This window comes from Micromonospora tulbaghiae (genome assembly GCF_900091605.1).
GTDB classification, from domain to species: Bacteria; Actinomycetota; Actinomycetes; order Mycobacteriales; family Micromonosporaceae; genus Micromonospora; species Micromonospora tulbaghiae.
Window position 1 is genome coordinate 111000 of the sequence record NZ_FMCQ01000008.1, and the last position, 55750, is coordinate 166749.

The 55750-nt window shown below is 73.5% G+C and carries 55 protein-coding genes and 1 tRNA gene (2 of these 56 only partly in view); 22 read left to right on the forward strand and 34 right to left on the reverse strand.

Annotation, left to right across the window (positions count from 1 at the left end):
- Both GA0070562_RS22325 and nagA read left to right on the forward strand, forming a co-directional pair.
- Positions 1-889 carry the 3' portion of an ROK family protein gene (locus GA0070562_RS22325; RefSeq protein WP_091425541.1) on the forward strand. 44 nt of this gene lie to the left of the window's left edge, so the window shows 889 of its 933 coding nt (coding positions 45-933); its start codon lies off the left edge, out of view; it ends in the stop codon at positions 887-889.
- Positions 886-1995 carry an N-acetylglucosamine-6-phosphate deacetylase gene (nagA, locus tag GA0070562_RS22330; RefSeq protein WP_091425545.1) on the forward strand — a complete coding sequence of 370 codons (1110 nt, stop codon included), beginning with the start codon at positions 886-888 and terminating at the stop codon, positions 1993-1995. The genes GA0070562_RS22325 and nagA overlap by 4 nt, the downstream gene beginning before the upstream one ends.
- A 13-nt stretch (positions 1996-2008) precedes the next feature.
- Here the strand turns inward: nagA and GA0070562_RS22335 are convergent, their stop codons facing one another.
- A complete protein-coding gene (locus GA0070562_RS22335; protein ID WP_091425548.1) occupies positions 2009-3217 on the reverse strand; it encodes a DUF4032 domain-containing protein in 1209 nt (402 codons plus the stop codon).
- A 141-nt stretch (positions 3218-3358) separates the two neighbouring features.
- Here GA0070562_RS22335 and GA0070562_RS22340 point away from each other — a divergent pair, with 141 nt between their 5' ends.
- Together GA0070562_RS22340 and GA0070562_RS22345 are read left to right on the forward strand one after the other, a co-directional pair.
- Positions 3359-4120, forward strand: coding sequence for a phosphatase PAP2 family protein (locus GA0070562_RS22340; RefSeq protein ID WP_175438848.1), 762 nt, complete (start codon positions 3359-3361; stop codon positions 4118-4120).
- A 62-nt stretch (positions 4121-4182) separates the two neighbouring features.
- On the forward strand, positions 4183-5424 hold the full coding sequence (locus tag GA0070562_RS22345) for an APC family permease (RefSeq protein WP_091425552.1): 1242 nt from the start codon (positions 4183-4185) through the stop codon (positions 5422-5424).
- A gap of 18 nt (positions 5425-5442) precedes the next feature.
- Here the strand turns inward: GA0070562_RS22345 and GA0070562_RS22350 are convergent, their stop codons facing one another.
- Positions 5443-7227 (reverse strand): potassium channel family protein, encoded by a 1785-nt coding sequence (locus GA0070562_RS22350; protein ID WP_393353242.1) that lies wholly within the window; start codon positions 7225-7227, stop codon positions 5443-5445.
- 87 nt (positions 7228-7314) lie between these two features.
- Between GA0070562_RS22350 and GA0070562_RS22355 the strand changes: the two genes are divergently transcribed.
- The 4 genes from GA0070562_RS22355 to GA0070562_RS22370 all read left to right on the forward strand — a co-directional run bounded on the left by GA0070562_RS22355 (position 7315) and on the right by GA0070562_RS22370 (position 11267).
- Complete coding sequence (locus GA0070562_RS22355) at positions 7315-7794, forward strand: MSMEG_6728 family protein (protein ID WP_091425554.1); 480 nt, start codon at positions 7315-7317, stop codon at positions 7792-7794.
- 77 nt (positions 7795-7871) lie between these two features.
- Entirely contained in the window at positions 7872-9416 is a 1545-nt protein-coding gene (locus GA0070562_RS22360; protein WP_091425557.1) for an FAD-dependent oxidoreductase, read from the forward strand.
- Positions 9417-9470: 54 nt separating this feature from the next.
- Complete coding sequence (locus GA0070562_RS22365; protein ID WP_091425558.1) at positions 9471-10610, forward strand: hypothetical protein; 1140 nt, start codon at positions 9471-9473, stop codon at positions 10608-10610.
- Positions 10611-10826: 216 nt separating this feature from the next.
- Positions 10827-11267: an HNH endonuclease gene (locus GA0070562_RS22370; protein WP_091425560.1), complete on the forward strand. Its 441-nt coding sequence runs from the start codon at positions 10827-10829 to the stop codon at positions 11265-11267.
- 73 nt (positions 11268-11340) lie between these two features.
- Here GA0070562_RS22370 and GA0070562_RS22375 read toward each other — a convergent pair whose 3' ends face one another.
- On the reverse strand, positions 11341-11964 hold the full coding sequence (locus GA0070562_RS22375; protein WP_175438830.1) for a TetR/AcrR family transcriptional regulator: 624 nt from the start codon (positions 11962-11964) through the stop codon (positions 11341-11343).
- Between the two features lie 69 nt (positions 11965-12033).
- On the opposite strand from GA0070562_RS22375, the gene GA0070562_RS22380 reads away from it, so the two are divergent.
- Positions 12034-12585, forward strand: a complete 552-nt coding sequence (locus tag GA0070562_RS22380) for a peroxiredoxin-like family protein (RefSeq protein ID WP_091425567.1) — start codon at positions 12034-12036, stop codon at positions 12583-12585.
- On the opposite strand, the gene GA0070562_RS22385 is transcribed toward GA0070562_RS22380, so the two are convergent.
- From GA0070562_RS22385 to GA0070562_RS22395, 3 genes are all read right to left on the reverse strand, one after another.
- Positions 12560-13171: a hypothetical protein gene (locus GA0070562_RS22385; protein ID WP_091425570.1), complete on the reverse strand. Its 612-nt coding sequence runs from the start codon at positions 13169-13171 to the stop codon at positions 12560-12562. The two genes, GA0070562_RS22380 and GA0070562_RS22385, sit on opposite strands and share 26 nt — an antisense overlap.
- A gap of 58 nt (positions 13172-13229) precedes the next feature.
- Positions 13230-13997: an enoyl-CoA hydratase/isomerase family protein gene (locus GA0070562_RS22390; protein WP_091425572.1), complete on the reverse strand. Its 768-nt coding sequence runs from the start codon at positions 13995-13997 to the stop codon at positions 13230-13232.
- A gap of 77 nt (positions 13998-14074) precedes the next feature.
- A complete protein-coding gene (locus GA0070562_RS22395) occupies positions 14075-16474 on the reverse strand; it encodes a M4 family metallopeptidase (protein WP_091425576.1) in 2400 nt (799 codons plus the stop codon).
- A gap of 170 nt (positions 16475-16644) precedes the next feature.
- Between GA0070562_RS22395 and GA0070562_RS22400 the strand changes: the two genes are divergently transcribed.
- Positions 16645-17097 (forward strand): protealysin inhibitor emfourin, encoded by a 453-nt coding sequence (locus GA0070562_RS22400; protein ID WP_091425579.1) that lies wholly within the window; start codon positions 16645-16647, stop codon positions 17095-17097.
- Between the two features lie 76 nt (positions 17098-17173).
- Positions 17174-17830, forward strand: a complete 657-nt coding sequence (locus tag GA0070562_RS22405) for a type 1 glutamine amidotransferase domain-containing protein (protein WP_225853152.1) — start codon at positions 17174-17176, stop codon at positions 17828-17830.
- Positions 17831-17837: 7 nt separating this feature from the next.
- Here GA0070562_RS22405 and GA0070562_RS22410 read toward each other — a convergent pair whose 3' ends face one another.
- The 6 genes from GA0070562_RS22410 to GA0070562_RS22435 form a co-directional block, all read right to left on the reverse strand.
- On the reverse strand, positions 17838-18449 hold the full coding sequence (locus GA0070562_RS22410; RefSeq protein WP_091426029.1) for a histidine phosphatase family protein: 612 nt from the start codon (positions 18447-18449) through the stop codon (positions 17838-17840).
- 49 nt (positions 18450-18498) lie between these two features.
- Positions 18499-18918, reverse strand: a complete 420-nt coding sequence (locus GA0070562_RS22415) for a VOC family protein (protein ID WP_030502816.1) — start codon at positions 18916-18918, stop codon at positions 18499-18501.
- A gap of 35 nt (positions 18919-18953) precedes the next feature.
- Positions 18954-19373 carry a helix-turn-helix domain-containing protein gene (locus GA0070562_RS22420; protein WP_091425581.1) on the reverse strand — a complete coding sequence of 140 codons (420 nt, stop codon included), beginning with the start codon at positions 19371-19373 and terminating at the stop codon, positions 18954-18956.
- A 38-nt stretch (positions 19374-19411) separates the two neighbouring features.
- A complete protein-coding gene (locus tag GA0070562_RS31075; RefSeq protein ID WP_091425584.1) occupies positions 19412-19642 on the reverse strand; it encodes a hypothetical protein in 231 nt (76 codons plus the stop codon).
- Positions 19643-19693: 51 nt separating this feature from the next.
- Entirely contained in the window at positions 19694-20350 is a 657-nt protein-coding gene (locus tag GA0070562_RS31080; protein ID WP_419780429.1) for a DUF6959 family protein, read from the reverse strand.
- 94 nt (positions 20351-20444) lie between these two features.
- Positions 20445-20521, reverse strand: a tRNA-Thr gene (locus GA0070562_RS22435).
- 364 nt (positions 20522-20885) lie between these two features.
- Between GA0070562_RS22435 and GA0070562_RS22440 the strand changes: the two genes are divergently transcribed.
- The gene (locus tag GA0070562_RS22440) at positions 20886-21977 is read left to right on the forward strand and encodes an ABC transporter ATP-binding protein (RefSeq protein ID WP_091425590.1); all 1092 of its coding nucleotides are present in this window, start codon (positions 20886-20888) and stop codon (positions 21975-21977) included.
- Positions 21978-22037: 60 nt separating this feature from the next.
- Here the strand turns inward: GA0070562_RS22440 and rlmB are convergent, their stop codons facing one another.
- Positions 22038-23159 (reverse strand): 23S rRNA (guanosine(2251)-2'-O)-methyltransferase RlmB, encoded by a 1122-nt coding sequence (rlmB, locus tag GA0070562_RS22445; RefSeq protein WP_091425593.1) that lies wholly within the window; start codon positions 23157-23159, stop codon positions 22038-22040.
- Positions 23159-24574: a cysteine--tRNA ligase gene (gene cysS / locus GA0070562_RS22450; RefSeq protein ID WP_091425595.1), complete on the reverse strand. Its 1416-nt coding sequence runs from the start codon at positions 24572-24574 to the stop codon at positions 23159-23161. The genes rlmB and cysS overlap by 1 nt, the downstream gene beginning before the upstream one ends.
- Positions 24575-24637: 63 nt before the next feature.
- Between cysS and GA0070562_RS22455 the strand changes: the two genes are divergently transcribed.
- Together GA0070562_RS22455 and GA0070562_RS22460 are read left to right on the forward strand one after the other, a co-directional pair.
- Positions 24638-25285, forward strand: coding sequence for an IclR family transcriptional regulator (locus tag GA0070562_RS22455; RefSeq protein ID WP_091425597.1), 648 nt, complete (start codon positions 24638-24640; stop codon positions 25283-25285).
- 121 nt (positions 25286-25406) lie between these two features.
- Positions 25407-26528, forward strand: a complete 1122-nt coding sequence (locus tag GA0070562_RS22460; protein ID WP_175438832.1) for a hypothetical protein — start codon at positions 25407-25409, stop codon at positions 26526-26528.
- On the opposite strand, the gene GA0070562_RS22465 is transcribed toward GA0070562_RS22460, so the two are convergent.
- Together GA0070562_RS22465 and GA0070562_RS22470 are read right to left on the reverse strand one after the other, a co-directional pair.
- Positions 26525-27223, reverse strand: a complete 699-nt coding sequence (locus GA0070562_RS22465) for an HAD family hydrolase (protein ID WP_091425599.1) — start codon at positions 27221-27223, stop codon at positions 26525-26527. The genes GA0070562_RS22460 and GA0070562_RS22465 overlap by 4 nt on opposite strands.
- The gene (locus GA0070562_RS22470; RefSeq protein ID WP_091425602.1) at positions 27220-28176 is read right to left on the reverse strand and encodes an EamA family transporter; all 957 of its coding nucleotides are present in this window, start codon (positions 28174-28176) and stop codon (positions 27220-27222) included. Before GA0070562_RS22470 ends, GA0070562_RS22465 begins: the two co-directional genes overlap by 4 nt.
- Before the next feature lie 72 nt (positions 28177-28248).
- Between GA0070562_RS22470 and GA0070562_RS22475 the strand changes: the two genes are divergently transcribed.
- A complete protein-coding gene (locus GA0070562_RS22475; RefSeq protein WP_091425604.1) occupies positions 28249-28794 on the forward strand; it encodes a CGNR zinc finger domain-containing protein in 546 nt (181 codons plus the stop codon).
- On the opposite strand, the gene GA0070562_RS22480 is transcribed toward GA0070562_RS22475, so the two are convergent.
- From GA0070562_RS22480 to GA0070562_RS22505, 6 genes are all read right to left on the reverse strand, one after another.
- The gene (locus GA0070562_RS22480) at positions 28758-29357 is read right to left on the reverse strand and encodes a GNAT family N-acetyltransferase (protein WP_091425607.1); all 600 of its coding nucleotides are present in this window, start codon (positions 29355-29357) and stop codon (positions 28758-28760) included. The two genes, GA0070562_RS22475 and GA0070562_RS22480, sit on opposite strands and share 37 nt — an antisense overlap.
- A gap of 54 nt (positions 29358-29411) precedes the next feature.
- Positions 29412-30812, reverse strand: a complete 1401-nt coding sequence (locus GA0070562_RS22485) for a class II fumarate hydratase (protein WP_091426036.1) — start codon at positions 30810-30812, stop codon at positions 29412-29414.
- A 53-nt stretch (positions 30813-30865) separates the two neighbouring features.
- A complete protein-coding gene (locus GA0070562_RS22490; RefSeq protein WP_091425609.1) occupies positions 30866-33841 on the reverse strand; it encodes an AfsR/SARP family transcriptional regulator in 2976 nt (991 codons plus the stop codon).
- A gap of 249 nt (positions 33842-34090) precedes the next feature.
- Entirely contained in the window at positions 34091-35758 is a 1668-nt protein-coding gene (locus tag GA0070562_RS22495) for a fumarate hydratase (protein ID WP_091425612.1), read from the reverse strand.
- 76 nt (positions 35759-35834) lie between these two features.
- Positions 35835-37271: an outer membrane protein assembly factor BamB family protein gene (locus tag GA0070562_RS22500; RefSeq protein WP_091425615.1), complete on the reverse strand. Its 1437-nt coding sequence runs from the start codon at positions 37269-37271 to the stop codon at positions 35835-35837.
- A 72-nt stretch (positions 37272-37343) separates the two neighbouring features.
- Entirely contained in the window at positions 37344-37838 is a 495-nt protein-coding gene (locus GA0070562_RS22505; RefSeq protein ID WP_091425618.1) for an Lrp/AsnC family transcriptional regulator, read from the reverse strand.
- A gap of 140 nt (positions 37839-37978) precedes the next feature.
- Here GA0070562_RS22505 and hppD point away from each other — a divergent pair, with 140 nt between their 5' ends.
- The 4 genes from hppD to hisC are packed head-to-tail and all read left to right on the forward strand — an operon-like array spanning position 37979 to position 42083.
- A complete protein-coding gene (gene hppD, locus GA0070562_RS22510; RefSeq protein ID WP_071097563.1) occupies positions 37979-39184 on the forward strand; it encodes a 4-hydroxyphenylpyruvate dioxygenase in 1206 nt (401 codons plus the stop codon).
- 10 nt (positions 39185-39194) lie between these two features.
- A complete protein-coding gene (locus GA0070562_RS22515; protein WP_091425621.1) occupies positions 39195-39899 on the forward strand; it encodes an RDD family protein in 705 nt (234 codons plus the stop codon).
- A 55-nt stretch (positions 39900-39954) separates the two neighbouring features.
- Entirely contained in the window at positions 39955-40983 is a 1029-nt protein-coding gene (locus GA0070562_RS22520) for an RDD family protein (protein WP_091425624.1), read from the forward strand.
- A complete protein-coding gene (gene hisC, locus GA0070562_RS22525; protein WP_091425627.1) occupies positions 40980-42083 on the forward strand; it encodes a histidinol-phosphate transaminase in 1104 nt (367 codons plus the stop codon). Before GA0070562_RS22520 ends, hisC begins: the two co-directional genes overlap by 4 nt.
- A 121-nt stretch (positions 42084-42204) precedes the next feature.
- On the opposite strand, the gene GA0070562_RS22530 is transcribed toward hisC, so the two are convergent.
- From GA0070562_RS22530 to GA0070562_RS22550, 5 genes are all read right to left on the reverse strand, one after another.
- On the reverse strand, positions 42205-43458 hold the full coding sequence (locus GA0070562_RS22530) for an outer membrane protein assembly factor BamB family protein (protein ID WP_091425629.1): 1254 nt from the start codon (positions 43456-43458) through the stop codon (positions 42205-42207).
- 67 nt (positions 43459-43525) lie between these two features.
- On the reverse strand, positions 43526-44008 hold the full coding sequence (locus GA0070562_RS22535; protein WP_091425632.1) for an SRPBCC family protein: 483 nt from the start codon (positions 44006-44008) through the stop codon (positions 43526-43528).
- Positions 44009-44122: 114 nt separating this feature from the next.
- Positions 44123-44332: a DUF397 domain-containing protein gene (locus GA0070562_RS22540; protein ID WP_091425635.1), complete on the reverse strand. Its 210-nt coding sequence runs from the start codon at positions 44330-44332 to the stop codon at positions 44123-44125.
- Positions 44333-44509: 177 nt separating this feature from the next.
- On the reverse strand, positions 44510-45709 hold the full coding sequence (gene fahA / locus GA0070562_RS22545; protein WP_091426039.1) for a fumarylacetoacetase: 1200 nt from the start codon (positions 45707-45709) through the stop codon (positions 44510-44512).
- Between the two features lie 53 nt (positions 45710-45762).
- Positions 45763-46629, reverse strand: a complete 867-nt coding sequence (locus GA0070562_RS22550) for a hypothetical protein (protein ID WP_175438834.1) — start codon at positions 46627-46629, stop codon at positions 45763-45765.
- Between the two features lie 94 nt (positions 46630-46723).
- Between GA0070562_RS22550 and GA0070562_RS22555 the strand changes: the two genes are divergently transcribed.
- The gene (locus GA0070562_RS22555; RefSeq protein ID WP_091425640.1) at positions 46724-47920 is read left to right on the forward strand and encodes a homogentisate 1,2-dioxygenase; all 1197 of its coding nucleotides are present in this window, start codon (positions 46724-46726) and stop codon (positions 47918-47920) included.
- Positions 47921-47975: 55 nt separating this feature from the next.
- Here the strand turns inward: GA0070562_RS22555 and GA0070562_RS22560 are convergent, their stop codons facing one another.
- From GA0070562_RS22560 to GA0070562_RS22570, 3 genes are read right to left on the reverse strand one after another with little or no spacing between them, the layout of a single operon-like run.
- Positions 47976-49016 (reverse strand): NAD(P)-dependent alcohol dehydrogenase, encoded by a 1041-nt coding sequence (locus GA0070562_RS22560; protein ID WP_091425643.1) that lies wholly within the window; start codon positions 49014-49016, stop codon positions 47976-47978.
- 45 nt (positions 49017-49061) lie between these two features.
- Positions 49062-50069: a tetratricopeptide repeat protein gene (locus GA0070562_RS22565; protein WP_091426043.1), complete on the reverse strand. Its 1008-nt coding sequence runs from the start codon at positions 50067-50069 to the stop codon at positions 49062-49064.
- 50 nt (positions 50070-50119) lie between these two features.
- A complete protein-coding gene (locus GA0070562_RS22570) occupies positions 50120-51472 on the reverse strand; it encodes a BTAD domain-containing putative transcriptional regulator (RefSeq protein WP_091425646.1) in 1353 nt (450 codons plus the stop codon).
- Between the two features lie 174 nt (positions 51473-51646).
- Here GA0070562_RS22570 and GA0070562_RS22575 point away from each other — a divergent pair, with 174 nt between their 5' ends.
- Positions 51647-52177 (forward strand): hypothetical protein, encoded by a 531-nt coding sequence (locus GA0070562_RS22575; RefSeq protein WP_091426046.1) that lies wholly within the window; start codon positions 51647-51649, stop codon positions 52175-52177.
- A gap of 38 nt (positions 52178-52215) precedes the next feature.
- On the opposite strand, the gene ispF is transcribed toward GA0070562_RS22575, so the two are convergent.
- From ispF to GA0070562_RS22590, 3 genes are all read right to left on the reverse strand, one after another.
- Entirely contained in the window at positions 52216-52698 is a 483-nt protein-coding gene (gene ispF, locus GA0070562_RS22580) for a 2-C-methyl-D-erythritol 2,4-cyclodiphosphate synthase (RefSeq protein ID WP_091425649.1), read from the reverse strand.
- A gap of 326 nt (positions 52699-53024) precedes the next feature.
- Positions 53025-53720: a 2-C-methyl-D-erythritol 4-phosphate cytidylyltransferase gene (ispD, locus tag GA0070562_RS22585; protein ID WP_091425650.1), complete on the reverse strand. Its 696-nt coding sequence runs from the start codon at positions 53718-53720 to the stop codon at positions 53025-53027.
- 53 nt (positions 53721-53773) lie between these two features.
- Positions 53774-54259 (reverse strand): CarD family transcriptional regulator, encoded by a 486-nt coding sequence (locus GA0070562_RS22590; RefSeq protein ID WP_013288937.1) that lies wholly within the window; start codon positions 54257-54259, stop codon positions 53774-53776.
- Between the two features lie 328 nt (positions 54260-54587).
- Between GA0070562_RS22590 and GA0070562_RS22595 the strand changes: the two genes are divergently transcribed.
- A complete protein-coding gene (locus tag GA0070562_RS22595) occupies positions 54588-55280 on the forward strand; it encodes a hypothetical protein (RefSeq protein ID WP_091425652.1) in 693 nt (230 codons plus the stop codon).
- A 31-nt stretch (positions 55281-55311) separates the two neighbouring features.
- Here the strand turns inward: GA0070562_RS22595 and GA0070562_RS22600 are convergent, their stop codons facing one another.
- Positions 55312-55750 carry the 3' portion of a hypothetical protein gene (locus tag GA0070562_RS22600; protein ID WP_091425654.1) on the reverse strand. Its footprint extends 164 nt past the window's final position, so only the last 439 of its 603 coding nucleotides appear in the window; its start codon lies off the right edge, out of view; the stop codon is at positions 55312-55314.

Below are 55750 nucleotides of genomic sequence, written 5' to 3' on the forward strand. Positions count from 1 at the left end.
CACCGGAATGAAGTGCGCCCTGGTCCGGCCGGACGGCACGACCGTGCACAGCGAACGGCACGCCACCGCAGCCCAGCGCGGCCCGGAGGCGGTGGTCGGCACGATCCTCGACGTGGCCGAAGGGCTGGCCGGCAAGGCCCGCGCGGACGGCCGCACGCCGGTGGCCTGCGGCATCGCCGTACCCGGTGTGGTCGACGAGGCGCGCGGCGTGGCGGTGTGGTCGGCGAACGTGGGCTTCCGGGACGTACCCCTGCGGGAGCTGGCGGGCACGCGGCTGGGACTGCCCGCGGCGCTCGGCCACGACGTGCGTGCCGGCGGCCTGGCCGAGGCCCGGCTCGGGGCCGGGCGGGACGCCGGTCACGTGCTGTTCGTCGCGATCGGCACCGGCATCGCCGCCGCCCACGTGGTCGACGGGTCGGCCGCCACCGGCGCGCACGGCGCCGCCGGGGAGATCGGCCACATCCTGGTACGCCCCGGCGGCCCGCGCTGCGGATGCGGGCGGACCGGCTGCCTGGAGGCGGTGTCGTCGGCCTCGGCGATCGGACGCCGGTACGCCGAGCTGTCCGGCGCACCCACCACCGCCGCCGAGGTGGCCGACCGGGCGGCGGCCGGTGAACCGCTCGCCGTCGAGGTGTGGCAGGAGGCGGTCGAGGCGCTCGCCGACGGACTCGCCACCGGGCAGGCGCTCTACGATGTCTCGACAGTGGTGCTCGGCGGCGGGCTGGCCCAGGCCGGTCCCCGGCTGTTCGACCCGCTGCGGACGGCGTTGCGCGAACGGCTGACGTTCCACCGCGAGCCGCGCCTGGTCGCGGCCGACCTCGGCGACGAGGCCGGCTGCCTCGGCGCGGCCCTGCTGGCCCTGGACACCCTGGCGAAGGAGAGTCGATGACCCGGCGCGTGACCGGCAAGGTGGTGACCCCGACCGGCGTCATCCGGCAGGGTTGCGTGGAGATCGCGGACGGGCGGATCACAGCTGTCGCCGAGTATCCGTCGGTGCGTGACGGCCACTGGATCGTGCCGGGCTTCGTGGACATGCACACCCACGGCGGCGGCGGGCACACGTTCACCACCGGCGACCCGGAGTCGGCGCGGCAGGCCGCCGCGTTCCACAGCGGGCACGGCACCACCACGCTGCTGGCCAGCCTGGTCAGTTCCCCGTTCGAGCTGATGCGCGACGCCACCGCCGCCTACCGACCGCTGGTCGAGTCCGGCGTGCTCGCCGGCATCCACTTCGAGGGCCCGTACCTGTCCGCCGACCGCTGCGGGGCGCAGAACCCGGAGTTCCTGCGCGACCCGTCCACCACCGAGCTGACCGAGCTGATCGAGCTGGGCGGCGGCGCCGTACGCATGGTCACCATCGCTCCCGAGCGGGACGGCGCCACCAAGGCGATCGAGCTGCTGGTGTCGCACGGCGTGGTCGCGGCGGTCGGGCACACCGACGCCACCTGGGAGCAGACCCGGGCGGCGGTGGCCGCCGGCGCGAGCGTCGGCACCCACCTGTTCAACGGCATGCGCCCGGTGCACCACCGCGAGCCCGGCCCGGTGGTGGCGCTGCTGGAGGCCCCGAACGTGGTGTGCGAGCTGGTCGCCGACGGGGTGCACCTGCACGACGGCATGCTCGGCTTCGCCACCTCGGTGGCCGGCCCGGAGCGGGCCGCGCTGATCACCGACGCGATGGCCGCCGCCGGGATGCCCGACGGCGAGTACGAACTGGGCGGCCAGGGGGTCACGGTGGCCGGCGGGGTGGCCCGGCTCGCCCACAACGGCGCGATCGCCGGCAGCACGCTCACCATGGACGCGGCGCTGCGCCACGCGGTGGGCGCGGGCGTGGCCCTGCCGGACGCCTGCCGGATGGTCGCCACCACCCCGGCCCGCGCGATCGGCCTGGGCGACCGGGTGGGCGCGCTGATCGCCGGGCTGCGCGCCGACCTGGTGATGCTGGACGACGACCTGAACGTGGTACGGGTGATGCGCGGCGGCGACTGGGTGGAGTGATCCGCCCGGGGCGTCAGACGGTGGGCACCTCGACGCCGAGCACCGCCTGCTCGTCCGGGCGGTGCACCAGCACGTCGGCCAGGTACGACTGCACCGCCCGACGCATCCCCACGTCCCGCCCGGCCTGCTCGGAGAGCAGCCACTTGTGCTCGATGATCTGGGCGAACAGCTCCTGCGGCTCCAGCTTGCGGCGCAGGTGCCCGGGTACCGCCCGGACCACCGGCTCGAAGACCTCGGTCAGCCAGCGGTGCGCCGCCTGCTGCTCGTCGGTCAGGTCGCTCTCCAGCCGGTAGGCGTCCAGGTCGTTGAGGAGCTTGCGGGCCTGGTTCTCCTCCGCGTCCAGGCCGGTCAGGCGCAGCAGCCGCCGGGTGTGGTAGCCGGCGTCGACCACCTTCGGCCGGACCAGGTAGCGCCCGTTGTCGACAGTCGACATGGCCACCTCGGCCACGTCGAAGCCCAGTTCGTTGAGGCGTCGGATGCGGCGCTCGATGTCGTGCCGGGCGGCGCGCTCGACCTGCTGCTCGTACGTGATCTCGTGCCAGAGCCGCTCGTAGCGCCGCACGACCTCCTCGCAGACCACCTCCGGGTCGATCGACTCGTGCAGCAGGCCGGCGGCCTGGAGGTCGAGCGCCTCGCCGAAGATGTTGACCCGGGCGATCTCCAGGTCCTCGCCGCGCTGGCCGTTGGACAGCGACGGGTGCAGCGCACCGGTCTCGGCGTCGACCAGGTAGGCGGCGAACGCGCCCGCGTCCCGCCGGAACAGCGTGTTCGACAGCGAGCAGTCGCCCCAGAAGAACCCGGTCAGGTGCATCCGCACGATGAGCGCGGCCAGCGCGTCCAGCAGCCGGTTCATCGTCTCCGGGCGCAGCGTGTTGGAGAACAGCGCCCGGTAGGGAAGCGAGAACTGGAGGTGCCGGGTGATCAGCACCGGGTCCAGCGGCTCGCCGTCGTCGGTCTGCCGGTCGGCCACGATCGCGATGGCCTCGACCGACGGGAAGTCGATCCGCTCCAGCGCCCGCAGCAGGTCGTACTCGCGCTCGGCGACCCGCTCGCCGGTCTCCTTCACCGCGTAGACGTACCCGCCGAGCCGGACGAACCGCACGATGTGCCGGGAGATGCCCTGCGGCAGCGCCACCAGGTGCTCGGCAGGCCACTGCTCCAGCGGGGTCGACCAGGGGAGGTCGAGCAGCGCCGGGTCGACGAGAGCCGAGGTGATCCGCACGGCAACCAGTGTGACCGCTGACCCCCGCGCCGCGCTCCCCTTCGTGGTTGGGCACACAGCCGCCGATGCCCGCGCCGCTCGGCCGCCGCCGGCGGCCGGTAGCGTGGTCGCGTGCGTCAGACCTCGGGGGTACGCGGTGACCTGCGGCTGCGGCCGGTCCGGCCGGCCGGGTGGTGGTTCGACGGGCTGCTGCTCGCGGCAGTGGTGGCGCTGACCGTCGCGCTCGCCTCCGGTCACCTGTTCGGCCTCGACCGGGCGGTCGCCGACTGGTCCGACGACAACCGCCCGACCGCCGCCCGCTGGGTGGCGATGACGCTGAACCTGCTCGGCCAGGGCACCCCGCTGACGCTGCTCGCGGCCGGGCTGGGCGTGCTGCTGGCGCTACGGCTGCGTTCGGTACGGCCGCTGCTGCCGCCGGTGGTCGGGTTCGTGCTCACGTTCTTCACGGTCGGCCCGCTGAAGGTGTGGACGGCCCGCCCGGCGCCGAGCGCCTCGGTCAAGGAGCCGTTCCTGTCGCCCGAGCAGACGCTGCCGCTGTTCCAGCACGACCTCCCGGTGCGTTTCGCGCAGTCGTACCCGTCGGGGCACGTCGCCAACGCGATCGTCTGGTACGGCGTGCTGGCCCTGCTGCTGGCCCCGCTCGTACGGTCCTTCGGCCGCACCGTGCCGCCCCGGCTGGTCACAGTGGTCCGGGTGGTGCCCCCGGCGGTGGTCTTCTGCACCACCGTCTATCTGGGCTGGCACTGGCTGACCGACTCGGTCGCCGGGCTGCTGCTCGGCCTGCTGCTGGACCGCCTGCTGCGCCGGGTGCCCTGGGACGACCTGCCGCTGCCCCGCCGCCTCGGCGACTGGGCCCGGCCGGTCGCCTGGTCCGCGCCGCCCGCCACCTCCGCGACGCGGTGACCGGCGGGCGCGGCGCTCGACCGGCGCACCCGCCGTTCACCTGAGCGCCCTAGGCTGCCGGTGTGGAACAGCTGGCGCGGCGGCTCGGCGTACCCGACGCGGTCGTCATCGGTCTCGGCTCGATGCTCGGCGCGGGCGTCTTCGTGGTCTTCGCCCCGGCCGCGGCTGCGGCCGGCGGCACCGGCCTGCTCGTCGCGCTGGCGGTCGCCGGCTTCATCGCCTACTGCAACGCCACCAGCTCGGCCCGGCTCGCCGCCCGCTACCCCGAGTCCGGCGGCACCTACGTCTACGGGCGGGAACGCCTGCACCCGTTCGCCGGTTTCCTCGCCGGCTGGGGGTTCGTGGTCGGCAAGACCGCGAGCTGCGCGGCCATGGCGCTGACCGTCGGGGCGTACCTGTGGCCGGGGCGGGCGCGGCTCGTCGCGGTCCTCGCGGTGGTGGCGGTGACGGCGGTGAACCTGCGCGGGATCGGCAAGACCGCCACCGCCACCCGGGTCCTCGTCGCGGTGGTGCTGACGGTGCTCGCCGTGGTCGCGGTGACCGGCGCGCCGCAGGTGGCCGCCGACCGGCTCACCGCACCGGCCGGGATCGGGGCGGGCGGCGTGCTGACCGCCGCCGGCCTGCTGTTCTTCGCCTTCGCCGGGTACGCGCGGATCGCCACGCTGGGCGAGGAGGTACGCGACCCGGAGCGCACCATTCCCCGGGCGATGCCGCTGGCGCTCGGCGCGGTGCTGGCGATCTACGTGACGCTGGCAGTGGTCGCGCTCGGCGTGCTCGGCGCCGACCGGCTGGCGTCGAAGAACGCGCCGCTGGTCGAGGTGGTGACCGCCGCCGGGCACCCGGGGCTGGCCTGGCTGGTCCGGGCCGGAGCGGCCGTGGCGGTGACCGGGGTGCTGCTGTCGCTGCTGGCGGGCGTCGGCCGGACCACGCTGGCGATGGCCCGCCGCCGGGACCTGCCGGGCGCGCTGGCGGCGGTCCACCCGCGCCACCGGGTGCCGCACCGCGCCGAGCTGGCGGTGGCCGTCGTGGTGATCGCCGTGGTGACTGTCGGCGACATCCGGGGCGCGATCGGCTTCTCCAGCTGCACGGTGCTGGTCTACTACGCGATCACCAACGCGTCGGCGCTGACGCTCGGCCCGGACCCGGTCCGGCGTGCCCCGGTACGACTCCTGGCCGCGCTGGGGCTGGTCGGCTGCCTGGTGCTGGCGGTCAACCTGCCGCTGCCGAGCGTGCTCGCCGGGTTCGGCGTGCTCGCCCTCGGCGCGCTCGGGTACGCCGTCCGCCGCCTCCGTCGCCCGAGCTGAGCGGCCGCGCCGGCCCGGTCACTCCTGCGGGCGGCGCGCGGCGGGCGGGCCGGTGGGCGCCGGCGGCGGCGCGGGCGTGGTCTCCCGGAGCAGCGCGGTCAGCCCGGCCCGCCGGGCCACCACCGTCAGCCGGTCACCGGCCTGGATCACCATGCGCGGGTCGGCCGACCAGTCGGCCTTCTGGTTCGGGCGGGTGTACGCGAGCAGGCGTACCTCGCCGGGCCGGGCCACCGCGCTCAGCGGACTCCCGTCCAGCGGCGAACCGGCCACCACCGGCACCTCGGTGACCAGCAGCGCGTGCCGGTCGACCGGGATGGTGGCGACCACCGCGCGATCGAGCAGCGCCGCCGCGAACGCCGGCGCGGCCAGATAGGACACGCTGCGCGAGATGCCGATGCCGAACGCCTGCTGGATCCGCTCGGCGAAGTCGCCGTCGAACAACCGCAGCACCACTCGCAGATCCGGGTCGAGGGACCGGGCGATCAGCGCGGCCCGCAGGTTCGTCCCGTCGTCGGTGGAGACCACCACGAGCGCCTGGCAGGTGTCCACCGAGGCGGACCGGAGCGTCTCCTCCCGGCCGGCGTCGCCCACGATCAACGGCACCCCCAGCCGGTGCGCCAGCGCGGCGCCACGCGCGTCCGGGTTCTTGTCGATCGCCACCACCTCGACGCCGAAGTCGTGCAACTGCGCCATCACCCGGGTGCCGATGTTGCCCAGCCCGATCATCACCACGTGCCCGGAGCGGTCCGGCTGCACCCGGCCGGCGTGCAGCGCCAGCCGGGCGTTGACGATGCCGTCGACCACCGCGGCCGTGATCAGCGGGATCAGCGCCAGCCCGGCCAGGTTGAGCACCACCTGCATCACCTGGGCGGCGACCGGCTTGTTGACGTCCGGGTCCTGGCCGGTGAGCGTGGTGACCAGGGTCAGGTAGACCGCCTCGCTCCAGCTGACGTCGGCGGCCCGGGCGTTGAGCCAGCCCAGCGCCGCGATCACCGCGAGCAGCACCAGCACCGCGATGCCGATCTTGCGGGTGGCGAAGTGCCGGACCGCGCGCAGCAGAACGGCGGCCGGCTGCCGGCGCCGCCGCGCCCGTACCAGCCGCCGCGCGGCGACCTCGGTGCCCGCCGGCCGCCCGGTCGCCTCGGCCAGCACCACGTCGGCCGCCGTCTCGTCCGCGGGCAGCACCCGGACCAGGTCCGGATCCGTGGTGACGGCCAGGCCGCAGACCACGTCCTGCGGGCGTACGTCGTCGCGGCGGGCCACGTAGAGCGTGCGCCCGGCGTGCCGGAAGTGGGTCGGCGCCACCTCGCCCAGCGCGGCGGCGACGAAGGCGGGTGCGGCGATCGAGGCGTCGGAGAGCACCGCCGAGTCGGGGAAGAGCTGCCGCAGCCCGTCCGCCAGGTTGGTGTTGAACATCCGCACCACGAGGCGCAGCCGCGACTCGACCTCCTGGGCGCAGAGCGCGGCGTGCATGTTGCCCACGTCGTCCTGGTGCAGCAGCGCCAGCCCGGCCGCGCCGGCCAGCCCGGCCCGGCGGAACGCGGCCTCGTCGAGGCGCTCCGCCGTGACCACCCGTACCCCCGGCACGTCCCGCCCGTCGGGGCCCTCGGACCGGCGGCGGCCCGGCACCACGAGCGTGACCCGCACCTGGCCGTCGGCGCTGTCGGTGGCGAGCAGCGACCGGACCACCCAGTAGGCGAGCGGGTCGGAGCCGCAGACCACGTAGTGGGGGCGTTCGTCACCGTTCATCCGGAGCCGCCAGCCGGTCGCGCGGCGCGCGCGGTCGCGCAGTGGCTCGGCCATGTCCGGATCGTAGTCAGCCGCTCGCGATCTGCGCAGCCCCGGCGATCATGAACGCATGGCGGGGCCGGGTACGGGTAGAGCACCGGCATGCAGACGTTCCTGCCGTATCCGGACTTCCTGGTCAGCGCGCGCACGCTGGACCAGAAGCGGCTGGGCAAGCAGCGTGTGGAGGCGATCCAGGCGCTGCGCGGGCTGACCCGGCCGGACTACGGCTGGCGCAACCACCCCGCGGTGAAGATGTGGGCCGGGTACGAGGAGGCGCTGACCCGGTACGGGCTGGACATGTGCGCGGTGTGGTGCGAGCCGGGCCGGGCCGACACCTGCGCCGGCACGCTCGCCACCGATCTCGCGACTGCCTGCGGCATCTCGGTGATCCGCACCCAGGACGAGCTGGCCTCGGCCGGTGAGCTGCCGCCCTGGCTGGGCCGCGACGACCTGCACCGCAGCCACCGGTCGTCGCTGCTGCGCAAGGACCCGGTCCACTATGCGCCGCTGTTCGGCGACGTCTCCCCCGACCTGGAGTACGTCTGGCCGCCGTCGGACCGCCCGCGCCGCTGCCTGCTGTGAGCGCCCGGAAGACGCGTACCCAGCGGGTCGCCCGTCGAACCGGCAGACTGTGAGCACCGCCGACTGGAGGATGCCCCGTGGGTCTGTCGCAAGTGGTTGGCCGCCTGATCGGCGTACGCGAGCACGTGGTGGACCCGGGCGGCGGGGGCGCCGACCGCGTGCCGCGACCGGTCCCGGCACTCGTGGTCGGCGGTGGCATCGCCGGCATGTCGGCGGCTGTGGTGCTGGCCGAGCGCGGCGTGGCGGTGACGGTGCTGGAAGCGGCGCCGCACCTCGGCGGACGGCTCGGCGCCTGGCCGGAGGAGTTGCCCGACGGCGTCCAGCGCAACGAGCACGGCTTCCACGCGTTCTTCCGGCAGTACTGGAACTGGCGGTCGATCCTGCGCCGGGTCGACCCGGCGCTGGGTTTCCTCAAGCCGATCCCGGGCTACCCGATCCTGTCCGCGCAGTGGCCGACGGAGGAGTTCGGCAAGCTGCCACCCGCGCCGCCGGCCAACCTGCTGGCGCTGCTGCTGCGCAGTCCCAGCCTGCGCCTGGCGGACCTGCGCGCGATGGACCGGGACGCCGCGCTGCCGCTGCTCACCTACGACCCGGTACGCACCTACGAGGAGTTCGACGGGCGGACCGCCGACGAGCTGCTCGCCTCGCTGCGGCTGCCGGACCGGGCGCGGGCCATGCTGTTCGAGGTCTTCTCGCACTCGTTCTTCAACCACGAGGCGGAGATGTCGGCCGCCGAGATGATCGCGCAGTTCCACTTCTACCTGCTCGGCAACCCGGAAGGGCTGGCCTTCGACTGCCCGGACCGGGACTACAGCACGGCGATCTGGGAGCCGCTGACCCGGCACGTGGAGAAGCACGGCGGCCGGGTGCTGACCGGCACGGCGGCCGCCCGACTGGACCGTACCCCGGACGGCTGGCGGGTCACCGGCGCCGACGGCGACGCCTGGGAGGCGCCGCACGTGGTGCTCGCGGTGGACCCGCCCGCGCTCGCAGCGCTCGTCGACGCCTCCCCCGGCCTGGCCGGGGCGGCGCCCGAGCTGGTGGCGCGGATGCCCGCGTTCGGCCGGCCCGGTCCGCCGTACGCGGTGGCGCGCTACTGGATGGACGGTGACGTCCGGGCCGACCGCGCGGTGTTCAGCGGCGTCTCCCGGCAGCCCACGCTGGACTCGGTGACGCTCTACCACCGGCTGGAGGACGAACCCCGCCGCTGGGCCGGGCGGACCGGCGGCTCGGTGGTGGAGCTGCACGCATACGCCTGCGAGCCGGACGTGCCGGCCGACGAGCTGGCCGACCGGATGCTGCGGGAGCTGACCGCGCTCTGGCCGGAGGTGGCCGGCCTGCGGGTACGCGAGCTGCGCGCCCGGGTCGAGGCGCAGGCGCCCGCGTTCACGCCCGGCAGCCACGCCTGGCGTCCCGGGGTGGAGACCGACGCGCCCGGCCTCTACCTGGCCGGTGACGGCATCCGCACCGAGTTCCCGAGCGCGCTGATGGAACGGTCGGCGGCCACCGGGATCATCGCCGCGAACCACATCCTGCGTGCCGAGGGGGCGGCGGCCGAGCCGGTCCGCTCGATCCGGCCGCGCGGGCTGCTGGCCGGGCGGGCCGCACCGAAACGGTCATAAGCGCCCAAAAACGCCTCTACGCTCGACTGATCCGGTGACACGGGAGGTCGGGCGGTGAGCACCGCGACGCGGGATCGGCGCGACGAGGAGCACGGAACGCCACGGGACGAACGGACCGCGGTGGTCACCGCGCTGCGACTCGGCTGGTCCATGGCGGACGCCTACCACCACGCGCAGACCGCCGACCTGACCGGGGACGGGCACCGGCCGGCGCCGGCGCCGCCGAAGCTGTCGAACCTGACCGAGCTGGCCGGGCGGCACCGGCTCGGCATGTATCTCGACGGCGTGGACGTCGCGCTGGCCCAGATCGCGCCGCTGCCCCCGGCCGGCCGTACCGTGCCGTCCACCGCCGCCGCCCGGGGCGCCACCGGGGCCGACCGGGAACCCCTGCTGCGGGCGCTCGACGACCTCAACATCGACGTGCTGCGCTGGACCATGGCGACGAACCACCGGGTCGGCGTGGCGTACCGGCTCGGGCGCTCGCTCGCCGACACCGTCCGGCGCGGCGACGCCGACCAGCTCGCCGCGCGCTTCGGCGGCCGGCACCTCCAGATCAGCAGGTGGCTCGACGAGCTGGCGAGCGTGCTGCCGCCGTACTCGGCCGCCGTGGTGCGCCGCTCGCTCGCCGCCTGGGCCACGGCGGTCGGCCGGGCCACCGTGGGCGATCCGGGCGAGGCCGGGCTCGCCGAGCTGGCCCGCGAGCTGCGCAACCAGGGCGACCTGTGGCAGGACGTGCTCACCGGCGGCCTGCACCCGCGCGACCTGCTGGACGAGGAGAACTGGGCGGTGATCGCCCGCAACGTCGTCATCCGGGACCGGAAGCTGGTGGCCCAGGCGGCCCGCGGCATCTTCTGGCCGGTGCTGGCACCACTGCTGGTGGTGCTGCTCGCGGTCGTGGGGGTCAGCGCAGCCGCCGCGGCCGGCTCCCCCACCACCCGGGCGGCGGTGGCGCTCGTCGGCCTCGGCGCCGGGCTCACCGCGATCTGGCGGTCGATCTCCACGCCCACGCTGTCGGTGGCGGCCGAGGTGAACCGCCCGCTGCTGGACAGCGAGCTGGTGGTGCAGATGACCGCCCGGATCGACCGCCCGCTCGCCGCCGCGCGGCGCGCGGGCCGGGCCGGACGGCAGCGGCGGCGGCCCGCCGACGACGGATCGAAATACGTTGCCCATGATTCCCGAATCGATCTACCGTGAGCGCGCAAGGTCAACCACCGCTCCGGGAGCCGTCCATGTCGCTGCGATCCGCCACCACGATGACGTCGTGGCTGCTCGGCGACGGCTGCCGGGAACACGGTCCCTGGCCCGGAGGGCACGACTGACGCGCGCCGCGCGTCCCCGTCGTCGCCGCCCGGTCCCGTGGACCGGGCGGCTTTTTCGTCGCCGTACCGCCGATCGTGAAGGGAGAGCCCGGTGGACGCCGTCCTCGTCGTCAACGCCGACCTCGGCCCGCTGCACCGGGTCACCGTCAAGCACGCGATACGGATGCTCTGCCGCCGGGTCGCCGAGATCCACGAGGCCGAGCCCGATCGGGTGATCGGCGTCTTCCCGCTGCCGCGGGTGGTCCGCCTCGTCCGGTACGTGGTGACCCGCTGGCGGTTCAGCGCCGGCCCGGCCTGGTCCCGGGCCGGGGTGCTGGCGCGCGACCGGCGGCGGTGCGCCTACTGCGACGGCGCGGCGAGCACGATCGACCACATCCTGCCCCGCTCGCGCGGTGGCCGGAACACCTGGGGGAACACCACCGCCGCCTGCTACGCGTGCAACCAGCGCAAGGGCGACCGGACCCCGGCCGAGGCGGGCATGCCGCTGCGGCGGGAACCGGTGACGCCGAGCTGGGCCGCGCTGGCGCGGTGACGGACGACCGGCGGGCACAGGGGGCGGTGCCGGGGGTACTTCCCGGCGCCGCGCCCGCCGGTCCCACCATGCCCTAGGTGTCGAGACGCCGGGCCAGCCCGTCGAGCAGGAGGTCCAGCCCGCCGCCGAACTCGTCCTCCGGTCCGACCGCGCCGGCGTCGCGCGCGGTCTCGGCGAGCAGGGGGAACTCGTCGCGGGGCAGCGCCGCGATGGCAGCCGTGCCGGGGCCGGCCAGCGCGCCGAGGTGTTCCATCTGGATCGCGCCGACCACGTAGCCGAGCAGGGCGCGGAACGCGACCACCCGCCCGGTTCCGGTGAAGCCGGCCCGGGTCAGCACCGCGAGCACCGCCTCTCCCCAGCGCAGGATCGCCGGTGAGCGGTGCCGGTGCGCGGGCAGCAACGGGACGACGGCCGGATGGGCGCCGACCGCGTGGCGTACCCGGCCGGCCAGCTCCCGGACGCCGTCCGGCCACGGGACGTCGAGCGGCGGCCGGGTGTCCACCCGGTCGAGGACCCGCTCGACGACGAGCGCCTCCAGTTCGTCGCGGTCGGCGACGTAGCGGTAGAGGCCCATCGTGCTGGTGCCGAGCTGCGCGCCGACCGCGCGCATGGTGAGGCCGGCGAGGCCGTCCCGGTCGAGCACCGCGAGCGCCGCGTCGGCGAGCCGGGCCGGGGTCAGGGAACGGGGACGAGGCATGGCCTTGACAGCGTACAAGATACGCCTACCGTTGTAGGAGTACGTAGTACGCCTACAACGGGAGCGCGCATGGACGTCGTCAACCCCCACCACCTGACCAGCGTGACCGGCGCCCAGGTCGCCCTGCCGGACCCGGACCGCCTGGTCCACCTGCAGTTTCGTCGCTTCGCCGGCTGCCCGGTCTGCAACCTCCACCTGCGCTCGGTCGTCCGCCGGCACGCCGAGATCGAGGCAGCCGGCGTACGCGAAGTGGTCCTCTTCCACTCCCCCGCCGACGAACTGCGCGAGCACGTCGCCGACCTGCCGTTCGCCGTGGTGGCCGATCCGGACCGGCGGCTCTACCGGGAGTTCGGGGTGGAGTCGGCGCGGCGGTCGCTGCTCGACCCGCGCGCCTGGCTGCCGATCCTGCGTGCCGTGGCGACCGGCACCTGGCACGTCCTGCGCGGCCGCGAACGGCTGCCGTCCCGCACGCCGCACGGCGGCCGGCTCGGGCTGCCGGCCGACTTCCTGATCGCGCCGGACGGGCGGGTGCTCGCCGCGAAACACGGCGAACACGCCTCCGACCAGTGGTCGGTGGACGAGCTGCTGACCCAGGTCAGCGGGAGCCGGTCGACACGCTGACCGCCGGATCGCCGGGGTGCTCCCGCAGGAACGCCTCGGCCCGGTACGCATCCCGGAGAATCTGCCAGCAGGCGAACGCGAACATCACGCCGATGACGCCGAACAGGACGAACCACATCGGGGTGAGGCTGAGCAGCAACTGGCCGAGGTTCATCGTCAGCAGGCCCCCGATCATCGGGACGAACCTCCGTTGCCGGATCATCTGCGCCGCGACCGTCCGCAGCCAGGGCAGGTCGTCCGGGGAGTCCACCACGCCGCGCCGGACGGCCCGGGCCAGTTCCCGGCGACGGCCGAAACTCACCGCCCAGAGCCGCGACTCGCGGTCGGCCCGATAGCTACCGCTGCGGACCATGCGGACCAGCGCGACGATTTCCAGCCCCAGGCCCAGCACCGCGAGAACCAGGCCGGTCACCTCCACCCAGTCGGGCGGGTCGCCGCGTTCCAGCCAGCTACTCGGGAACGCACCGTCCGCCATCAGCCCGACCAGCAGCGACGCCAGCGCGAACGTCAACACCGTGCCGACCAGCAGCAGCCGGACACGGCGGCGTCCTCGCTTGATCTTCCGACGTTCCGAATCACCGTCCACGATGGCCCCCGTTCGACGGCCGGAGCGTACCCGTCGCGGGATGCCGTGCAAACGGCGGTCAGCGCGCGGCGGGCGGGGTCCAGCCGAAGCGCGGCGGCCGGCGCTCGTTGATCGCCGCAACCCCCTCGCGGGCCTCGCCGCTGTCCCGCACCTGGGCGTGCCACCAGGCCAGCCGGTCGGCGTCGGCACACCCGTCGACGATCTCCTTGGCGGCGGTCACGGTGAGCCGGGACCGCTCGGCGATGGTGGCGGTCAGCGCCGCCACCCGCCCGGTCAGCTCACCGGCCGGCAGCACCTCGTCCACCAGGCCGATCCGCAGCGCCCGCCCGGCGTCGACCAGCTCGCTGGTGAACAGCAGGTGCTTGGCCGCCGACGGACCGACCAGCGCGGCCAGCCGCCGGGTGGTCGGCGCCGGGTAGACCAGGCCGAGCCGGGCCGGGGGTACGCCGAACCGGGCGTCCGCAGCGGCCAGGCGCAGGTCGCAGGCGACGGCGAGCTGGCAGCCGCCGCCCACGCAGGCGCCCTCGATCGCGGCGACTGTGGGGCGGCCGAACGCGGCGAGCCGTTCCTCGGCGGCCACCGCGATGCTGCCGTCACCGGCCGCCAGCAGCTCGTCCAGGTCGCCCAGGTCGGCGCCGGCGCAGAACGTGCCGCCCGCGCCGGTGAGCACCAGCACCCGTACCGCCGGGTCCGCCTCCAGGCCGTCGAGCAGCACCGGGAGCTGCCGCCACATGGCCGGGGTCATGGCGTTGCGCCGGGCCGGGTTGTGGATGACCACGGTCGCCACCGGGCCGTCCAGGGTGACGGTCAGTTCCGCGTCGGACATGGGTCCGACCGTAACGGGCGGGGCCCGGAGACCACCCGCGTGGGGTGGCCGCCGGGCCCCGGGGTCGGGCGGTCAGGTCAGGAGACGTTGAGCGCGGTGTCGTCGATCACGAACGAGGTCTGCAGCGAGCTGTCCTCGGTGCCGGTGAACTTCAGCGTGACGGTCTGCCCGGCGTACGCCGCCAGGGAGAACGACTTCTGGCTGTAGCCGCTGGCCTTGTTCAGGTTCGAGTAGGTCGCCAGCGTGGCCAGCACCGAGCCGGACGAGTTGAGCACCTGCACGTTCAGCTTGTCGTACTGGACGCTGGTGGTGCTCTCGGCCGAGTCGATGTGCAGCCAGAACGAGAGGGAGTACGCGGAGCAGCCGCTCGGCAGGCTCACCGACTGCGACAGCGTGTCGGTGCGGGTGCTGCCGTAGCCGTTCAGCCACGCGTTCCACGTACCGGTGCGGGTCGGCTGGCCCTGCGAGCCGTACTGGCCGATGACGCCGGAGGTCGTGGCCCAGACCGTGTTGCCGGACTCGAAGCCCGGGTTGCCGAGCTTCTGGCCCGCGCCGGTGCAGCCGCCGCCGACGCTGCTCACGGTCAGCGAGTACGTGGCGGTCTTCGCGCCGGACGCCGCGCTGCCGCTGACCGTCACCGAGTAGGTGCCGGCCGGGGTGCTGGAGCTGGTGGAGACGGTGAGCGTGGACGAGCCGCCCGAGGTCACCGAGGCGGGGCTGAACGACGCGGTCGCGCCGGTCGGCAGGCCGGACGCGGAGAACGTCACGGTCTGCGCGGTGCCGCTGGTGGTGGAGGTGGCGACGGTGGCGGAGACCGAACCGCCCGCGGTGACCGACCCGGCGGTCGGCGAGAGCGAGACGGAGAAGTCGTTGCCGGTGGAGCTGCAGGGCGCGTCGTTGCCGGCCACGTTCACCGCGGTCCACGCCGCCTGGACGGTCTTGTACTCGGTGGAGCAGTTGCCGTACAGGTCGGTCGCGGCCCGCAGGGTGTACGCGCGGGCGGTGTTGGCCGGGTTGCTGGTGTTGACGTACGAGGTGTTCGAGGTGAAGTACACGTCGAGCGCCCGGTACCAGATCTTCTCCGCCTTGGCGCGGCCGATGCCGGTCACCGCGGGAGCCGAGCCGCAGACCGGCGAGGTGCCGTACGCGGTGGCGCCGGTGCCCTCGGCGAGGTTGAAGAAGAAGTGGTTGCCCACGCCGGAGGAGTAGTGCACGTCCTTGTTCTTCGTGCTGGTGGACCAGCAGGAGTCGGACGAGCCGTCCAGCGACGGGTTGTACATGTAGCGCAGCGGCGTACCGTTGCCGTTGATGTTGATCTTCTCACCGACCTGGTAGTCGCCCGGGTCGCTCGGCGCGGCGGCGTAGAACTCCACCATGTTGCCGAAGATGTCGCTGGTGGACTCGTTGAGGCCACCGGACTCACCGGAGTAGACCAGCCCGGCCAGCGCCTCGGTGACGCCGTGGCTCATCTCGTGACCGGCCACGTCCAGCGAGACCAGCGGGCGGGAGTTGCCCGAGCCGTCGCCGTAGGTCATCTGGGAGCCGTCCCAGAACGCGTTGACGTAGTTGTTGCCGTAGTGCACCCGGCTCGGCACGCCCTGGCCGTTGCCGAAGATGCCGTTGCGGCCGTGCACGTTCTTGAAGTAGTCGAACGTCTTGGCGGCGCCGAAGTGGGCGTCCACGGCGGCCGACTGGCGGTTCGAGGTGGCGCCGTTGCCCCACGCGTTGTCCGCGTCGGTGAACGTGGTGCAGGTGGAGGTCCCGTTGTTCATGTCGCAGGTACGGCCGTTGCCGCGTACCGGGTCGATCATCTGGTACGTGCTGCCGGAGAGCGTCGTGTCGATGGTGACCGAGCCGGTGTAGATGCCCTGGCCGGTGCCGGCCACCGTCTCGATCTCGTCGTACGAGCCGATCACCTTGCCGGTGGTGGCGTCGGTGACGACGTGCAGCTTCGACGGCGTCTGCTTGTCCGCCTTCCAGCCGGTCGCGACGGTCTCCCAGGCGAGCCGGCCCTTGCCGCTGCTGGCGTCGACGAACAGCTCCGGCGCGCCGACCGAGGTGAGCGAACCGGAGAACGTCTTGCGGGCGCTGGCCTTGGCCGCGTCCGCGCCGACCTTCGCGGTGGTGCTCAGGGTCAGCGGGGCGGAGAGGCTGACCGACGCGCTGGTCAGGGTGCCGTTCGGGGCGGTGTGGATGACGAAGTCACCGCCGTACACGCGGAGACCCTGATAGGTCCGGCTGTACCGGGTGTGCGCGGCCCCGGAGGGGTCGACCTTGGTGCGGACGGCCTGATAGGCCTCACCGCCGGCGCCCTGGACGACGCCGGGGTTGGCGCGCAGCAGGCTCGCGGCCTTGGCTGCGGCCGAGGTCTCGGGGCTGGGGGCGGTTGGCGCTGCCGCTTGCGCCGAGGTGGTGACGCAGGCCAGCACGCCGCTGGTGAGCAGCGCTGCGCTGACGGCGGCGACGGATCTTTTCACGGGCCCTCCTGGAAGGCGAAGTTGTGACGGGGGTAGTCACTGATGTAGATATAGCGATACATCGAAGAACGTGAAAGAGGCTGGCGAGATCCCGCCGGAGACATTGACCGAACGGATGAGGAGGACCGGTGGGCCGGAACCGGGTGGTCCCGTCGCGCGTCCGATCGGGTATGAGAGCTGCCTCCGCCGCGGCGGCCGTCGCCGCCCTTCTCCTCCCGCTCGCCGGCTGCGCCAGCGCCGACGCGCCACCCGTCCTCACGGACGGGCCCTCGCCGCTGCCCGCCACCGAGGTCGTGCTCGTGAAGTCGGGCGGCATCGCCGGGGTGAAGGACACCGTCACCGTGCGGCCGGACGGCCGCTGGACGAAGACCGACCGGACCGGCGCCTCCCAGGAGGGCCGGCTCGCCGAGGCGGACGCCGCCCGGCTGCGACAGCTCGCCACCGACCCCCGGCTGGCCACCGAGGCCACCGAGACCAAGGGCCCGGGCAACTGCGCCGACGGGTTCACCTACCGGCTCACCGTCGGCCCGGCCGAGAGCGGGTACGTGGACTGCGGGCCCGCCGCCCGGCCGCCGGCCGTCACCGCCGAGGTGGTCGAGCTGCTCACCCGCGCCACCGGCTGACCCGGCTCTCAAACCCCCTGCCGCTGTGACATCGGCCTATGGCCGGCAGACCGGCGACCGGGCCAGCATGGAAGGCATGACTCGCGCACTCATCGCCCTGACCAGTCACTCCGAGCTGGGCCGCACCGGCCGCTCGACCGGCTACTACGTCGGCGAGGCCGCCGAGCCGTGGGAGGTGTTCCGCGCCGCCGGGTACGACGTCGACCTGGCGTCGGTGGCCGGCGGCGAACCGCCCGTCGACGGGCGGGACGAGAACGACACCACCCAGAACGACTTCCTCGCCACCGCCGGCGTCACCGACACCCCGAAGGCCGCCGACGTCGACCCGGAGCGGTACGACGTGATCCTCTTCGCCGGCGGCCACGGCACCATGTGGGACTTCCCCGACGACCCCGACCTGGCCCGGATCGCCCGCTCGGTCCACGAGCGCGGCGGCGTGGTGGCCGCCGTCTGCCACGGCCCGTCGGCACTGGTGAACCTCACCCTCACCGACGGCTCCCGGTTGATCGCCGGGAAGCGGGTGGCCGGGTTCACCAACAGCGAGGAGGCGGCCGTCGGCCTCACCGACGAGGTGCCGTTCCTGCTCGCCGACAAGCTCACCGAGGCGGGCGCACAGCACGTGCCGGCACCTGACTTCACCGAGCACGTGGTCGTCGACGGGCGCCTGGTGACCGGCCAGAACCCGCAGTCCGCCCGCGCCGTGGCCGACGCCGTGGTGAAGCTCATCCCCTGAGCGCCGATCAGAACCGGTAGTCGTCGGGCAGGCCGGTGGCCCGCAGCTCGGGCGGCAGGTGGGCGACGTCGTTGAGCGCGACGAGCGTCGGCGGGCCGCCCGAGCTGTAGCGGATCACCGTGAGCCCGCAGTTCTGGTGGTTGAGCCCGATCCACCGGCGCTCCGGCGCCTCCAGCGCGTGCCGCACCAGCCAGGCGACCAGGAAGTTGTGGGTGACGACCAGCTCGCGGACGTCACCCTCCGCGGGGGCGGCGGCGAACCGGGCCACCGCCTCCGCCGTCACGCGCGGCCCCTCGCGCCGCTCCCGCTCGGTGAACGCGGCCAGGAACTCCGCGTACCGCTCGGGCAGGCCGGCCGGGTCGGTGTCGTGCGGCATGTGGTCGCCGGCCCGGTCGTCCTCGCGTACCGGAACACCGGGCAGCGACGCCGCGACCAGCGCGGCGGTCTCCGCGGCCCGGCGGGCCGGCCCATGGTGTACGGCGGTGAGCCCGGCCCCGCGCAGTCGCTCGCCCAGCAGCGTCGCCTGCCGCCGGCCCCGCTCCGACAGTCCGGTGTCCGCCTCCTTCTCGGGGCGGTCCTGCTCGCCGTGACGGACCAGGTAGAGCAGGCGGCTGGGCATCGGCACCTCCACGGTCGGGGACCGCGAGACTAGCCGGCCGCCGCGCCGTTCACCGGCCCTGATGCATCTGGCCGATCCGGATCCGGTTGCCGAACGGGTCGCGGATCCCGAAGTCGATCCCGTACGGCCGGTCGGTCGGCTCGTCGGTCACCTCCACGCCCTTCGCGACCAGGTCCGCGTACGTCTTGTGCGCGTCGTCGGTGGTGAAGAACAGGAAACCGCCGGCAGCACCCTTGGTGAGCAGTTCCCGGACCTGCTCGGCCGTCTTCGGGTCCAGCGCGGGCGGGCCCGGCTTCTCCAGCAGGATCTCCCGGCCCGGGTCACCCGGCACGTTCACGGTGAGCCAGCGCATGAACCCGAGGTCCTGGTCGGTGCTGACCTCCAGGCCGAGCTTGCCCACGTAGAAGTCGAGCGCCTCGTCCTGGTCGAGCACGTAGATCTGGGAGCGGGAAGTCGAAGTCATCGTCATGCCCACGACGCTAGAGCAGCGGCCCGACCTGCTGCTTATCCAAAAGTGCGCAGTCCCGCGGTGGCGCTCGGGCGCATCCAGGCCTTGGTGAAACAGCTCGGGACGTCGGCGGGCGTGGCCTTACGGCGCCGGTAGGCCGACGGCGACTCGCCGACGATGCCGTGGAACGTCCGGCTGAACGTGCCCAGGCTGCCGAATCCGACCAGGTGGCAGATCTCGGTGACCGGTTCGTCGGTGCGCGCCAGCAGGTACATGGCGCGTTCCACCCGGCGGCGTTGCAGGTAGCGGTGCGGTGTCTCGCCGAAGGTGGCCCGGAAGGTACGGATGAAGTGCGCCTCGGAGACGTGCGCGATCCGGGCCAACGCGGGGATGTCCAGCGGCTGCGCGTACGCCCGGTCCATCGCGTCCCGGGCGCGCAGCATCGCCCGGTTGGATTCCTCGACCGCGCGACTCATCGCTGGTCAGCCTACTGCGCGGTCCGCGCCTCGACCGCCTACGGCTCGTCCACGAGGCTCTTGGTCATGACGTGCTCGCGGCGCACGCCGTCGGGCATCAGGCCGCCGACCTCGCCGTCGGTGCCACAGTCACCGGCGTCACCCCCGCCGGCGTCACGCCCAGCTTCCACGCGGCCGGCATCGCCGACGCCCGGCACCACGTCACGGTGCTGCGGCACGTCACCGTGCCGTTCATCGCCACCGGCCACCGTCGGGGAGGTGCTGTTCAACTACTGGGACTGACCATTCGTGGCCAGGTGGCCAGCCTCTGCGGCCGCCTGTCAGTACGGCCGCTGGATGCCTCGCTCCGCGAGCGCCGCCTCGTAGAAGCGGAGGAACTCCTCTGCCTCTCGGACGGCGTCGTCCAGGTCGTCGAGGGCCTTTCCGTCTCCAGGATCCTCACGGAGCATGCGAGCTGCTTCGGCGAGCTGCGTCCAGAGGGCGGCAAACGTATCGCCCTGCACGTGAAGGCCGGGGAAGGCCCGACCTGCCAGCTGCACGACTGCCCAGTTGCCACCACGGGACAGGACCTGCGCTTGCTCTTGGCTCATCCGAGCAGAATCCAGTAACGCTCGAAGATCGTCCAGCCCGAACTGTCGCCCACGGGCGGGGGCAGGCGAGAAACCAGCCCGACGCCGGCGCCTCGCTGTAGGTGGATCGGGCATCCCACGCCTGCTCCCAGGCGTCGCCATCGGCCGGAGCGGCGGCTGCAAATGCCTCGAACTGCCGGGCCTCTGCACGCACCCGAGCCGCCTGCTCAGCGGTGATCGCATGCAGGACGAGCCTCCGTGGCTCACCCGGGGCCCAGTCGGGTCCGGCCGAGAACCAGAACTCCCGACCCTCATGAAGGGCCAGGCCGTCCAGCGGTCCGTCGTACCAGTCCAGCAACTCGACGATCTCGACTCCGACAAGCTCGGGCAGAGCGTCCGAGCCGGCATGATCGTGACGCACCCTCGCAGACTAGCTGCATCATCGCGCCACGGCGACCGTGCGTCCCGCGGCGACGTCGGCCCCGGAACGCCTTGTGGATATTGGAGCCCCCGGCCGGGATCGAACCGGCGACATCTCGCTTACAAGGCGAGTGCTCTGGCCAGCTGAGCTACAGGGGCGCGTGCGTCGGGCTCAGCATAGCGACTGGGCCCCGGAAATCCCGCCTGGCAGGGCTCCCGAGCACGGAAAACGTCGGCATCCCGACCGGTGCGGCCGATGGATCATCGCCCGGCCGCGCTCACGGGTGGGGAGATTGATGCCTCCCAGTGCCCTCCTGACCGTTATGCGTATGCCGTCCGTCCCATCCGACGCGCCACGTCTTGGCACGATCGCGAAAGCCGTTTACCGTGCAGTGACGCGGACGACACTCCGGCCGGCCTCGGCTGCCTGAGCGACGACCCCGTGGCCGGTGCCTCGGGCACCGGTCGCTCCTTCACTCGGATCGTCCGGCACGTTCCTGCCGGTGAAAGGAAGCGCTCCATCATGGCTACGGTCACCTACTCGAAGGCGTCCCGGATCTATCCGGGCACCGAGCGCCCCGCCGTCAACCAGCTCGACCTCCAGATCGGTGACGGGGAGTTCCTCGTCCTGGTCGGCCCGTCCGGCTGCGGCAAGTCCACCAGCCTCCGGATGCTCGCCGGCCTGGAGGACGTCGACGACGGCGCGATCTACATCGACGACCGCGACGTCACGCACCTCCCCCCGAAGGCCCGTGACATCGCGATGGTCTTCCAGAACTACGCCCTCTACCCGCACATGACGGTGTACGAGAACATGGCGTTCGCGCTCAAGCTGCGCAAGACCTCGAAGTCGGAGATCGACCGGCGGGTCAAGGAGGCGGCCGGGCTGCTCCAGCTGGAGGAGTTCCTCAGCCGTAAGCCGAAGGCACTCTCCGGCGGTCAGCGCCAGCGTGTGGCCATGGGCCGCGCGATCGTCCGCGAACCGCAGGTCTTCCTCATGGACGAGCCGCTGTCGAACCTCGACGCCAAGCTGCGTGTGCAGACCCGTACCCAGATCGCCTCGCTGCAGGCGAAGCTCGGCGTCACCACGGTCTACGTCACCCACGACCAGGTCGAGGCCATGACCATGGGTCACCGGGTGGCGGTCATGCTCGACGGTGTGCTCCAGCAGGTGGACACCCCGCGGGCGCTCTACGACACCCCGGCCAACGTCTTCGTCGCCGGCTTCATGGGTTCCCCGGCCATGAACATCAAGACGGTGAAGCTGACCGACCAGGGCGGCGTGTTCGCCGAGATGATCGTGCCGCTGACCCGCGAGCAGGTCGAGGCGGCCCGCTCCGAGGGCGGCGACGGCAAGGTCACCGTCGGCTTCCGCCCGGAGGACTGCGACATGGTCAGCCCGTCCGAGGGCGGCATGCCGGTCGTGGTCGAGCTGGTCGAGGACCTCGGCTCCGACGCCAACGTCTACGGCCACGCCGCGCTGGAGGGCCACAACGAGCGGTTCGTGGTCCGTACCGACCGGCGCAGCATGCCGAACATGGGTGACACCGTGTTCGTCAAGCCGCGTACCGGCCGCAGCCACGTCTTCCACGCCACCACCGGCCAGCGCATCTGACGTACGTACGCGAAAAGGGGCGGCCCGCCACGGCGGACCGCCCCTTTTTCGTGCTCTCGATCAGACCTCGACGGACCGGCGGCGGGCCACCTCGGCCAGCGTGACCGCAGCGGCGACGCTGGCGTTGAGCGACTCCACGTCGGAGACCATCGGGATGCTGACGGTCAGGTCGCAGGTCTCCCCGACCAGGCGGGACAGCCCGCGCCCCTCCGAGCCGACCACCACGACGAGCGGGCCGACGGCGGCCTCCAGGTCGTACAGGTCGGTCTGCCCGTCGGCGTCGAGGCCGACCACGACGAAGCCGGCGTCCTTGCATGCCTTGAGCGACCGGGTCAGGTTGGTGACCTGGGCGACGGGCACGCGCGCGGCCGCGCCGGCGCTGGTCCGCCAGGCGGTCGCGGTGATCCCGGCGGCACGCCGTTCGGGTACGAAGACACCCTGCGCGCCGAACGCGGCGGCCGACCGGATGACGGCGCCGAGGTTGCGCGGGTCGGTGACCCCGTCCAGCGCGACCAGCAGCGGAGCGGCCTGCTCCAGCGCGGCGGCGACCAGGTCGTCGAACGGCTCGTAGGCGAACGGCGGCACCTGGAGGCCGACGCCCTGGTGCAGCACGCCACCGGTCATCCGGTCCAGCTCGGCGCGGCTGACCTCCAGGATCGCGATGCCGCGGTCGGCGGCGGTACGGATGATCTCCTTGACCCGGTCGTCGACGTCGATGCCCTGCGCGGTGTAGAGCGCGGTGGCGGGCACCTGGGTGCGCAGCGACTCCAGCACCGGGTTGCGCCCGACCAGCAGCTCCGGGCTGTCCTTCGCCGGGTTGGCCTTGCGGCCCGGCGCGACCCGGGGCCCGGACCGGCCGCCGGTCGGCTTGCCGCCCCGGCCCTTCGTCGTAGGCGTGCCTCGGCCACCGCCCTTGCCCCAGGTGGTGTCCTTGGTGCCGGGCTGACCGATCTTGGGCGAGCGGCCCTCCTCGGCGGCGGCGCGGCGCTCCTTGTCCTGCTTCCAGGCGGTGCGCTGGGGCAGCTTCTCGGTGCCCGAGTACGCCTTGTGCCACGGCCGCTCGTCGGCGGGCAGCGTGCGACCCCGCCCGGCGAGCGAGTCCTTGTTCTTGCCTCCGGTGCCCTTGGGGGCGCCCGCCTTCGGCGTCAGTCGCCGGCCACGGCGCTGCGAGTTGCCGGCCATCAGTCCTGCTCTCCAATAGTCCAACGCGGGCCCTGGGGGGTGTCCTCGACGACCACGCCTGCCTGCTTGAGCTGGTCGCGTACGGCGTCGGCGGCAGCCCAGTCCTTGCGGCTGCGGGCCTGCGCGCGCTGCTCCAGGGCCAGCGCGATCAGGGAGTCCACCACGCCGCGCAGGTCGTCCGTGCGGCCGCCGCCGGTCCAGGCCGGGTCCAGGGGGTCGACGCCGAGGATATCCAGCATCGCCCGGGTGGCGGCCAGCGTCGTGCGGACGGTCACATCGTCGCCGGCGGTGAGCGCGGTGTTGCCGTCGCGGACCACCTCGTGCAGCGCCGCCAGCGCCGCCGACGTGTTGAGGTCGTCGTCCATCGCGGCCGCGAAACCGGCCGGCAGGTCGCCGGGCCGGCCCGGGCCGACCCGCTCGGTCGCCCGCTGGACGAAGCCCTCGATCCGCCGGTACGCCACGGCGGCCTCGCGCAGCGCGTCCTCGGAGTAGTCGATGCGGGACCGGTAGTGCGCGGCCACGTAGTAGTAGCGCAGCTCCACCGGGCGGACCCCGAGCGAGGCCACGTAGTCGAGGTCGAGCGTGTTGCCGAGCGACTTGCCCATCTTGGTGCCGCCGATGCCGAGCAGGCCGTGGTGCACCCAGTAGCGGGCGAACGGCAGGTCGGCGGCCTGCGACTGGGCGATCTCGTTCTCGTGGTGCGGGAACGTCAGGTCGAGCCCGCCGCCGTGGATGTCGAACTCGGGGCCGAGGTAGCGCCAGCACATGGCCGAGCACTCGATGTGCCAGCCGGGCCGGCCGCGGCCCCACGGCGACGGCCAGTAGGCGTCGGCCGGTTCGCCCGGCTTGGCGCCCTTCCAGAGCGCGAAGTCACGCGGGTCGCGCTTGCCCCGGTCGGGGGCGTCGCCGGCGGGCTGCATGTCCGCCGGGGACTGGCCGGACAGTGAGCCGTACGCGGGCCAGGAGGCCACGTCGAAGTAGACGTCGCCGGAGCCGTCGGTGGCCGGGTAGGCGTGGCCGGTCTCGATCAGCCGCGCGATCAGCTCGTGCATCTCCGGGATGTGCCCGGTGGCCCGCGGCTCGTACGTGGGCGGAAGCACGTTGAGCGACAGGTAGGAGGCGGTGAGGATCTGCTCGTTCGCGTACGCGATCGACCAGAACGGCCGGTCCTGCTCCATCGCCTTGGCCAGGACCTTGTCGTCGATGTCGGTCAGGTTGCGGATGAACGTGACCTCCAAGCCCTTGCTCAGCAGCCAGCGGCGCAGCACGTCGTAGTTGACGCCGGAGCGAAGGTGGCCGATGTGCGGCGGGGCCTGGAGCGTGAGACCACACAGGTAGACCCCCACCTTGCCGGCTTCCCGCGGGACGAAGTCCCGCACCGATCGGGTGGCGGTGTCATACAGGCGTAGCGTCACCTCACAAGGGTAGCCGTCCGCACATTTCCGGGTTGGCCGGAGCCGGGTCGTACGCTGCGTGCTGTGGACACGGCGGCGCGCACGGGAGAGACGGCACAGACCCTGGACCGGGGTCTGCGGCTGCTGCACCTGGTCGCGGACGCGCCGGGCGGCCTGACGGTCACCGAGGCGGCGCACCGGCTGGGCATCGGCCGGGCGGCCGTCTACCGGCTGGTCGGCGCGCTGACCGGCCACGGGATGCTCCGGCGCGACGGCGAGGGCCGCCTGCGGATCGGCGTGGGCGTGCTGCACCTGGCCCGCCGCGCCCAGCCGCTGCTGGCCGAGGGGGCGCTGCCCGCGCTGCGCCGGCTCGCCGAGGGCACCGGGGCGACCGCCCACCTGACAGTCGTCGAGGGCGGCGAGGGGGTCGCGCTCGCGGTGGTCGAGCCGAGCTGGACGTCGTTCCACGTGGCGTACCGGACCGGCACCCGGCACCCGCTGGAGCGGGGCGCCGCCGGCCGGGCGGTACTGGCCGGGCGGGCCGGCGATCCGGGGCCGGTGACCACCAGCGGCGAGCTTCAGTCAGGTGCGTACGGGGTGGCCGCGCCGGTGCTCGGTGTACCGGGCCTGGAGGGCAGCGTCGGGGTGGTGTCGCTGACCCCGCTCGACGTGGCGGACGTCGGCGCCCAGGTCACTGCCGCCGCCGAGGCGGTCGCCGCCGCGCTCTGCTGAACCGGGGGCACTAGCACACCGGCGGGCCGCTCGGGGGTTGTCCACAGGGCGCGGCGGGCGGCACGGCCGCGGCTGTCCACAGGGGTACCGATCTTCACCCGTGCGCCGTCACGCTCGTCCCATGCCACCTCATCCTCACCGACCGCCGGAGCTGGCCTGGCAGGTGTTCCGGGGCTCGGAAGCGATCCGGCGCGGGCTGCTGTCCCGGCATCATCTGCGGGGCGCGTCCTGGGTCCGGCTCCGGCAGGACGTGTACGCCGACGCGCGGCTCGACCGCGACCACGCGCTGGCCTGCCGCGCGGCCCTGCTGCGCATGCCGCAGGGCACGGTGATCGCCGGGCCGTCGGCGGCCTACCTGCACGGAGTCGAGCACGCCGCCGGGTTCACCGACGACGTGCACGTCCTGCTGCCGGCCATGGTCCGGGCCGACTCGCAGCCGGGTGTCCGGGTGCACCACGCCCCCGTGTCGAGCACGCGCAGCGGGCTCCTGGTCCCCGTCGGCGCCGCCGCACCCGCGCGAACGAGCCCACCCGCCGGCACGAGGTTCCCCGTCCCGGCACCGCCGACGGCGGGCCGCCCATCGGGCCGGACCAGGCCGCCGGATCCGGCCGACCACCGCGCCCGGCCCGGACCGCCCGGCCCGGCCGTCCCGCCGGCCTCAGCCCTGGCATCGAATCCGTCACCCCTCGGCGCGGCGATGATCCCGGCCGGGCCGCCGCCGCGCACCGAGCCGGTCTCCTGTGCCTGGGAGACGGCGGTCTGGGCCGATCCCGTGAAGGCGGTCGGCATCGTCGACGGGCTGCTGCGTGCCGGCTCGGTGAGCCGCTCGGCACTGGCGAGCGAGGCGGCCCGGAACGCCTGTCGCCCCGGTGGCCGGCGGGCGGCGTGGGTGTTCGGCCTGACCGACGGGCTGGCCCGGTCCCCGGCCGAGTCCCACCTGCGGGTACGCCTCGTCTTCGCCGGCCTGCCACGCCCGGTGGCCCGCCATCCGGTACGCGTGTCGGCCGGCCGGATCCTGCATCCCGATCTGGCCTGGCCGGAGTTCCGGGTCGCCGTCGAGTACGACGATCGGCCGCACTCCGACGGGGCGCACAGCGACCGGCGGCGGCTCGACCAGCTCGTCGAGGCCGGCTGGCTGGTGTCGCACGTGACCGGCCGTCGCCTGCGCAAGGAGTTCCCCGACCTGGTGCGGGAGATCCGCGCCGCTCTGGTGGCCCGGGGATGGCAGCCGGGCCGCAACTAGGCGTTCGCGCTTGTCAGGGTGGTGAGCACCGCCGACAGTCCGGCGATTGTGGACACCTCGGCGTCCGGTTCGAGGCCGCGCGGACGGGGCAGTCCGGCCCGGTTGAGCCAGACGGCACGCAGTCCGGCCCGCTGCGCGGCGACCACGTCGTGCTCCGGCGAGTCACCCACGTGGACGATCCGCTCGGCCGGCAGTCCGGTCGCCGCCACCACCGCCGCGAAGAACTCCGGCGCCGGCTTCTTGGGCAGGCCGCCCTCGTGCGCGTACACCTCGAAGGCGAACTGTCCGGCGAGGCCGCAGCGTTCGGCGCGGCTGTTGCCGTTCGTCGCGAAGCCCAGCACGTGGTGCGGGCGCAGCGCCGACAGCGCGGGCAGCACGTCCGGGAAGGGGCGGCTCAGCGCGTACCGGCGGTCGAAGAACAAGGTCGCGAACTCGTCCAGGTCCGCCTCCAGCCCGGCTCGGGCCAGCGAACGGGCCAGGGCGGCCCGCCGCACCTCCTGCACGGGGGCGGCGCTGAGCGCGCCGAAGACCGCACCCCAGTCCCCCTCCAGGTCCGCGAGCACCACTCCGGCCGCCGCCGGGGTCCGCCGCCGCATCTCATCGAGTACGGCGACGAGCGCGCCGGTGACCGCCGGGCGCAGGTCGACGAGCGTCTCGTCGGCGTCGAAGACGACGGCGCCGCGCGGCCCGCTCATCGGTCGCCGGCCAGCACCGGCTCGGCCGGCGCAGACGCCGACGGGGTGCCCCGCAGTTCGTCCGCCCGGACCAGGGCGACGCCGCCGAGGATGAGCACGCCGCCGGCCAGCTGGATCAGGCTGGGCAGTTCGTCGAGCACCAGCCAGGCGATCAGCACCGCGAACATCACCTCGGTCAGCCCCACGAAGGAGGACAGCCGCGCCCCGAGCAGCCGGGTGCCCGCGACACCGGCCAGGTACGCGACCACGGCGGCGATCAGCGACAGCCCGGCGATCGGCACCAGCCAGCTCACCCGGTGCCCACCGAAGGTGACGTCGGCGGTGCCGGCGGCGAGCGGCAGAGCTCCGATGCCGCCGAGCAGCAGCAGCGCCAGCGCGCCGACGGCCATGCCGCCGCTGGCCATCACCACCGAGGGCAGGCCCGCGTCGATCCGGCCGGCGATGACGAAGTATCCGGCCAGCCCGACGCCCGCGCCGAGGCCCCAGAGCACGCCCACCGGGTCGAGCCGCCCGGCGCCGGTGAGGTCGAGGACGAGCACAAGCCCGCACAGGGCGGTGACCGAGCCGGCCACTGTGAGCAGCCGGGGGCGCTGCCCGTGGACCAGCCACATCCATCCCACCACGAGCACGATGCCGAGGTATTCCAGCAGGAGCGCCACGCCGACCGGGAGGTAGCGCACCGCGTTGAAGAAGCACGCCTGCGCGGTGGCCACGCCGAGCAGCCCGAACAGCACCACGCTCACCGCGTTGCGGCGCAGCACCGCCCACCTGCCGCGCAGTGCCAGCACGGCCGGGACGGCGAGCACCAGCGCGGCGATGCCGACCCGGGCGATCACCACCGCGACCGCCGACCACTCGCCGGTGATCAGCGGGCGGGCGAAGGTGCCCGAGGTGGCGAACGTGATCGCGGAGAGCAGTGCCAGGCCGAGCCCGGCGCCGGACCGTTCACGCATCGGGAGCTCCTGGTCATGAGTGAAGGGAGGTTATGCTGATGACGCTAGGCGCAGCCTCCGACAGGAGTCAAGTTGCTTTTCGCTCATGACACCGAATGCGCGCTGGTCGCCGCCGCCGCGCTGGTGAACACCGTCGGCGACCCGGACGGGCTGCCCGACGTGGCAGCCCTGGACGCCTTCTTCGCCACCCACGGGTGGAGCGGCCGGCACGAGCACACCGACGCCGAACTGCGCCAGGTCCGCGCGCTGCGGCCCCGGCTGCGCCGCATCTGGTACGCCGACACCGACGAGGTGGTGGCGATCGTCAACGGGCTGCTGCGCGAGTCGCACGCGCTGCCGCAGCTCGTCCGGCACGACGACGAGCCGTACCACGTGCACGCCGTGCCGCAGGACGCGCCGCTGGCGACCCGGATGGCGGTCGAGGCCGCGATGGCGATGGCCGACCTGGTCCGGATGGGCGAGCTGAGCCGGCTGCGGCACTGCGACCACCCCGACTGCGACAACGTGCTGGTCGACCTGTCCCGGAACCGGTCCCGCCGGTTCTGCGAAGCCGGGTGCGGCAACCGGGCCGCGGTGAGCGCCTACCGGGCCCGCAGGGCCGCCGCGTCCCACTCCTGACGGGTCGCGGGCCAGGCGTCGCGGCGCAGCTCGTACTCCACCTCGCCGTGCTCCGTACCCGGGATCGGGTCGTCGAAGGCGAGGTGGAACGTACGGACGTAGCGCAACCCCGCGCGGGCCATGACCGCGCGGGAGCGGTCGTTCACCGCCATCGTCTGTGCCCACACCCGGCGGACGCCGACCGTGTCGAACGCGTGCCGCACCAGCGCCCGCGCGCCCTCGGTAGCAAGCCCGTGTCCCCACGTCGCGCGGCGCAGCCGGTAGCCCAGCTCCGCCTCGGCGCCGTCGTCGGACGGGTCGAGCGAGTGCCAGCCCAGGAACTCGCCGGTGAACCGGTCGAGCGTCGCCCAGCGGCCGAGGCCGGGGTGCAGGGCGTACTGCGCGAGCACCCGGGGCAGCACCTCGTCCCGGTACGTCCCGGCCGGGGTCGGCGCGCCGCCGGTCAGGAAGCGCATGACCTCCGGGTCGGCGTCCAGCGCAACCAGCCGGTCCGCGTCGTCCATCGTGAACCGGCGCAGCGTCAGCCGCGCGGTCTCCAGCAACACGCCGCCGTCGTCACGCACGGTCGGATCATGCCGCGCCCAGCGTGAGGGGTCGAGGCAATTACCGGCGCCGGCTCAGGGGTGGGTCATCCGCAGCAGGTCCAGCGCCTCGTCCAGCTGGGTCTCGGTGAGCTTGCCCGAGTCGACGTGACCCCGGGAGATCACCACCTCGCGGATGGACACCTGCTTGGCCAGCGCCTCCTTGGCGATCGATGCGGCCTCGTCGTACCCGAGGTGGCGGTTGAGCGGGGTGACGATCGACGGCGAGCCCTCCGCGTACGCCAGGCAGACCTCGGCGTCCGCGACCAGGCCGGCCACCAGCCGCTCGGCGAACAGCCGGCTGGACGCGGCGATCAGCTTGATCGACTCCAGCAGGTTGCGGCCCATCACCGGGAGCATCACGTTCAGCTCGAAGTCGCCCTGCGACCCGGCGAACGCCACCGCCGCGTCGTTCCCGATCACCTGGGCGCAGACCTGCCGCATCGCCTCGGCCACCACCGGGTTCACCTTGCCCGGCATGATCGAAGACCCCGGCTGGAGATCCGGGATGCGCAGCTCACGCAGCCCGGCGCGCGGACCGGAGCCCATCCAGCGCACGTCGTTGGCGATCTTGTAGAGGCCGACCGCGACGGTTCGGAGCTGCCCGGATGTCTCCACGAGCGCGTCCCGGGCGCCCTGCGCCTCGAAGTGGTTGCGCGCCTCGGTCAGCGGCAGGCCGGTCGACTCCCGCAGCTTGCCGATCACCCGGTCGGCGAAGCCCAGCGGCGTGTTGATGCCGGTGCCCACAGCGGTGCCGCCCAGCGGCAGCTCGGCCAGCCGGGGCAGCGCCGACTCCAGCCGCTCGACGCCGTAACGCACCTGCGCGGCGTAGCCGCCGAACTCCTGCCCGAGCGTGACCGGCGTGGCGTCCATCAGGTGGGTACGCCCCGCCTTGACCACCGTCTCGAACTCGGCCGCCTTCTCCTCCAGCGCGCCCGCGAGCTGCTTCAGCGACGGGATCAGATCCTCCACCACGAACTGTGTGGCGGCCAGGTGGATCGAGGTGGGGAACACGTCGTTGCTGGACTGTGACGCGTTGACGTGGTCGTTCGGGTGCACGTCGCGGCCCAGCTCCCGGCCGGCCAGCGTGGCGATCACCTCGTTGGTGTTCATGTTGGACGACGTGCCGGAACCGGTCTGGAACACGTCCACCGGGAACTGGTCGTCGTAGCCGCCCTCGGCCACGTGCGCGGCGGCGGTGGCGATCGCCTGCGCCACGTCCGCGTCGATCACCCCGAGCTCACCGTTGACCAGGGCCGCCGCACCCTTGATCTGCGCCAGGGCCTTGATCTGGGCCGGTTCCAGCCCGCGCCCGGAGATCGGGAAGTTCTGCACCGCACGCTGGGTCTGCGCCCGCCACAGCGCCTCGGCGGGCACCTCCACCTCGCCCATCGAGTCGCGTTCGATCCGGTAGCCGGTCGCCTCTGGAGTCGTCACGCGTTCCATCCTGCCGCGCAACCGGGCGGTGTGCAGGGAAAGTGGCGCGGCCCTCAGCCCAGCTCGGCGAGCAGCCTCTCGGTCTCCCGCCGGTCCGGCGACTCGACCTGGCGGAACAGCGCCAGCGCCCGCCCGGCGTACCGGCGGGCCTGGTCGGAGTCGGCGTGGCGCAGGCAGCGGGCGAGGCCGTCCAGGGCCCGGGCCTGCTCGTAGCGCAGACTCAGTCGCGTGGCGTCGTCCAGCACCCGGCGGTGCAGGTCGATCGCGGCGTCGACATCGCCCAGATCGTGCAGGGCGCGGGCCAGGAGGTTCCGGGAGGCGCACTGCCCGATCCGGTCCCCCGCGTCGGTCATCGCGATCAGGGCGGCCCGGTGCCGGGCGGCGGCCTCGGCCGGGCGGCCCGCCTCACGCTCCATCATGCCGATCTCGTTGAGGATCTCCCCCTCCCCGAACCGGTTCGCGGTGGTCCGCTTCAGGTGCAGCGCCGCCCGGAGCAACCGGCGGGCCGGCCCGGTCTGGCCCAGGCGGTGCCGAATCATGCCGAGGTGGCCGAGCGCGTTCGAGGTGTGCCGCGGGTCCCCCGCCACCCGCGCCAGGAGGACGTGCCGGCGGGCCGCTTCGAGGGCCAGGTCGTACCGGCCACGGAACAGCTCGGCGATCGACAACATGCTGAACAGGCTGGAGATGGTCGCCGCGTCGTCCGGGTAGCGGCTGATCCGCAGCGCCTCGTCGACGTACCTGATGCAGCGCTCCGCGTCGTCGGTCCCGAAACACACCGCGGCGAGGTTGCAGAGCGCCTGGACCTGCTCCCGGCGCAGACCGAGCCGGCGGTACCTGTCGACGCCCGCCTCCAGGAACCGGATCGCCTCCGGAAAGTCCCCCAGCCGGAACTTCGCCGAGGCGAGGTAGTTCATGGTGATGGCCACTGCTTCCTCGTCCCCCGACCCGGTGGCGGCGCGCAGCGCCACCTCGTGCGTCTCGACCAGTTCGTCGAGGTGGCCACCGACGAAGTTGGACCACCAGCACGCCCGGGTCAGCTGCCAGCAGTACGCCGAGAGGCCCTCCGACTCGGCCAGGTGCACCAGCCCGACGAGAGCCGCCCGGTTCTCGTCGAACCAGGACTGACCCGGCCTGTCCCGGACCGGCAGCAGGTCGGGACGCCGCGGCGGCGGGAAGGCGACCTGGCTCAGCGCGCCCTGCTTCGTCTCGGCGACGATCGCCAGACCGACCGCCACCTGAAGGTGATGGTCGAGCAGGTGGGCCACCGCCGTCCGGCGCTCGGCCGGGCGCTCGGTCTCGGCCAGCAACCGGCGCGCGTACTCCCGGAGCAGGTCGTGGAGGCGGTACCGGCCCGGCGCGGTCTCCTCGGCCAGGTGCACGTCCACCAGCTCGTCCAGCAGCTCCTGCGCCTCCGGCAGTGGCACGTCGGCGAGCGCCGCCGCCACCCGGTTGTCGAACCGTACGCCGGGGTGGAGCCCGAGCAGCCGGAACAGCCGCCGGGCCGGCGCCGAGACCTGCGCGTACGAGAGCGTGAAGGCGTGCCCGACGGAGCGCTCGCCGACCGCCAGCTCGGCCAGTGAATCCTGCGCCTCGGCCAGCCGCCGCGCCAGGTCGGCGACCCGCCAGTGCGGGCGGTGCGCGAGCCGGGAACCGGCCAGCCGGATGGCGAGCGGCAGATGACCGCACCGCCGGGCCACCTCGGCGGCGGCCGCCGGCTCGGCGCCGACCCGGTCGGCGCCGACGATCCGGCCGAGCAGTTCGACGGCCTCGTCCGGGTCCAGGACGGGCAGCGAGTGTGGACGCCCCTCGTCGAGGCCGGCCAGCCGGCGACGGCTGGTCACCAGCACGAGACTGTCCGGACCGCTGGGCAGCAGCGCCGCGGCCTGGGCGGCGCTCGCCGCGTTGTCGAGCACCACCACGGCCCGCCGGTCCGCCAGCTCGGAGCGCCACATCGCCAGCCGGTCCTCCGCGTCGACCGGCACCCGCTCGGCGGGCACGCCGAGCTGTCGCAGCAGGGTGGCCGCGGCCGCCGCGGGGGTCAGTGGGCTGCGCTCGCTGTAGCCGTGCAGGTCTATGAAGAGTTCCGCGTCGGGGAACCGCTCGCGCAACGCGGTCGCGACCTGGACGGCGAGGGTGGTCTTGCCGCTGCCGGCCATGCCGTCGATCAGGTACAGCCGCGTCCCCTCCTCGACGATGTCCTTGACCAGCCGCGCCATGGTCTGCTGACGGCCGGTGAAGTCCCGGATGGCCCGGGGCAGCGTGCGTACCGGTGCCGCGGGGCGCGGGCCGGCCGCCTCGTCACCGGCCAGTACGCGCTGGTGCAGTTCCTGCAACGCCGTGCCGGGCTCGATGCCCAGTTCCTCGGCGTAGATCCGGCGGCCGTCCCGGTAGACGGCCAGTGCGTCCGCCTGCCGGCCGACCGCCGCGAGGGCCAGCATCAGCTGCCCCCGCAGCCGTTCCCGCAGCGGGTTGTTCTCGACCGCCTCGGTGAGCTCGTCGACCAGTTCGGTCCCCCGGCGCAGCCGCAGCTCGACGTCGACGCAGTCCTCCAGTACCGCGAGCCGTTGCTCGTCGAGCGCCTGGGCCCGCAGCCGCACCAGCCGGGCCGGGATACCGGTGAGCGCCGGACCGCGCCACAGCGCCAGGGCGGCCCGGTAGTGGCGGCGGGCCTCGGCCGGCCGGCCGGCGGCCGCCTCGGCGCGGGCCGTCTCCACGGCACGGGCGAACATGTCGGCGTCGAGGTCGTCCGGCTCGATCCGGATGCCGTAGCCCGCCGGGTCGGTGACGATCGTGTCGGCCGGCAGCCCGAGCGCAGCGAACCGCTGCCGCAGTCTCGACACGCAGATCTGGAGCTGGGTCCGCGCGGTCGCCGGGGGACGGTCCTCCCAGACGGCGTCGACCAGATCCTCCACCGGCACCACCCGGCCGGGGCGCAGCAACAGCATGGCGAGCACGGTGCGATCCCGGCCCGCGGTGACGGTGGCTTCGCCGCCGCCGACCCGCAAGGGCCCCAAGATCCCGAATCGCATCCGCGCCCCCGCCTGCCGCCATGCAACTTCCAGCAGCGTAGCCCGGCGGTCACCGAGCGGCGCGACGAGGCGATAGCGATCCGATAGCGACGGCACCCAGACTCGTCACGGGTTGTCGGTGACGGCATCCGACGGGGGCGGTGCGCCTGCCCGGCCACTCGGCCGGACAGGCGCACCGATGTCGATGCACGACGGACACACCGAGGGGCGCCCGGGACATTCCCGGGCGCCCCTCGCGTACGTCTGACGTCAGCGCCGGCCGACGGTGAGCACCGGCTTGGTGACCTCGGCGAAGAAGTCGTTGCCCTTGTCGTCGACGACGATGAAGGCAGGGAAGTCCTCCACCTCGATCTTCCAGACCGCCTCCATGCCCAGCTCGGCGTATTCGAGCACCTCGACGTGCTTGATGCAGTCCTGCGCCAGCCGGGCGGCCGGACCGCCGATCGAGCCGAGGTAGAAGCCGCCGTGCGCCTGGCAGGAGCGGGTGACCTGGGCGGACCGGTTGCCCTTGGCCAGCATCACCATCGAGCCGCCGGCCGCCTGGAACTTCTCCACGTACGCGTCCATCCGGCCCGCGGTGGTGGGGCCGAACGAGCCGGAGGCGTAGCCCTCGGGGGTCTTGGCCGGCCCGGCGTAGTAGACGGCGTGGTCGCGCAGGTACTGCGGCATCGGCTCGCCCGCGTCCAGCCGCTCGGCGATCTTCGCGTGCGCGATGTCCCGGGCGACGACGAGCGGGCCGGTCAGGGACAGCCGGGTCTTCACCGGGTACTTCGACAGCTCGGCCCGGATCTCGTCCATCGGCCGGTTCAGGTCGACGCGGACGACCTCCTCGGTCTCCAGCGACTCGTCGGTCACGTCGGGCAGGAACCGCGCCGGGTCGGTTTCGAGTCGCTCCAGCCAGACGCCCGAGGGGGTGATCTTCGCCACCGCCTGCCGGTCGGCCGAGCAGGAGACAGCGATCGCCACCGGGCAGGAGGCGCCGTGCCGTGGCAGCCGGACCACCCGCACGTCGTGGCAGAAGTAGCGCCCGCCGAACTGCGCGCCGATGCCGAAGTTGCGGGTCAGCTCCAGCACCTCGGCCTCCAGCTCCAGGTCACGGAAGCCGTGCGCGCTCATCGAGCCCTCGGTGGGCAGCGCGTCGAGGTACTTCGCGGAGGCGTACTTCGCGGTCTTCAGCGCGTACTCGGCGGAGGTGCCGCCGATGACGATCGCCAGGTGGTAGGGCGGGCAGGCGGCGGTGCCGATGAGCCGCAGCTTCTCCTCCAGGAACTGCATCATCCGCGTGGGGTTCAGCAGCGCCTTGGTCTCCTGGTAGAGGTAGGACTTGTTGGCCGAGCCGCCACCCTTGGCCATGAACAGGAACTTGTACGCGTCGGCGTGGCCGTCCGGGTCCTCGGCGTACAGCTCCACCTGGGCGGGCAGGTTGCTGCCGGTGTTCCGCTCGTCCCACATGGTCAGCGGGGCGAGCTGCGAGTAGCGCAGGTTGAGCCGGGTGTACGCCTGGTAGACGCCGCGCGAGATCGCCTCCGCGTCGGTGCCGTCGGTGAGCACGTGCCGGCCGCGCTTGCCCATCACGATCGCGGTGCCGGTGTCCTGGCACATCGGCAACACGCCGCCGGCCGCGATGTTGGCGTTGCGCAGCAGGTCGAGCGCGACGAAGCGGTCGTTCGGCGAGGCCGCCGGGTCGTCGATGATCGAGCGGAGCTGAGCCAGGTGGGCCGGGCGCAGGAAGTGGGCGATGTCGTGCATCGCCTCCGCCGTCAGCGCGGTCAGCGCGCCCGGATCCACGGTGAGGAACCGGCGGCCTCCCGGGCCGTTGACGACGTCCACCCCCTCGTCGGTGACCAGGCGGTATTCGGTCTGGTCGGGACCGGTCGGCAGCAGGGGTGCGTACGAGAAGGCGGCGGCACTGCTCATGACCGAAAAGCCTAGGGCAGAGCCGTCGATCGGTGACACCCGCAGGTGGGTCGTGGGACGACGCTCTCACCCGCTGTCACTTGCCGCCGGCGCAGAGTTCGTTCTTCGGCCCACAACTTCCCTGGTCGCTCGGCGGGCGCCAGCTGCCTCCCGGGTCCGGCGCCACCGGCGCGCCGTCCTGGTCCGGCCCCGGCGCCTCACCCGTGCCGGCGCCCCAGCGGACGTACCCGATCTCCCGCCCCTCGCCGATGATCATGCCGTTCGGGCCGACCGCCAGCGCGTTCGCCGAGGTACGCAGCTCGACCAGCACCCGGCCCTCCCGCGGCTGGACAGCGATCAGCCGGGACGGCTTCTCCTCGCTGATCACCGCCGCGTACGGGGTGAGGGCCGCACCGTTCTTGCCGCCCGCCGGCCGGGTCCAGCGGGTCCGGTCGGCCGACAGTTCCCGACCGAGCAGCGAGCCCTTGTCGGCGCTGCGCACCACTGTGTAGCGGTCGTCCACGGCGAGCAGCTTCTCGCCGTCCGCGCCGACCTGGAGCAGCCGGCCGTCGTACCCGTCGAGCACCGCTTCCCGGCCGTCGGGGGCGACCCCGATGATCACGTTGCGCCCGCCCTGCGGATCCTCCCGCTGCACGCAACCGGCGTAGTCGGCGGTGCGCAGGTTGATCCCGGTACGCCGCCACACCTGCTGACCGGTGGCCGGGTCCACGGCGGTCACCGCGTAGTAGCAGCTCCCGTCGCGGGAGGTGGCCGCGATCCGCAGCAGCCGGCCGCCGACCACTGCGAGCCGTTCCTCCCGGCCGGGCTGGACGTTCTGGAGCACCCGGCCGGTCGCGGTGTCCACCACGTGCACCCGGCCGTCGACCGGGAAGCCGAGAAGCGGCGGTACGGACTCCGGCCCGGCCACCCCGCCGTCGATCCGGGTGGCGCCGAGCCTCCGGGTGCCGAGCAGTTCCGGGTTGTCGGCGAGCACGCCGCTGTGCACGCCGGGCAGGAACGCGCTCCACAGCGGAGCGGTGCCGCGCGGCTCCCAGGCGCGCAGCGTGCAGTCGGTGGCCTGCACGCAGTACGCGTCCAGCAGCAGGTTCCGGTAGGTCCAGACGGCGATCGCGCGGTCGTCGCGCCGGCGGGTCACGCCGCTGACCGGGTCGAGCACCTCGTACCCCTTGTCGAGCAGCCGGCCCACGGCGACGACCGACTCCCGGCCGCTGCCCGCTACCGCCGACCAGTCGGCCTTGCGCTCCCACAGCCGGCCGCCGTCGGCGAGGTTGCGCGCCTCGATGCGGGTGCGCTGCTCGACGATCACGGTGTCGCCGGCGATGGTGACGCTGCGCGGCGTGCCGCCGACGCGCTGCTGCCAGACCACGTCGGGCTCGGAGATCGGCTTGCTGCGGTCGACCCAGTCCCACAGCGCCGGGAAGGGGTTCCAGACGCCTGTCGCGGCGAGTACGACCACGGTGACGAGCCCGAGCAGCAACCAGCCGCGTACCCCTAGGCCCTTCACACCGCACACGGTAGCGACGATCACCGGTCCCCCGGGCCGCGTGCGGTGCGTGTCGCGGCGCTTCTTGGGTGGTCCGGGGTGTTAAGGGCCGCCGCGGGCGGCGGAGCGGACGAGCGGCAGCGTCCGGTACGGGATCTGCTCGGCCAGCGCGATGATGGTGGAGGCGCGCCGGATGCCCTCCGAGGCGACGATCTGGTCGATGACCCGCTGGAGGTCGGTGTTCGACCGGGCGACGATCCGGCAGAGCAGGTCGCTGGAGCCGGTGATGGTGTGCGCCTCCAGCACCTCGGGGATCGCGGCCAGGTGTGCGGTGACCTGGTCGTGGCCGTGCCGCTGGCTGATCTCCAGCGTGACGAAGCTGGTCACCCCGAAGCCGATCGCGGCGGGGGTGATGTCCGGACCGAACCCGGTCACGACACCCCGGCCGACGAGCTTGTCGAGCCGGGCCTGGACCGTGCCGCGGGCGACGCCGAGCCGCCGGGAGCATTCCAGCACGCCGATCCGGGGTTCCTCCGCCAGCAGTTCGATCAAGCGCGCGTCCAGCTCGTCGAGCTGTACATCCTGACCAGTGTTCATGGTGTACCACGGTACCGAATGCACAACCTGACCAGGAATTACGTCAACTGTTGCCCAACTCACTGTGGCCCGTAGATCCTCGCCGGAAGAGCACATCCACGGCGGCCCGCGAGGCCGGCCGGTACGCGAGGGAGGCCACCATGACCCAGGCGATCGACCGACCCCAGTCGACCGAGGAGGTCGACGTCGACGCTCTCGTCGGCGCAGTCGACCACGACATCACCCGCGACCCGTTCCCGGTCAAGGGCATGGACCACGTCCACTTCCTGGTGGGCAACGCCAAGCAGGCCGCGCACTACTACTCCACCGCGTTCGGCATGACGTGTGTGGCGTACCGGGGGCCGGAGCAGGGCTACCGGGACCACGCGCAGTACGTGCTGACCAGCGGTTCCGCCCGCTTCGTGCTGACCGGCGCGGTACGCCCGGACGCCGACGGCGCCGAGCACGTGGCGAAGCACAGCGACGGCGTCTCCGACATCGCGCTGGAGGTGCCGGACGTGGACGCCGCGTACGCGCACGCCGTGGCGCAGGGCGCGACCGGCCTGGTCGAGCCGCACGACGTCAGCGACGAGCACGGCACCGTCCGGATGGCGTCCATCGCCGCGTACGGCGACACCCGGCACAGCCTGGTCGACCGGTCCCGCTACACCGGCCCGTTCCTGCCCGGGTTCGTGGCCCGCGGCCCGATCGTGGACCGGCAGCCGATGATCGACGCCGGCATCCAGCCGAAGCGGTTCTTCCAGGCGGTCGACCACGTGGTCGGCAACGTGGAGCTGGGCCGGATGGACGAGTGGGTCGAGTTCTACAAGCGCGTCATGGGCTTCTCGAACATGGCGGAGTTCATCGGCGACGACATCGCCACCGACTACTCGGCGCTGATGAGCAAGGTCGTCGCCAACGGCACCCGCAAGGTGAAGTTCCCGCTCAACGAGCCGGCCGTGGCCCGCAAGAAGTCGCAGATCGACGAGTACCTGGAGTTCTACCAGGGCCCCGGCGCCCAGCACATCGCCGTGGCCACCAACGACATCCTGGCCAGCGTGGACGCCATGCGCGCGGCGGGCGTCGAGTTCCTGGACACCCCGGACTCGTACTACGAGGACCCGGAGCTGCGCGCCCGCATCGGCAACGTCCGGGTGCCGATCGAGGAGCTTCAGTCCCGCAAGATCCTGGTCGACCGGGACGAGGACGGCTACCTGCTCCAGATCTTCACCAAGCCGGTGCAGGACCGCCCCACCGTCTTCTTCGAGCTGATCGAGCGGCACGGCTCGCTCGGCTTCGGCAAGGGCAACTTCAAGGCCCTGTTCGAGGCGATCGAGCGCGAGCAGGAGAAGCGCGGGAACCTGTAACACTGTCCGCGTGACCCAGCCTCCTCCGAACCCGACGCCGCCGCTCGCCGGACATCCACCCGCGGGCGGCGGCTTCGCGCCGCCCGGCGGACCGGCGGTGCCCGCGCAGCACGTTCCTCCGGGGTACGCCGGCCCGCCCGGTTACCCGCCGCCCGGCTACCCCCCACCCGGGTACGCCCCGAGGCCCGTCCCGCCTCCGGTGGCGCCGAACGGGCAGCCGCTGGCGGGCTTCGGCGACCGGCTGCTCGCCTACCTGATCGACACCGCCGTCGCCATGGCGGTGATGATGGTGCTGTTCGTGCCGGTGTTCTTCCTCGTCTTCTTCCGGATGATCGACGAGATGGAGCAGGCCGGCCCGAACGGCCCCGACCCGGTCGACGTCTGGACCAGCGTGTTCCTGCCGCTGCTCGCCGCCGAGCTCGGTGTCCTGCTGCTGATGCTCGCCTTCTACTGGGTCTACCACGTCGAATTCGCCCGCCGGACCGGGCAGACGTTCGGCAAGAAGGTGATGAAGCTGCGGATCGTGCCGGTGCAGACGGACGCCGCGCTGACCCGGGGCATGCTCGGCAAGCGCTGGCTCGTCGAGTTCGCCGGTGGGATGTTCGTGCCGTTCCTCAACTACCTCGACGGTTTCTGGCAACTGTGGGACAAGCCCTGGCAGCAGTGCCTCCACGACAAGTTCGCCGGGACGGTCGTCGTTAAGGTTGGCCCGTGAGCGCGAGGAGTGAGCCGGGCCTGCGAGCCCCGCAGTCGGGAACTAGGACGGCATCGTGAGTTTGGAACCCGGCTGGTACGTCGACCCCGCCGACACGGAGACCCGCAGGTGGTGGGACGGCGAGGGCTGGATCGGCGCGCCGATCCCGGTCGACGTCACCCCGCCCGACGGCCCGCCGCCCGCCGAACCCGAGCCCGCGCCGGTCACCGCGACGCCCGCCGCCGACCAGCCGGCCGCCGGGACCGGCGGCCGCCCCGACGCGACCCCGACGCCCGGCACGCCCGGCGGGCCGAGCCCCTGGCCGGGCCAGCCGGGGCAGTCCGGCCAGGCCGGCCCGTGGCCGGGTCAGCCGGGACAGCCGGGACAGCCGAACCCCTGGCCGGGACAGCCCGGACAGCCGGGGCAGGCCGGGCAGGCCGGGCAGGGAATGCAGGGACCGCCGCCCGGCTGGCCGTACCCGCACTGGCCGGGCGCGCAGCCGATCCCGCGTCCGCACGGACTGCCGCTGGCGTCGTACGGCGCCCGGCTGGTCGCGCGCCTGATCGACCTGGGCATCGTGTTCCTGCTCAACGCCGTGGTCAACGGCTGGTTCGTCTGGCGCTACATCGAGGCCGTCTCCCCGTACCTGCGTGAATCGGTGCGCCGGGCGCTCAACGGCGACACGTCCACCGAGGGGCTGCCCCAGATCGACGACCAGGCCGGCGGCCTCCAGATCGCCATCCTCGTGATCGCCACCGCGCTCTGGTACGCGTACGAGGTGCCGTCGATGGCGGCGCGCGGTCAGACCTTCGGCAAGCGGCTGATGGGCGTACGCGCGCTGCCGGTCGAGGCGGACCAGCCGCTCGGCTTCGGCCGGGCCACCCGGCGCTGGAGCACGCTCGGCCTGCCGACGCTGCTCTGGTACTGCTGCGGGCTGGGTCTGCTGCTCCAGCTCATCGACGCGATCTCACCCCTGTTCGACCAACCGCTGCGCCAGGCCCTGCACGACAAGCGGGCGCAGACGGTGGTGGTCCAGCTCCCCCGCAAGCGTGACACCAGTACCGCCCCGCCCGAGAGCGCCGACACCCCGGGAGACACCCCATGACCGAGACCGGACGTCACCAGCCTGCGCTGCGGCTCACCCGCGCCGACCTGGACGCGCTGCCCAACTATGTGCCCGGCCGCAGTCCGGCCGACCTGGCCCGCGAGCTGGGCCTGGCCGAGGCGATCAAGCTGGCCAGCAACGAGGTGCCGTACGGCCCGCTGCCGGGCGTGGTGGAGGCGGTCGCCGAGGCGGTCGCCGGTTCGCACCGCTACCCGGACATGGGCGTGGTGGCGCTGCGCCAGGCGCTCGCCGAGCGGTACGGCGTGGACGCCGACCGGATCGCCACCGGCTGCGGTTCGGTGGCGCTGGCCGAGCACCTGGTACGCGCCACCTGCCTGCCCGGTGACGAGCTGCTCTACTCGTGGCGCTCCTTCGAGGCGTACCCGATCATCGCGGCGACCAGCGGCGCGACGAGCGTGCGGGTGCCGAACGACGCCGGCCACGGTCACGACCTTGCCGCGATGGCGGCGGCGGTGACCGACCGGACCCGGATGGTCCTGGTCTGCAACCCGAACAACCCCACCGGTACGGCGGTGCGCCGGGCCGAGCTGGACCGCTTCCTCGACGCGATGCCGGACGACGTGCTCGTGGTGATCGACGAGGCGTACCGGGAGTTCGTCACCGACCCGGAGGTGCCGGACGGCCTGACCTACCTGGACCGGCCGAACGTGGCGGTGCTGCGCACGCTGTCCAAGGCGTGGGGCCTGGCCGGCCTGCGGATCGGCTGGCTGGTCGCGGCACCGGAGGTGGCCGCCGCCGTACGCAAGGTCGTCACCCCGTTCTCCACCAGCATGGCCGCCCAGGCCGGCGCGCTGGCCGCGCTGGCGCAGGCCGACGAGGTGGAGCGGCGCTGCGCGCTGGTCGTGGCCGAGCGGGACCGGGTCACCGAGGCGCTGCGCAAGTTCGTGCCGGACGTGCCGGACAGCCAGGCCAACTTCGTCTGGCTGCCGCTGGGCGAGCGGGCGGTGGAGTTCGGCCGGGCGTGCGAGGCACGCGGCGTGATCGTCCGGCCGTTCGCGGGCGACGGCGTCCGGGTCACCATCGGCACCCCGGCCGAGAACGACGCGTTCCTGGCCGCCGCCGAGGCCGCGCTGGCCTGACCGGGCGCGCCTGGCGCCGGTCCGTCAACCCCCTACGGACCGGCGCCGGGCGTCTTCGTCCGACCGATCAGACAAGAGGACTATAGGTGCTTTTGTCCGTTTCTAGGCTTGACTCGCCAGATCAGGTCACGGCGAGCAGCACCGGTTCGGCCATCAGGAAGTAGCCCTGGTCGTCGTCCTCCGCAGCGGCGCTCTCCCGCAGCCGTTCCACAGCGACGTAGCCGTCCACCGCGTACGCCCGGCCCGGCCGCCAGCCGATCCCGTCCCGTCCCAGGTCGAGCACGAAACTGGACCGGGTCGTGCCGGTGAGCGGGTCGACGGTGACCAGTTCCCGCCGGTCGGTCAGCAGGTGCACCCGTCCCGGCTCGGTCGCGAGCACCCGGGCCGGGTGGATGTCCGCCCGGCGCCACAGCTCCTCGCCGGTACGCGCCGAGCGCCCGACCACCACCGGGCCGGACGTGTCCACCGCCCGCTCGCCGTCCAGCACCGTGTCCGGGTGGTCCAGGCCCGGCGCGGCGGCCGGCTCGCCCGGGTCGGTCACCAGCCAGCCCCGGCTGCCCGCGCCGTCCGGCCCGGCGGTACGCAGCCCGCGGCAACCGGAGTGCCCGTCCCGGCAGCCCACCGGCGTGACGACGAGCCGCTCCGGCGCGTCCGGCGGCCGCCAGCGGGTCCGCACCACACCGGTCGCCGCGTCCCGCAGCTCGACCGCGGCCGGGCCGTCGCAGCGGTCCACGCCGGCCAGCTCACCACTGGCGGTCGTGCCCACGTCGGACCGGCAGTCCCGGGCCACGTCGGCGTGCCAGAGCCGGCGGCCGTCGGCGAGGTCGTAGCCGCCGAGCCCGCCCGGACCGGTCGCGAGCAGCACGGTCCGCCCCTCGGCAGTGCGCCCCACGTGCAGCCCGGCCGGATCCCAGACCGTGGCGGCGAAGGTACGTCGCGGCTCCGGGACCGACCCCGGCTGCGGGCCGTCGGCCCGCCAGACCACCCGGCCGGTACGCGCGTCGAGCGCCACCAGCCTCCCGTCGGACCAGCGGCTGACCACAGTGGTCCCCTCGGCGAGCACTCCGACCAGCGTCGCCGGCCAGCGACGGAAGGACCAGAACGGGGTGACCCGGTGCCGCCCGGTGACCGGCTGGTCCGCGTACACCTGACGGGTGCCCGCGTAGACGCGGAGCCGACCGTCCACGACGAGCGGCGCCACCGGCAGCCGCGCGAGCACCCCGGCGGTCGGCGCGGGCGCCGCCGGGTAGGGCTTCCGGGCTGCGGTGTCGACCTCGGCGGGCGCCAGCACCCGGACGACCACGGCGACCGACGCCGCGACGGCGAGCACCGCCACCAGCGCCATCACGGCCCGCCGCCTCGCGGCCTTCGCCATCCGTCACCTCCGCCCCGGCACCCTACCGGCCGCGTGCGGGCCGGGTACGGGGAGCGGCCGGGTCGGCTCAGGCGGCCTCGGTGGATCGGGCGGTACCGGCGGCCAGCGCCAGGTCGGCCAGGTCACGCCGGAGCGCGCTCTCGACCGCGCGGGCGGCCAGGCCGCCGAGGATCAGGGCCAGCACCCGCCCGTACGCCCGGGTCGGCACCGCCTCCTGCTCGACAGTGACCTCGGTGCAGCCGCGTCGCCGACGCTCGACGGTGCGCAGCGTCCAGGTGATCCGGTAGTCCGCGCCGGCGCCGCGCGACCCGAGCACAAGGCGGCCGGGCGCGACCGCCTCGATCACCTCGAACTCCTCCGGTTCGGTGCCGCCGTCCGGCCGGACGCGGGTCTCCCGCCACACGCTGCCCGGTCCGAAACCGTCGGCGCCGAGGACCTCGACCGCGTCCACCGCCGAGAGCCAGTCGGCGCGGGCCGGGAGGTCGGTGAGCAGCCGCCAGAGGTCGGCGTCCTGCGCTTCGATGAATGCGGAAACCGTCACCGTCGACATGGCCCCACCTCCCGTGTCGTACACGGTACGGGGCGTGACCGGAAACGGGGAGCCTCCCGGTGACATTTCCATCACCGGTGCCCCGGCCGGGGCACCGGTGTGGTGCGCGAGCGGTCAGCCGCCGAACGCGCCGCCCCGCAGCGCGGTGACGAACGCGGCCCAGCCCGGCGGGCTCACCGCGAGCGCCGGACCCTCCGGGTCCTTCGAGTCGCGTACGCCCACCACGCCGTGCGCGGCGACCACGTTCGTGGCCACCTCGACGCAGAGACCCTGATCGTTCGAGCGGCTGCTGGTGCGCCAGACGGCACCGGTCAACTCGGTCATGCTCGGTCCTTCCTGTTCGGCTTCCGCGGGTACGCCCCCCGCCCCGGCACCACAGGCGGCTCCGGTTCGACCGGGAGCCGCCGTCCGGGACGTACGTGATCCGGAGCGATCAACGCCGAAGGAAACGGCCCCGGTCGCACATCAGGTGCGACCGGGGCCGGTTCGGAAGGTCGGATGTCAGCGGGCCGGGAGGATCATCCCGGTGACCTCGCCCAACGCTACGGTGGTGCCGTCCGGTCCGGGCGCGGTGGCGGTGATCGTCACCGTGTCGCCGTCCTCCAGGAACGTCCGCTCGCTGCCGTCGGCGAACTTGACCGGCTCGGACCCGCCCCAGGTCAGCTCCAGGAACGATCCGACCTGGCCGCGCTCCGGGCCGGAGACGGTGCCGGAGGCGTAGAGGTCGCCGGTACGCAGCGACGCGCCGTTGACGGTGAGGTGCGCGAGCTGCTGGGCCGGGGTCCAGTACATGCCGGCGAACGGCGGCTCCGTGACCCGCTCGCCGTTCCACTCGACCGACAGCGTCAGGTCCAGCCCGAGGTGCGGGGTGTCGCGCAGGTAGTCCTGCACCGGCGGGTCCTGGTCCGGCGCGGGCACGAACGCGTCGGCCAGCGCCTCCAGCGGGGTCACCCACGCCGAGACGGAGGTGGCGAACGACTTGCCGAGGAACGGTCCGAGCGGCTGGTACTCCCACGCCTGGATGTCCCGGGCCGACCAGTCGTTGACGAGCACCACGCCGAAGACGTGGTCGGCGAAGTCGGCCACCGGCACCCGCTCGCCGAGCCGGCTCGGCACGCCCACCACGAAGCCCACCTCGGCCTCGATGTCCAGCCGGACCGAGGCGCCGGTGGTGGGGCCCTGCGCGCTGGCCCGCTGGCCGGTCGGGCGGATCACCGGCGTGCCGGAGACGACCACCGTGCCGGCCCGGCCGTGGTAGCCGATCGGCACGTGCTTCCAGTTCGGCAGCAGCGGCGGCTGCCCGGGCCGGAAGATCTGCCCGACGTTCGAGGCGTGGTGCTCGGAGGAGTAGAAGTCGACGTAGTCGGCCACCTCGAACGGCAGCGCCATCTCGACCTCGCGCAGCGGCACCAGCAGCGGCTCGACCGCCGCCCGGTGCTCCGGCTCGGTGAGCAGCTCGACAAGCCGCTGCCGGACCGCCGTCCACTGCGGGCGGCCGAGCGCCATGAAGGCGTTGAGCGCCGGCTCACCGAGCGCGCCGCCGGCCAGCACCAGACCGGCCGCCTCCGCGCCCGCGAGGTCCAGCGCGAAGTCACCGATGCGGACACCGACGCGCGGCTCGCCCTCGCCGTGCCGGAACACGCCGTACGGCAGGTTCGTCACCCCGTACGGCGACCCCGCCACACCCGGAACCCAGGTCATGCCGTGCCGACTGGGCATGCCCTCACGGCCCTCGCTCCGCTCGGTGCGTTCGCTCATGCCTCGTAGCCTCCGTTCACCAGCCCCAGCCGGATCAGATCGGTAAGTGGTTCGGCGATGCTGCACGAGCCGTACCCGACCCACAGCGGGCGCTCGGCGTCGCGGTGCGCCCGGACCGGCTCGACCACGCGTACCGGGTCGGTGGCGGCGAGCAGCTCGGCCACGCCGTCCACCTCCGTGCCCCCGACGGCGGCGAGCGTGGCGCCCAGCACGTTGACGAAACCGTGGTGGTTGAAGCCGGTCTCCGGGTCGCGGTGCCGGATCGCGTGGTGCAGCCCGGCGGTGAGCTTGAACGGCAGCTTACGGTCCCGGCACGCGCAGATCACCGCGGCCAGCTCGACCGGGGTGGGGAACAGCTCGGCGGCGAGCCCGCCGGTACGGAACTTGGCCGCCACCGGCAGCCCGCCGGCGCGCGCCTCGGCGAGCGTGTCGAGCGCGCCCATCAGCCCGAAGGTCAGCGGGACCTCCGCGTACACGGCCGCGCCGTCGAGCCGGTCGGAGAGCGCGAACAGCTCGGCCAGCCCTGGTTGCGGGTCCTCGCCGCGCTTGGCGACCGGCGCCTCGATCTGCCGGGCGGTCATCCCGTCCGGCACGAGCGCTTCCAGCGCCTGCGGGAGCTGGTCCAGGCCGGTGTCGCCGATCAGCCCGATCACCAGGCCCTCGGCCGGGTCCACCAGGCCGTTCAGCGATCCGCGCTGGATCTCCGAGGCGGGCAGCAGCAGCGGGCCGACCATGTCGGCGTACCAGGCGGCGCGGTGGGTGCGGTGCGCGGTCACCGCGTCGGGCAGCGCGGCGTTGCCGGGCGGGAAGACCGCGGCGTCGTCCACCAGGCCGGAGAGGAGGCGGGGCACCTGCGTTGACACGAGACAAGAATGTACGGGACGCTACGAGGAACGGACAACAGCGTCCGATTATCGGACGCTACCGGCCGGAGAACGGGACATATCGGGAGGCGAGATGCCGTACTACCGCAGCGTCGGCGACGTGCCGCGCAAGCGCCACACCCAGTTCCGCCAGCCCGACGGCACGCTCTACGCGGAGGAACTGGTCGGCCAGGAGGGCTTCTCCTCCGACTCGTCGCTGCTCTACCACCGGCACGCGCCGACCGCGATCCTCGCCGCCGAGGAGTACGCCCCGCCCACCGTCACCCGCGTGCCGAACCTGCCGCTCAAGCCGCGCCACCTGCGCACGCACAAGCTCGACGGCACGGGCGCCGACCCGGTGCTCGGCCGGCAGTACCTGCTCGCCAACGACGACGTACGGATCGCGTACGTGCTCGCCGATCGCCCGTCGCCGCTGTTCCGCGACGCCACCGGCGACCACTGCCTCTATCTGGAGTCGGGCACCCTGCGGGTCGAGTCGCCGTTCGGCGTGCTCGACGCGGTCGCGGGCGACTACGTCGTCATCCCCACCTCGACCATCCACCGCCTGGTGCCCACCGGCGACGAGCCGACCCGGCTGCTCGCCGTCGAGGCGTCCGGCCACATCGGGCCGCCCAAGCGCTACCTCTCCGTACGCGGGCAGTTCCTGGAGCACGCGCCCTACTGCGAGCGCGACGTCCGGGGACCGGACACCCCGCTGCTGGTCGACGGCGAAGAGGTCGAGGTGCTGGTCAGGCACCGGTCTCGGGCCGCAGGCCCGGGTGGCAGCGGCACAGCCTGGACGCGTCATGTTTATGCGAACCACCCGTTCGACGTGGTGGGCTGGGACGGGCACATGTACCCGTGGGCGTTCTCCATCCACGACTTCGAGCCGATCACCGGGCGCATCCACCAGCCGCCGCCGGTCCACCAGACGTTCCAGGGCCCGAACTTCGTGATCTGCTCGTTCGTGCCCCGCAAGGTGGACTATCACCCGGCCGCCATCCCGGTGCCGTACAACCACCACAACGTCGACTCCGACGAGATGCTGTTCTACACCGGCGGCAACTACGAGGCCCGGCGCGGCTCCGGCATCGAGCAGGGTTCGATCTCGCTGCACCCGTCCGGCTTCACCCACGGCCCGCAGCCGGGCGCGGCCGAGCGGTCGATCGGTGCGGAGTTCTTCGACGAGCTGGCGGTCATGGTGGACACGTTCCGCCCGCTCGACCTCTGCGACGCGGCCGCCGTCTGCGAGGACGACGGCTACGCCTGGACCTGGGCGCGCAAGTCCTGACGTACGCGAGAAGGGGCCGCGCCCGGCACGGACGCGGCTCCTTCGCACGCGGTCGTCAGAACGTGGACGCGTCGATGACGAAGCGGTAGCGCACGTCGGAGGCGAGCACCCGCTCGTACGCCTCGTTGATCTTCTCGGCCGGAATCACCTCGATCTCGGCGCCCAGCCCGTGCTCGGCGCAGAAGTCGAGCATCTCCTGGGTCTCCGCGATGCCGCCGATGTTCGACCCGGCGAACGACCGCCGGGCCGGGATCAGCGAGAACGCGTGCACCGACAGCGGCTTCTCCGGCGCGCCCACGTTGACCAGCGTCCCGTCCACCGCCAGCAGCCGCAGGTACGCGTCCATGTCGAGGGTCGCGCTCACCGTGTTGATGATCAGGTCGAACGAGCCGGCCAGCTCACGGAACGTCTCCTCGTCGGAGGTCGCGTAGTAGTTGTCGGCGCCGAGCCGCAGCCCGTCCTCCCGCTTCTTCAGCGACTGGGACAGCACGGTCACCTCGGCGCCCATGGCGTGGGCCAGCTTCACGGCCATGTGGCCGAGGCCGCCCATGCCGATCACGGCCACCCGGCGGCCCGGCCCGGCGTTCCAGTGACGCAGCGGCGAGTACGTGGTGATCCCGGCGCAGAGCAGCGGCGCGGCGGCGTCCAGCTCGATGCCGTCCGGGATGCGCAGCACGAAGGCCTCGGCGACCACGATGGCCTGCGAGTAGCCGCCCTGGGTCGGCTCGCCGTCCCGGCCCACCCCGCCGTACGTGCCGGTGCTGCCCTTCAGGCAGTACTGCTCCAGGCCCTTGCGGCAGTTGTCGCATTCACGGCAGGAGTCGACCAGGCAGCCGACGCCGACCCGGTCGCCGACGGCGAACTTCGTCACCGCGGAGCCGACCTCGCGCACCACGCCCGCGATCTCGTGACCCACCACGATCGGGTAGGGGGTGGGGCCCCACTCGCTGCGCGCGGTGTGGATGTCGGAGTGGCAGATGCCGGAGAACCTGATGTCGATGAGAACGTCGTCCGGTCCGAGATCGCGCCGCTCGATGGTGGTCGGGGCGAGCGGTTCGGTCGCGGACGTCGCCGCGTAGGCGTTGACGGTGAGCACTGATTCCCGCTTCCTTCAGCCGGTGTTTCCGGTCCTCCTACCCTCTCACCGGCGAGCGAACGCGGTGAATCCGGCCACCACCGACGCGGTGATCGCCCCGACCAGCGGCCACGGGCCGCCGACCAGCGCGTACGCGAGCAGCAGCACCACCGCCGCGGCGGCCGCGTAGACCGGCACGACCAGGCCGCGCGACATCGCCTCCCGCAGGCCGGGCCGCCACGTCGCCGGGCGCCGCAGCAGCACCGCCACCCCGGCCACCGCCAGCACCGCGAACAGCCGGGACGCGCCCGGCGAGGCCGGGGCCAGCGCGGATACCAGCACGCTCGCGAACAGGGACAACCCGGCCACCGACAGCAGGAGGCGCCGGATGCCGGCGTCCACGGTCCGGACCGGGTCGGGACGGGCCACCGGCAGGTCGGCCATCGCGGTCAGGTGTTCCAGCGTCTCGGCGTACCGGCGTCGTTCCAGCCGGGCCACGCCCACGTCCTGCCCGGCGTCGCCCAGCTCCGGTTCCAGCCGCAGCGCCTCCCGGTAGGCCCGCTCGGCCAGGTCGAACAGTTGCAGCCGCACCGCGACCAGGCCGAGCACCAAATGCGCCTCCGGCTCGTCCGGCGACAGCTCCACCCCGCGCCATGCCGCGTCCAGCGCCGCCTGCCCGTTGCGCGACGCGGAAAGGAGGGCGGCGGCACTGCGCTGCGCGTACGCGTCGCCCGGCGCACGCGCCAGGATCTCGTCGGCGGTCGCCGCGGCGTCCTTCCAGCGTTCGAGGTCGAGCAGCGCGAACCCGCGCGCCACGAGCGCCGGCACCGCCGCGGGCCCGGCGGCCGCCTTCTCCACGGCGGCCTCGGCGGCGGCGAGCGCCTCGGCCGGCCGGTCGGCGGCCAGGTGCATCCGGGCCAGCATGGTCAACGCGGGCAGGTGCGCCGGCTCGGTCGCGATCAGCGCGGTGAGTTCGGCGATCCCCTCGTCGTAGCGCCCCAGCTCGGCGAGCAAATGGGCGCGTTGCAGGTAGCCGTCGGCGGCGGACTGGTCGGGAGCGGCGTCACTCGGCATCCCGGCGAGCGTATCCGCCCGGCCCCACCGCGCGCCGAGGGTGCCCGGCGTCAGGCACTCCGGCAGGACGCGCCCGCCCGGCCGCCGCAGGTCCCCAGACTGCACCACCGGCGCAGCCCACTCTCGTCCAGGAACAACCACCCGCACCGCCGATCCGGGCAGACCCGCACCGTGAACCGGGCCGGGTCGGCGAGCAGCTGCGCGCCGCTGAACGCGGCGGCGTGCACCGGCAGCCGCAGCCCGGCCGCCAGGTCCGGCCACCAGCGACCGCGTCCGTCGGCCTCACGCCGGAAGACGAGCGTAGGGGCGGCGGCCTCCGCGGCCCGGGCGACCTTCTCGAAGGCCGGGCCGTCGTCCGGGTCGACCAGGCTGGCGTAGAGCGCGGCGCGGAGCGTACGGGCCTCGTCGAGCACCGCCTCCGCCGCTTTCGGGTCACGGCGGGCGAGGTGCAGCAGGCGGTTCGTCGAGACCTCGTCCACCAGCCCGACGTGGCCGGCCCAGACGGCAAGGGTCCGGTAGCCGCGCAGCCACTCGGCGCCGGGCAGCAAGGGCTCGTGTCCCCATCCGGCGAGGGTGTTGCAGAAGTCCAGGGCCGGATGGCCGCCGACGCTCCACGGCAGGCTCTCGTCACCGACCCGGATCTCGTGCATCGGCCGGTCGACCCGGTCCAGCCGGTCGTCGCCCGCGAGCACCCGGCGCTGCACCTCCCGGAGCCGGGGGCCCGGCTCGACGCCGAAGTCGGCCACGAGCAGTTCCCGGGTGGCGCGGTAGAGGCGCAGCGCGTCGGCCCGCCGGGCGCCCCGGTACAGGGCGGTCATCAGGACCGCCACGAGGTGTTCCCGCGTCGGGTGCTGGGCGGCCAGCGGCATCAGTTCGGCGACCGCCCGCGTGTGCTGGCCCAGCGCCAGCTGCGCTTCGGCCCGCAGTTCCACGGCCACCAGGCGAAGCTCCTCGACCGTGCCGAGCAGCCGGTCCCGCAGCTCGTCGTCCGCCGCGTCGGCGAGCAACGGCCCGCGCCAGAGGGCGAGCGCCCGGTCGAGCGACCGCACCCGCTCGGTGGGATCGGCGGCTCTCCCGGCCGCCCGGACCAGGTCGGCGAACTCGTCGACGTCGACCCGGTGCCCGTCCTCCTCGACCACGTAGCCCTCGCCCCGGGTGCTGATCCGCACCCCGTACGGGTTGAGCGAGCCCCGCAGCCGCCCGATGTACGTCTGCACCGCGCTCCGGGCCGTGGCCGGCGGCCGGCCGTTCCAGAGCAGGTCGATGAGGCGATCGGTCGGCACCACCCGGCCCACGTCGAGCAGCAGCACCCCGAGCAGGCAACGCTCCTGGCGCCGGCTGCCGACCTCGACCGGCCGGCCGTCGTGGCGGGCCTCGAACGGCCCGAGCAGGCGGAACTCCATACCGAACAGGACGACCCGGCCCGGGCTCGGGGTTGTCGTCCGGCGGTGATCGCGTGGTGAGGAACCCGGCCGGCCGGGTCCGCCCGCTCGACGGCTGCCGCTCGACGCGGTGAGCCGGTGGTGATCCGGCCCGGTGATGCTCGCCGTCCGGACCAGCGACGGATGGAGTGGAACATGCGGTTCAGGATGAGTATCGCGGTGGCGAGCGTCGTGGCGGCGGCGGTCGCGGCCCTGCCCGGCTCGGCGTCCGCCGCGCCGGAGCGGCATTCCGCCCCGGGCGCCTGGGAACCGGCGCCCCAGGCGCCGTTCGAGATGCCCGCGGGCGCGCGATGCGAGTTCGCGGTACGGGTCGAGCCGATCGTGGACGAGGTGCGGAAGCTGACGATCGAGACCTACCCGGACGGCACGCCGAAGCGGGAGTTGTTCACCGGCGCTCTGCTCAACCGGGTGACGAACCTGGAGACCGGCGCCACGTCCACGGCGGACGCGAGCGGCACCTCCCTCGTCGTCTACCGCACCGACGGCTCGATGACCTGGTACGTGACCGGGCCGGTGCTGCTCGGCTTCCGGGAGAACGCCGGCACGCTGCCGAAGGGCCTGTGGATCGTCGACGGCCAGTTCCGGGTGGAGTTCTCCCCCACCTTCGACAAGACCATCACGATGCTCCACGGCACGACCCACAACGTCTGCACCGACGTCGACTGATCCGACTGACGCGGTGACCGGCGTCCCCGGTCACCGCGTCAGTCGGCCGGGGCCTCGTAGACCAGGGCCACCGCGATCCCGGCCAGTCCCTCCCCGCGCCCGGTGAAGCCCAGGCCGTCGGTGGTGGCCGCGGAGACCGTCACCGGCGCGCCGACCGCCTCGGAGAGCACCCGCTGCGCCTCCTCCCGACGCGGCCCGATCTTGGGGCGGTTGCCGACGACCTGCACCGACACGTTGCCGATCCGGAAGCCCGCCGCCCGTACCCGGCGTGCGCTCTCGGTCAGCAGCGCCACTCCCGACGCGCCCGCCCACTCGGGCTGGTCCACCCCGAAGTTAGCGCCCAGGTCACCGAGACCGGCGGCGGAGAGCAGGGCGTTGCAGGCGGCGTGCGCCGCCACGTCGGCGTCGGAGTGACCGGCCAGGCCGTCCTGGTCCGGCCAGTGCAGGCCCGCGACCCAGCAGGGCCGCCCGGCCGCGAAGGCGTGCACGTCGGTGCCGATGGCGACCCGAGGAACGATCATGACCAGAGGGTACGCGTCGCGCCTTGACGGCGGCCCGGGCTGTGGTCAGCTCTGGTTCTTGTAGGCCCCAGCAGGCTACGCCTCTATCCAGGTGCCGCCGTGGCGACGAAGCAAAGCCTGTGAGCTGTACGGTGGAGCGTCGCTCTGACCGGCGCGCCCAGATCTTGAACACCGGACGCGCCCACCCCAGCGCGCCGATCAACCATCGACCGAAGACTGGGATCCACGTTCCAGATCCCAGGAGCCGTGTAGATCTTGGCAGGAAACGGCCCCTATGGGGGCCACTTCGTACCAAGATCTCGCAGCCGCGAGCCGCGCGCGGCGCGTCAGGCGCCTGTGGTCAGCAGGTGTTCGGCCAGGGCCAGGTCGAACGGACGGGTGATCTTCAGGGCCAGCTCGGAGCCGGGTACGCAGGTCACCGCGATCCCCTGCTTCTCGACCAGCCCGGCGTCGTCGGTGAGCGCGTCAGCCGCCGACCTGTGGGCCGCGACCAGCACCGGCCGGCGGAAGCCCTGCGGCGTCTGCACCGCGCGCAGCGCGGACCTGTCGACGGTGCCGAGGACCCGCTCGGTCGCGTCGACCTCTTTGATCGTGTCGACCACCGGCAGCACCGGGATCACCGCGTCGTGCCCGTCGCGGACCGGCGCGGCCACCGACTCGACCAGGTGGGGCGGGGTGAGCGCGCGGGCCGCGTCGTGCACCAGGACGATCTCCGGACCGGCGGGTACGGCCGCGAGGGCCGCCGCCACCGACGCCTGGCGTTCGGCGCCACCGGGCACCACAGTCACCGGGGCCACGTGGGCGAGCATCGCGCGTACCGCCTCGACCTCGGTGGCCGGCGCGGCCACCACGATCGTGTGTACCGAGGGCGCGGCGGCGATCCGGCGGACCGCGTGCACCAGCAGCGGCTCGCCGGCGAGCAACCGGAGCGCCTTCGGGGCGCCGGGTCCGAGGCGTACCCCGGCACCGGCCGCAGGAACGAGGACCGCGACGTCACCGCGCGGATTGAGCTGCGCGGTCACGTCGCGGTCCTCGGATTCGTTCGCTGCGGGGTGGGTAGAGGCAGAGGCGTGGATCAGGCCTCGGTCAGCACCTTGTCGAGCAGCGTCTCGGCCTCGTCCTTGGTGCTCTTCTCCGCCAGCGCGACCTCGCCGACGAGGATGTCACGAGCCTTGGCGAGCATCCGCTTCTCGCCCGCCGACAGGCCCCGCTCCCGCTCCCGGCGCCACAGGTCGCGGACGACCTCGGCCACCTTCAGCGGGTTACCGGAGGCCAGCTTCTCCAGATTCGCCTTGTAACGCCGCGACCAGTTGGTCGGCTCCTCGGTGTGCGGTGCACGGAGCACGTCGAAGACCTTGCCCAGGCCCTCTTCGCCAACCACTTCGCGCACACCCACGATCTCGGCGTTCTCGGCGGGCACCCGGACCGTCAGGTCACCCTGCGCGACCCTCAGGACGAGGTATTCCCTGGGCTCGCCCTTGATGACCCGAGTCTCGATTGCCTCGATGAGTGCGGCCCCGTGGTGGGGGTAAACAACGGTCTCGCCGACACTGAAAACCATAGGTTCGAAACCCCTTTCGCTGTGTCTAGGGTAACACGCTCAGGCACCGATGTCTCACCGCTGTCCTGATCGTTGGCGCAGCTCAGGGGCCCTGTGAGAGGTATTTCTTCGGCTTGACAGGCGGTCAAACCGATGCTTTCGACACGCTCCGTGAGGAACACGTGACATCCCGGTAACGGGTGGCGGGAGCGTCCAGATCTAGGGCAATGCGCTCCTTCCATGGTAACTCCGCAAGTCCGTCCGCGCCCAGGTGTGGCGTTACGGCGGCCGGTGCGGGACGCTGGGAACGGACGCGACGTCCGCTCACCGAGACGTTCCTGGGGGTCCGATGGGCGTGCCTGACGCTGACGGCCAGGGGCCGCCGGACGGGCTGCCCGGCCTGCCCCCCGAGTGGGGCCGGGTGGTCGTCCCGGACGACGCCTCGGCGCTCGCCGACGAGGCCCGGCAGATCCGCCGCGAGCTGCGTCGCGCCCGGCAGGACACCGGGCGGCGTACCGGTCCGGCCCGCCTCGGGCTGCCGGCGCTGATCCTGCTCGTGTCGGTGCTGGTCACGCTCGCCGGGCTGGCCGCCGTCACCTGGCCGCGTACCACCCGGTCCGGCGCGCCGACGGTGCTTCCCCGCTCCACCACCGCGCCGCAACCGGTCGGCCCGCTGCCCGCACTGGACCTGGTCGGGGCGGGCGACACGCCGGTACCGCTGCGCAGCCTGCTGCCCGCCATGATCATTCTGGTCGACGCCTGCACCTGCGCCGAACAGGTCGGCACCGCCGCACGCGCCGCCCCGCCCGGCGTCACAGTGGTCACCGTGACCGAGGGCCGCAGCGCCGGACCCGCGAGCGTCCCCGGGGTACGCCCGCTCGGCGACCCCGCCGGCGGCCTGCGCTCCTACCTGCACCTGTCGCCCCACCCCGGCGCCGCCGCAGCGCTGCTCGTGGACCGGCAGGGCTCGCTGGTCCGGGTGGTGCCGGAACTGGGCCCGCTGTCGGACTACGGCGCCGACCTGGCCCGGCTGAGCGGCTGAGACGCTCCCCCCGAGGGTGGCGCGACAGCGGTCAGTAGAGCGCCTCGAGCCGGGCGTCCAGCTCGGCCCGGCCGCGTACACCGGTGAACCGCACCAGCACCGGCGCGCCGGTGCCGCCCAGCACGGGCAGCTCCAGTCGCCCGCCGCACCGGAGCACCCGCCGCGCGTCGCCGGTCCCGGCGCCGGACAGCTGTACGGCGACCGCCCCGTCCCCGGAGCAGCTCACCGTCAGCCGGTAGTCGTCGCCCCGCGAGGGATTCACCTGCCGTACGACGGGCGGCCCGTCCGGCGTCAGTGCGGACGTCTCCCGCCACACCACGTGCGACACCTGGAGCACACGTGCCGTGCCGTCCCCCTCCACCCGCATCACCACCGACCGGTCCGGCGACGTGGCCGGCGCACGGCGTGCCCTGGGCGTCGGATCACGCTCCGGGCGGGCCGGCCAGGCGTCACCGGTCGACGGGTCGACC

Coding starts and splice junctions, on each gene's coding strand:
- nagA (WP_091425545.1), top strand. CDS start 886: ATGACCCGGCGCGTGACCGGCAAGGTGGTGACCCCGACCGGCGTCATC.
- GA0070562_RS22350 (WP_393353242.1), bottom strand. CDS start 7,227: ATGGCCGAGCCACTGCGCGACCGCGCGCGCCGCGCGACCGGCTGGCGG.
- GA0070562_RS22355 (WP_091425554.1), top strand. CDS start 7,315: ATGCAGACGTTCCTGCCGTATCCGGACTTCCTGGTCAGCGCGCGCACG.
- GA0070562_RS22375 (WP_175438830.1), bottom strand. CDS start 11,964: ATGCCTCGTCCCCGTTCCCTGACCCCGGCCCGGCTCGCCGACGCGGCG.
- GA0070562_RS22380 (WP_091425567.1), top strand. CDS start 12,034: ATGGACGTCGTCAACCCCCACCACCTGACCAGCGTGACCGGCGCCCAG.
- GA0070562_RS22390 (WP_091425572.1), bottom strand. CDS start 13,997: ATGTCCGACGCGGAACTGACCGTCACCCTGGACGGCCCGGTGGCGACC.
- GA0070562_RS22400 (WP_091425579.1), top strand. CDS start 16,645: ATGAGAGCTGCCTCCGCCGCGGCGGCCGTCGCCGCCCTTCTCCTCCCG.
- GA0070562_RS22405 (WP_225853152.1), top strand. CDS start 17,174: ATGACTCGCGCACTCATCGCCCTGACCAGTCACTCCGAGCTGGGCCGC.
- GA0070562_RS22410 (WP_091426029.1), bottom strand. CDS start 18,449: ATGCCCAGCCGCCTGCTCTACCTGGTCCGTCACGGCGAGCAGGACCGC.
- GA0070562_RS22415 (WP_030502816.1), bottom strand. CDS start 18,918: ATGACGATGACTTCGACTTCCCGCTCCCAGATCTACGTGCTCGACCAG.
- GA0070562_RS22420 (WP_091425581.1), bottom strand. CDS start 19,373: ATGAGTCGCGCGGTCGAGGAATCCAACCGGGCGATGCTGCGCGCCCGG.
- GA0070562_RS31080 (WP_419780429.1), bottom strand. CDS start 20,350: ATGCCGGCTCGGACGCTCTGCCCGAGCTTGTCGGAGTCGAGATCGTCG.
- GA0070562_RS22440 (WP_091425590.1), top strand. CDS start 20,886: ATGGCTACGGTCACCTACTCGAAGGCGTCCCGGATCTATCCGGGCACC.
- rlmB (WP_091425593.1), bottom strand. CDS start 23,159: ATGGCCGGCAACTCGCAGCGCCGTGGCCGGCGACTGACGCCGAAGGCG.
- GA0070562_RS22460 (WP_175438832.1), top strand. CDS start 25,407: ATGCCACCTCATCCTCACCGACCGCCGGAGCTGGCCTGGCAGGTGTTC.
- GA0070562_RS22465 (WP_091425599.1), bottom strand. CDS start 27,223: ATGAGCGGGCCGCGCGGCGCCGTCGTCTTCGACGCCGACGAGACGCTC.
- GA0070562_RS22470 (WP_091425602.1), bottom strand. CDS start 28,176: ATGCGTGAACGGTCCGGCGCCGGGCTCGGCCTGGCACTGCTCTCCGCG.
- GA0070562_RS22490 (WP_091425609.1), bottom strand. CDS start 33,841: ATGCGATTCGGGATCTTGGGGCCCTTGCGGGTCGGCGGCGGCGAAGCC.
- GA0070562_RS22495 (WP_091425612.1), bottom strand. CDS start 35,758: ATGAGCAGTGCCGCCGCCTTCTCGTACGCACCCCTGCTGCCGACCGGT.
- GA0070562_RS22505 (WP_091425618.1), bottom strand. CDS start 37,838: ATGAACACTGGTCAGGATGTACAGCTCGACGAGCTGGACGCGCGCTTG.
- hppD (WP_071097563.1), top strand. CDS start 37,979: ATGACCCAGGCGATCGACCGACCCCAGTCGACCGAGGAGGTCGACGTC.
- hisC (WP_091425627.1), top strand. CDS start 40,980: ATGACCGAGACCGGACGTCACCAGCCTGCGCTGCGGCTCACCCGCGCC.
- GA0070562_RS22530 (WP_091425629.1), bottom strand. CDS start 43,458: ATGGCGAAGGCCGCGAGGCGGCGGGCCGTGATGGCGCTGGTGGCGGTG.
- GA0070562_RS22535 (WP_091425632.1), bottom strand. CDS start 44,008: ATGTCGACGGTGACGGTTTCCGCATTCATCGAAGCGCAGGACGCCGAC.
- GA0070562_RS22540 (WP_091425635.1), bottom strand. CDS start 44,332: ATGACCGAGTTGACCGGTGCCGTCTGGCGCACCAGCAGCCGCTCGAAC.
- fahA (WP_091426039.1), bottom strand. CDS start 45,709: ATGACCTGGGTTCCGGGTGTGGCGGGGTCGCCGTACGGGGTGACGAAC.
- GA0070562_RS22555 (WP_091425640.1), top strand. CDS start 46,724: ATGCCGTACTACCGCAGCGTCGGCGACGTGCCGCGCAAGCGCCACACC.
- GA0070562_RS22565 (WP_091426043.1), bottom strand. CDS start 50,069: ATGCCGAGTGACGCCGCTCCCGACCAGTCCGCCGCCGACGGCTACCTG.
- GA0070562_RS22570 (WP_091425646.1), bottom strand. CDS start 51,472: ATGGAGTTCCGCCTGCTCGGGCCGTTCGAGGCCCGCCACGACGGCCGG.
- GA0070562_RS22575 (WP_091426046.1), top strand. CDS start 51,647: ATGCGGTTCAGGATGAGTATCGCGGTGGCGAGCGTCGTGGCGGCGGCG.
- ispF (WP_091425649.1), bottom strand. CDS start 52,698: ATGATCGTTCCTCGGGTCGCCATCGGCACCGACGTGCACGCCTTCGCG.
- GA0070562_RS22590 (WP_013288937.1), bottom strand. CDS start 54,259: ATGGTTTTCAGTGTCGGCGAGACCGTTGTTTACCCCCACCACGGGGCC.
- GA0070562_RS22595 (WP_091425652.1), top strand. CDS start 54,588: ATGGGCGTGCCTGACGCTGACGGCCAGGGGCCGCCGGACGGGCTGCCC.